The sequence below is a fragment of the Rhodobacter calidifons genome (assembly GCF_011174775.1).
Taxonomy (GTDB): domain Bacteria; phylum Pseudomonadota; class Alphaproteobacteria; order Rhodobacterales; family Rhodobacteraceae; genus Tabrizicola; species Tabrizicola calidifons.
This window is the reverse complement of record NZ_JAANHS010000014.1, coordinates 1-55884: the sequence shown is the minus strand read 5'-3', so window position 1 is coordinate 55884 and position 55884 is coordinate 1. Positions and strand designations below refer to the sequence as shown.

Genomic DNA, 55884 nt, shown 5'->3' with positions numbered 1-55884 from the left:
GACCTGCGCCTCGATCTTGGTGCCGCCGAGGTCGATGCCAGAGGCGATCGGGGCCGCGGTCATGGCGTCACCGGGTGCAGGCGCACGCCGGAGACGACACGGGTGAGGGTGCCCTGGCCCGCGAAAGGGTCGTCGACGTTCAGGCCGAGCGCGTCGGACCAGTGGATGGCGAGGAGTTGGGCGAGGGCGACGTAGAGGGGGGCGGACCAGAGGTCCGGGAAGTGGTGGGGGATAGCGGGGGCGGTGACTTTGGACTGCGGGAACTGGGTGCGAAGCTCGGCCAGGAGGTCCTCGTCATAGGCGCGGGTGTGGGGGTCGGCGGAGCGGAAGAGCCAGAGGTCGGTCTTTTCCACGGTGAAGCTTTTGGGGCCGTGGCGGAAGCCGAGGGTGCTATCCCAGAGGGCTGGGATCCGGCCTGCGGCAAGCTCCATGACCTTTAGCGCGGCCTCGCGGGCGGCGAAGGCGAGGGGGCCGGAGCCGAGGAAGACGGCGCGTTGGGGCAAGCGGGCGGCTCTGGCGGCATCAGTGAAGTCGGGGAGGAGGGTTTGCAGCGTGTCGGCAAGGGTGGCGAAACGGCGGGGACTGTCCTGCTCCGGCAGGGATGCGTCAAAGAGGGCGGCGGCGGTCAACAGCATTGTGGAGAAGCTGGAGGTCATCGCGAAGCCCTGGTCGTGGGTAGCCTCGGGGAGGGTGATGACGCGGGCTTTCGGGTCGCGGCCAAGGGCAGAGGCGGCGTTGCAGGTGATGTTGAGGCGCGGCCATGTGGGGGCGAGGGCGTCCAGCGCGACGACGAGGCCGATGGATTCGGCGGACTTGCCTGAGCGGCCGAAGCTGACGATGAGTTTCGGGCTGCCGCGCAGGTAGGCGTGGGGGCGGGCGACGATGTCGGTGGTGGGGATGGCGCGGAAGCGGGGGCCGGGTTGGCCTTCAAGGCCGGCGGCCAGGATGTCGCCGATATAGGCGGAGGTGCCTGCGCCGCAGAACCAGACTTCATCGGTGCCGGTGGCGGTGACCCATGCGCGAAGGTCGGCCACGGAGAGTTGGGCGCCCCAGGCGGACCAGATGGCGGGCTGGGCAAGGATCTCGCGGAAGGTGGCGTGGCGGGTGAGGCCGGTCATTGCGGTACTTCCTGGTCTGGCGGGGTGCCCCCCACCCCCGGCCCTTCCGCACGGGGGAGAGGGGCGGCGCCCGGGGCTGGCGTCGTGAGCCGCGGGTAGCGGGAGGGTGTTCGGCTGCGGGCGGTTTTCAGATTGAGCGCCTGCGGCGCAAGCCTTTTGTCTCGCCTCTGGCCTGCGGCCAACCGGCTCGGGCGAAGTGCCTCCGGCGGGGATATTTGCGGACAGATGAAGGGCAGGGGGTGGGTCATCGGGTCTGGGTGACCTTGGAGAGGGTGGCGGGGCGGTCGGGGTCGTGGCCGAGGGCGAGGGCGGTCTGGAGCGCGAGGGGGTAGGTGAGGATCAGGAGGGCGGCGGCGGCGGCGGCGGGGGTCAGATCGCGCGCGCCTGCGTCGGAGGGGCGGAGGCGGAAGGTGGTGCCGCCGGCGGCTTTGAAGCGGGCTTCGGCGGTGTCGAGGCTGGGTTGGACGTCCGCCTGTTCGGTGTCAAGGATCAGGATCAGAAGGGGGTTGGTGACCAGTTGCAGGGGGCCGTGGAGGACCTCGGAGGAGGAATGGGCCTCGGCGTGGAGGGCACAGCATTCCTTGAGTTTCAGCGCCAGTTCCTGCGCCGCGCCGAAGCCGGTGTCGCGGCCGATGACATAGACGTGGCTGGCGCGGAGGAGGGCGGCGAGGAGGGCTTTCTGCTGGGGGAGGTGCTTGCCGCTGAGGGCTGCGATGGCCTCGGCAGAGGCCTGCGCGCGGGGGGCGTAGGCGGGGGCGAGAGCAGAGAGGAGGGCCATGCCGGCACCGATGGCGCCGACAACGGATTTGGTCGCAGGAACAGCAAGTTCCGGGCCTGCGTTGATGCCAAGTGTTAGGTCGGCTTCGGCTTCGACGGGGCTCTGGGGGGCGTTGGTGAGGGCGAGGACGGTTGCGCCCATCGCCCTTGCGCCTTGGGCGGAGCGGACGAGGTCGGGAGAAGCTCCGGACTGGCTGACGACGAGAACGGCGGAGTCGGTAAGGCGGACGCCCTCGCCCAGCGAGAAGATCGAGGGGGGGAGCGAGGTGACGGGGTGGCGGGTTTCCCGCATCAGTTCGTAAGCGAGGATATTGGCGGCGGCGTCGGAGGAGCCGCGGGCGACGGTGTAGATCGCGCGGAGGTTCGTGAGGTCGGGCAGGGTCACGGGTTGCGCGACAGCGGCGGCGAAGACCTGGGGGGCTTGCGTGATTTCGCGCGCCATGTGCTGTCCGGCGTCGGGGGAGAGGTCGGTCATGGTTGGGTCCGGTCGGCTGTCATGATGAGCGCGTTCCGCGCGTTCCTTTGGTCTCGCCGCCTTGCGCCGGGGGCGCAATGCGGCTCGGGGTGCCTCCGGCGGGGATATTTGGGGACAGATGAATGGGCGAAGGGGGTCATTGGCGCAGGCCTTGGCTGTCGAGCTCGGCCCAGGTGTCGGTGAGGTCCACGACCTGGCCGGTCACGCGGGCCCGGTCGAGGGCGATGGCGGTGATGCCGGCCTCCATCGCGTCGAGGATGGAGACGGGGAGGCTGGCGCTTTCCCCGCGCAGGTAGGCGGTGATGTCGCGGCACATCAGTTGGTCGGCGCCGTAGTGGGCGCCCTTCATCGCGATGCCCTTGGTGTAGTCGTGTTGGGCCAGGGTGCGGCCGTCGCGGGCGGTGACGCGCAGGAAGCCGCGCACGAAGTCGCCTTCGGCCATGCCGTGGGTGCCGATCACGCAGAAGCGGCGGTGTTCGTCGGGGACGTTCAGATTGGTGTGGAAGGCGAGGCTGGCGCCGGTCTCGTATTCGAGGATCGCGGTCTGGAAGTCGATGATGTCGCCGTCGGAGGTGAAGGGATCGTCGGTGGATTCCCAGACGGATTTCTTGACGTGGAAGATCTCGGCCTCGGCATTCGACTTGGGCGCGTTCGCGGGGACAAAGGATTTGCGGCCGCCGAAGCTGGCGACGCGCCGGGGGCGCGAGGCGGTGACCATGTTGTAGATGTCGAGGTCGTGGCAGCATTTCTCCAGCATGAAGCCGCCGGCAAGATCGGTGCGCCGCCGCCAGTCGCGCATGAAGAAGGCGCCGTGATAGGGGGCGATGTGTTCGTTCGCCTCAAGCGAGGTGATCTCTCCCAGCCAGCCTTGCGCCAGGGCGGCGCGAAGGTCCACCATGTGCTGCGAATAGCGCAGGACGAGGCCGACCATCGCGCGGTTCACTCCGCCATGCTTCGCCAGAAGTTGGGCAAGGTCGAGGGTTTCCTCGATGCTGACCACCACGGGCTTTTCGGTGAAGACCTGGACGCCGGCCTCCAGCCCCAGGCGGATCTGGTCGAGGTGGAAGACGTTCGGCGAGAAGACGCAGTAAAGGTCGGGGCGCGCGTCCGACAGCATCGCCTCGATGGAGGGGTAGCGGGGGGTGTCGGTGCCGATCATCTCAAGGTGGGTCGGCTGGGGGTCGTAGTAGCCGACGATCCGGGCTTCCGGCATTTCCTGTTTCAGCGTGGTGAGGACGTGACCGGCCCGCAGGCCGATGCCCGAGGTGACGATGCGCATGGGTCTCTCCTTCTTCAGGCGGCGAGGGCGGGGGCCTGCCGCCGCCGCATCACGCGGCCCTGGGCGTCGAAGACATGGGCATCGGCGGGGGTGAAGGTCAGGCCGACATCCTCGCCTTCGTGGACGGTGGTGTCGCCGGGAAGCGCCGCGCAGAGCTTCAGCCCGTCGGCGAGCATCCCGTAGGCGATGGTCGTGCCGCCCAGGCGTTCCAGGACGCGCAGGCGCATGGCCAGGCCCTGGCCGAGGCGCAGGTTCTCGGGGCGGACACCGACTTCGACGCGGTCGCCGGGGTGGGCGCCAGCGGGATCGACCGGCAGGGTCATCCGGGTGCCGTCATGGAAGTCCACCGTCAGCCCCTCGGCCCCGGTGCCCGCCACGGTGGCCGGGATCAGGTTCATGTTCGGTTGGCCGATGAAGGTGGCGACGAACCGGGTCGCGGGGTGGTGATACAGCTCCATCGGGCTGCCGAACTGTTCGATCCGGCCCTTGTTCAGCACCACGATCCGGTGCGCCATGGTCATCGCCTCGATCTGGTCATGGGTGACATAGACCATGGTGGCGTCGAGGTCGCGCTGGAGGGCGGAAAGTTCCACCCGCATCTCGCCGCGCAGCGCGGCGTCAAGGTTCGACAGCGGCTCGTCGAAGAGAAAGACCTTGGGATTGCGGACGATGGACCGTCCGATGGCCACGCGCTGGCGTTGGCCGCCGGATAGCTGGCCGGGTTTCAGCGCCAGCTTGTCGGTCAGTTGCAGGATGTCGGCGGCGCGGGCGACCTTTGCCTTGACCTCGGCCTCCGGCAGGCGGGCGACGCGCAGAGGGAAGGCGATGTTCTCGAAGATCGACAGGTGGGGATAGAGCGCATAGGACTGGAAGACCATCGAGATGCCCCGGTCCACCGGCGCGGCGTCCGAGACATCCTGCCCGTCGATCAGGATGCGGCCGGAGGTCGCGGCCTCGAGCCCGGCGATGATGCGCAGAAGCGTGGACTTGCCGCAGCCCGAGGGGCCGACGAAGACCACGAATTCCCGGTCGCGGATCGCAAGATCGATGCCGGACAGCACCTTGTGGGCGCCGAAGTCCTTGGTGATCGAGGCAAGTTCAAGCGTGGCCATGGCAGGATCCGTCGGGCTGGAGGAGAAGGGCGGGCCGCCGCCGGGGCGGCCCGCCGCGGTGGCGTTTACTGGATCGCCTTGATGCCTTCCGCCGCTTCGGTGACGGCGGCGTCGATGTCGGTGATCTCGCCCAGGATCACGCCCTGGATCATGTCGGTGAACACCGCCTGAAGCGAGGCGAAGTTGTAGACCATCGGCTCGGGCTTGCCGGTGGGCGTGGTGGCCAGGAACAGCGCCCATTCGGGCTTCTGGTAGTAGAGGTCGGTCATGCCCATTTCCTCGTATTTCTGGATCGGCGGCAGGCCCCATTCCGCGTCCAGGCTGTATTGCGAGGCGCCCGAGGTCAGGTGCGCGGCCAGCTTCATGGCCTCTTCCTCGACGCCCGAGCCCTTGAAGACGGCGATCGAGTCGGTGATCAGGATCGAGCCCGAACCGCCCGAGGGCCCGTGCGGGACCGGACCGGCCTTGTAGTTCTTGGCGGCGTGCTGGCCCATGCCCCAGGGGCCGGTGACATACATGCCGATCTTGTTGTCCTCGAACAGCGCCTGAAGGTTGCCGCGCTCCAGCGCGGTGGCGCCCTCGGCCATCACCGGCACCAGGTCGGCATAAAGTTGCAGCGTCTCGCGCGCCGGGACGTCATCGAACTTGACCTCGCCGGTGACGGTATCGATCACGGTGCCGCCGTTCGAGTACAGGAAGTCCAGGAACATGTGCATCGTGTTGTCGAAATCCTTGCCCGCGATGCCGATGCCCGCGACGCCGGTCTTTTCCTTGATGGTGGCGGCGGCGGCCTTCATCTCGTCCCAGGTCTCGGGCACCTTGCAGTCCAGGCCCGCCTGTTCGAACAGGTCGCAGTTCACGAACATCGCCTTGTTGGAAAACGCGTGCGGGAAGCCCCAGCGCTTGCCGCCGTCCTCGACCGTGGACAGGATGCCGGGCTGGTAGGCGGCTTCCTGTTCCGGCGTCAGCGTGATCGGCAGGATCTGGTCGGCCTTGGACAGCTGTTTCAGGAAGCGCGAGCCGATGTAGGCCAGCGCCGGCGGGTCGCCTGCCGCCGCCATCTGCATGGCCTTTTCGGAACAGGTGCCCCAGGGCAGGAATTCCAGGTTGACCTTGATGCCGGGGTTGGCGGCCTCGAAGGCGGCGACCGAGTCCTTCTCGGCCTGCCGTTCGTCGCCGCACATGATGTAGTGGACATCCTTTGCCAGCGCCGGAAGGGCGGTAGCGCCCATCAGGACAGTGGCAAGCGCCAGTTTGTTCAGGGTCATTCGTAGCCTCCTTGTTGATCGGTCTGTCATTCTTTGACCGCCCCCGCCGTCAGACCGGCGACGAGGTAGCGTTGCAGGAAGAGGAACACGAGAAGCACGGGCGTGATCCCGGTCAGGGCGGCGGCCATCATCATGTTCCACTCCACGTTCTGGTAGCCGATGAACTGGAGGAGGCCGACCGGCAGCGGGTGCAGCTTGCCGTCGCTGTTGAAGGTGACGGCAAACAGGTATTGCTGGGCGTAGGCGGTGATGAAGACGGTGGTCGCCACCACCACAAGGCCCGGACCGGCGAGGGGCAGGATCACCCGGCGCAGCGTGTAAAGCCGCGAGGCACCGTCCATGTAGGCGGCTTCCTCCATTTCCTTCGGGATCTTCTCGAAATAGCCGCGCAGAAGCCAGATGCCGGTCGGGATCAGGAAGGCCACGCCCGGAATGATCATCGCCCAGTAGGTGTTGAGCAGCCCGAGCTGCCGCATCAGCTTGTAAAGCGGGATCAGCAGCACCGCACCGGCGAACATGTTGACCGACAGGAACAGGCCCAGCGACTGCGTCTTGAACGGGAAGTCCAGCCGCGCATAGGCATAGGCGGCGGGCACGATCACGATCATCGCCAGGATCGTCACCGAGGTCGCGATGAAGATCGAGTTCCAGATGTAGCGGCCAAGGTTCGGCACGCGCTCCCACATCCGGGTATAGGCGTCGAAGCTGAAGTCGTCGGACCAGAACTGGTAGGGCGAGCGGAAGATGTGATTGAGCGGCTTCAGCGAGGTCATGAACATCTCGAAGAAGGGCAGCAGGATGAAGGTCAGGAAGACCCCGATCCCCGCATAGATGCCGATCCTCTGCCAGAGGGTGTAGCGGTCCATCATGTCACTTCACCCCGTACTTGCGGTTCACGCGGCCCAGCACCCAGAGGTAGAGCAGGCTGAAAAGGGCGAGCATGATCACGATGATGACCGCGCGCGCCGCGCCCTCGCCGAATTGCAGGTTGGCAATGGCGACCTTGTAGGTGTCGATGATCATCGTGGTGGTGCCGCCGCGGGGGCCGCCCTGGGTGAGGATCCAGATGATCTCGAAGCTGTTGAAGGTCCAGATCGCCGACATCAGGGCCATGGAAACGATGACGGGCATGATCTGGGGAATGGTGATCCGACGGAAACGATACCAGCGGCTCGCGCCATCGACCCAGGCGGCCTCGTAGAGGTCGCGGCTGACGCCCTGCATCGCGGCCAGGAAGAACAGGGTCACCATGGGCGTGCCGACCCAGGCGTCGGTGACGATGGCCGCCCAGAAGGCCGAGTTGCGGTAGGCGAGGAAGGCGAAGGGCCCGTCGGTGAGGCCGATGGCCTGGGCCACCCCGGAGATGATGCCGAAATCGCCGTTGAACAGCCACAGCCAGCCCAGGCAGCCCATGGCGATCGGGATGACCCAGGGCGGCATGATCAGGATGCGGAACAGCGCCTGCCCGGGAACCGCCGCCATCAGCAGGCTGGCGCCGATCAGGCCGAGGATCAGCTTCAGGCTGACCGAGAAGAACATCCAGACGAAGGTCCGCACGATGATCTCGGTGAACTTGCCGCCCTGGAACAGTTTTTCGTAGTTGGCAAGGCCGACATAGTCCTCGCCCGCCAGCGAGGCATTGGTGAAGGACAGCCGGATCGTCTCGACCAGCGGCCAGGCGACGATGGCGACAATGAACAGGACGGCCGGCGCGATCAGGATCCAGGCGAAGGCGCGGTCCGAAAGCGCCTTGCGACGCGTTCTTTGCGGTGCTGCGGTGCCGTCGGCGACCAAGGTCATGCGTCTCCCCCCGCGGTGGTTCGGCCATGTGGCGAATCGACTGGATGGGCTGACCATACCAAAAAAATCTCGAAAAGCTACCAAAATAATACCAAAAGCGACGAAGATAAGCTATTTGTGCATTTTGGGCTTGTTTTTTGCGGATTTTTACGCTCAACCTTTCGGGTGCGGGCCGTCTTGGTTCCATGGAAATAATACCAATCAGGGGGCGACATTGGACGACGATCTTGCGCTTTTCCGCCCCGAGGCCTGGTATCGCGCGGGCCGTGGGCCGCGCTACGAACAGCTTTACCGTCACCTGTCGGCGAGTATCGGGTCGGGCGAGCTTGCGCCCGAGACGCAGCTTCCCCCCGAACGCGAACTGGCGCTGATTGCCGACGTCAGCCGCGTCACCGTGCGTAAGGCCGTCAGCCGGCTGGTCGAGGATGGCGTGCTGGAACAGCGGCGTGGCGCAGGCACCTTCGTCCGGCCCGCGCGGGCGAGGATCGAACAGTCGCTGTCCTCGCTTCTGTCCTTCACCGACTACATGCGCCAGCGCGGCAAGACCTCCTCCAGCCGCATCCTGCGGCGGGGGATCTTCCTGCCCAACCCCGACGAACAGGTGGCCCTGGGCCTGCCGACGGGCGAGGGCGTGGCCCGGGTCGAGCGGCTGCGCTTTGCCGACGACACGCCGCTTGCGCTGGAATGGTCCTCGCTGCCGACCGATGTCCTGCCGGACCCGGAAGTGGTGGAGACCTCGCTTTACGATGTGCTCCGCGCCCGCGGGAAGGCCCCGACGCGGGCGGTGCAGCGGATCTCGGCGGTGAACCTGAACGCGGTGGATGCGCGGCTTCTGATGCTGCCCGACGGGGCGGCGGTGCTGCGGATCGACCGGACGGCCTATCTGCCCACGGGGCGGCCCATCGAGTTCACCCGCGGCCTCTATCGCAGCGACATCTACGATTTCATCGCGGAACTGAGACTGGACCCATCATGAGCCTGACCTTCCGCGCCCGCATCGACGGGCGCCAGATCCACTGCGCGATCGGCGCCGATCGTCCGCTTGCCGCCCCGGTCTTCTGCTTTTCGCTGATGGCCGCGCCGAAGGTGGTGTCGGGCGGAGCGCTGATCCGGCGGGTGGCGGGCTATGCCGAGGTGTCCCTGCCGGACCTTCTGCCGGGGCAGCTGCACGAGGTGGTGCTGGAATATGCCAATCCCGACTACGCCCCGCGCAACCGCGCCTGGCTGCCGCTGGGCGCCTATCTGCGGGTCGGGCGTGACTGTCTGCCCCTGCCGCCCGGTGCCGAGCTTGGAGTGCGCCCGGGCGAAGCTCCGGCGGCCCCGCCGCTGGCGCCGGACCGGTTGCCCCTGGTGCCGCAGCCGACGGACTGGGCGCCGTCCGGCGGGGTGGTGGAGTTCGCCACGGTCGCTCCGGTTGCGGGGCTGGAGGGGGTTGCCGATCTGGCCCTGCGCCTGGGGCTGGCCCCGCTGGTCGGCGCGGGCGGGCGGGCGCTGGCGGTGAGCGAAAGCGCCGATCTGCCGCCCGATGGCTACCGGTTGACGATCGCCGACGGGGGGCTTGCGGTGGCGGTTGGCGGGCCTGCGGGCCTGCACTACGCCGGAATCACGCTTCTGACCCTGCGCGAGACCTGTGGCGGTGCGCTGCCCTGCGGGGTCATCACCGACAGGCCGCGCTTCGGCTGGCGCGGGCAACACCTTGATTGCGCGCGGCATTTCTTCGGGGTGGAGTTCATCCTGCGGCTTCTGGACGTGATGGCGCTGTTGAAGCTGAACCGCTTCCACTGGCATTTCGCCGATGACGAGGCGTTCCGGCTGGAAGTGGAAACGCAGCCGCTGCTCTGGCAGCGCACGGCGTTCCGGGGCGAGGGCGAGCTGGTCCCCGGCGTCTTTGGCGGTGGCATCCGAGCGGGGGGCAGCTATTCCAGGGCTGCTGTGGCAAGGATCCTTGCGCGGGCGCGGGCCTTGCAGATCGAGGTGCTGCCGGAAATCGAGGTGCCCGCCCATTCCCATGCGATGATCCGGGCGGTCCCCGGACTGCGCGACCCCGGCGACAATGGCGAGGAAGTCTCGGTCCAGGGCTATATGGACAACATCGTCAACCCGGCCATGCCGGCGACCTGGGACCTTCTGCTGCCGCTGGCGCGCGAGGTCGCGGGGCTGTTCCCGCTGGGCATGCTGCATCTGGGCGCGGACGAGGCGCCGCCCGGGGCCTGGGACGGCTCGCCCGCCGTGGCGGCGCTGAAGGCGCGCGAGGGGCTGGCCACGTCAGAGGATGTGCAGGGCTGGATGCTGGCGAGGCTTGCCGCAGCGTTGGGGGAAGACGGAGTGCGCGTGGCGGCCTGGGAAGAGGCTGCCAAAGGCTGTCAGGGCGGGATCGGGAACGGGGCGCTGCTGTTCAGCTGGACCGGGCAGGGACCGGGGGTCGCAGCCGCCCGGCGCGGGCATGAGGTGGTGATGTGCCCGGCGCAGAACGTCTATTTCGACCTGGCGCACAGCGGTGATCCTGATGACTGGGGTGCGGCATGGGCGGGGTTCGTGTCTCTGGAACGGACCGTGGACTGGGACCCGGTCCCTGCGGGGGCCGAGGACATCGCGCCCCGGGTCGCCGGGGTCCAGGCGTGCCTCTGGGGTGAGGTCATCGTGCAGGACGATCAGGCCGAGGCCATGATCGCGCCCCGCATCCTCGGCGTCGCAACCAAGAGCTGGGAGCCGAAGGGCCGTACCGGCGGGGCCGCCCTGCGCGCGCTGGCCGGGGTCTATGGTCCGCTGTTCGACCGGATCGGCTGGCGGCGGCATCGCGGGGCCTGAGCCGTGGCGCGCAGGTGACGACGACCCGCCCTGCGCGGCGAGGAGACGCAGTCGATCGAGGCGCCGTCAGTCGGTCAGATGCCGCGCGGCTTCCTTGCGGGCGAAGGGCTTCAGTTTGGGCCCCTGCGCGGTCAGGAAGGCCCGCGTCGCCTCGGCGTCGTGCTTCGACAGATCCCGCAGCCACCAGGCGACAGCCTTCTGGATGAACCAGTCGTGATCCGAGGCCAGCGTCTCGCACCATCCCAGCACGCGGGCGCGGATGGCAAGATCCCGGTCCTTGGGAAAGTTCTGCTTGGTCCAGGGCAGGGTCATCACCAGGGCGGCGCGGCGGGTCCACATGTGCGGGCTGGCGATCCAGGTCTCGACCGTGTCGATCCGGGCCGGATCGGCGACCAGCCGTTTCTGCCCGGCGATGGAGGCGTGATCGGCCAGCGCCCAGCCGTCGAAATCGGGCACCCATGAGACGATCAGGTCCCATGCCGCCTGGTCGGGCCGGATGCGCGCCTGGGTCAGCAGTTTCGCGCCCGCCACTCGGGCCTCATGGATGTTCGTGCGCCAGAGATCAGCGGCAAGGGCGATCCGGTCGTCCAGCGAAAGCTCCGCCCGCCAGCGGTCGGTCAGGTCTTCGATCTGCGGCATCGGGACGCCCAGATAGCGGCGCGAGACCTTGTGATAGGCCGCCATCTCGGCCGCCTTTGCAGGGTGGGTCAGCGCCTCAAGCTCGGCAAGCGCGGTCATAGGAGCCTCCATTCCGCCCTTACCTGCCAGCCTTGCGGCCCGAGGGCAAGTCAGCGACGGATCACGAAGCGGACCGAAGCCACGGCCAGTCCGGCGCGGGTGACCACGGCGTCGTTGACAATCGTCCCGTCGGGCAGACCGTAGATGATGTCCTGAAATCCCAGACGATTGACGCCCGAAGGTGATCGGAAATCCGCGGTGTAGGACAGCCGGATCAGGCCTTCTTCCTCGGTCACGCGCGCCTCGCCCACGGTATCCTCGCGCCTGCCGGTCCAGCGGCCCGGGCCGGTTTCACGGAAGACCCAGGTCAGGCGGTCGCTCTGGCCGTCGTCGTAGAGGAAATCCTCGACCACGGTCAGGACCCGCGCGCCTGCCCGGCCCGTGACGCGCCCGTTCAGCCGCGCGGAAAAGCGGCGTTCGTCCCCGGTCAGCCAGACCCGGAAATGCCCCCGGCCGGTGCTGCGCCCCTCAAAGGCCGAGACCAGGGTGAGCGGCCGGGTGGGGCCCGCCGGCGGGGCCGGTGTTGCGGCACAGGCCGCCAGGGGCAGGGCGGCGAGGCCGAGAAGAAGGGTTCTGCGCTGCATGCCGGGCTCCGTTTCTCAGGATACGAAGGCCGCGCAGGGCTGGATCAGGGGCGCGGAGTTTTCGAAAACTCCGCGCCGATTTCTTCGAAGAAATCGGCCCCTATTCCACGGTCACCGATTTCGCAAGATTGCGCGGCTGGTCCACATCCGTGCCCTTCGCGACGGCCGTGTGATAGGCCAGCAGTTGTGCCGGCACGGCATAGAGGATCGGCGCCCAGAGCGGCTCGACCCCCGGCAGGGTCAGGGTCTTCCAGGTGCCCTTGCCGGTTTCGGCCACGCCCTCGGCGTCGGACAGGAGCAGCACCTTGCCGTTGCGCGCCATGACCTCCTGCATGTTCGACACGGTCTTGTCGAACAGCGCATCCTTCGGGGCCAGCACGATCACCGGCACGGCGGCGTCGATCAGGGCGATGGGCCCGTGCTTCAGTTCACCCGATGCGTAACCTTCGGCGTGGATATAGCTGATTTCCTTCAGCTTCAGCGCACCTTCCAGTGCCAGTGGGAACATCGGGCCGCGGCCCAGGAACAGGATGTCCTGCGCCTTCGCCAGTTCCTCGGCCACCCGCGCGATCGGATCGGAAAGCGCAAGCGCCGCGTTCATCAGACCCGGCACCGACCGCAGCGACTGAAGCTTCGCCGCCAGCGCGTGCGGGTCGATCCGACCGTGATCCTGCGCCGCCTTCAGCGCCATCAGCGCCAGGACCGTCAGCTGGCAGGTGAAGGCCTTTGTCGAGGCGACCCCGACCTCCACCCCGGCCAGGATCGGCAGCGCAAGGTCGCTTTCCCGCGCGATCGACGAGGTCGGCACATTGATGACCGATACCACCTTCGCCACCTTGTCGCGGACGTGGCGCAGCGCGGCCAGCGTATCGGCGGTCTCGCCCGACTGGCTGACGAAGATCGCCATCGAGGCCGGTGACAGCACCGGGTCGCGGTAGCGGAACTCGGACGCGATGTCGATGTCGGCGGGCAGCCCGGCGATCTGTTCGAACCAGTATTTCGCAACGTGGCAGGCATAGGAGGCAGTGCCGCAGGCGACCAGCGTCACGCGGTCAATGCCCTTGAAATCAAGGGCTTCGGGCAGACGCAGCGCGCCATCGGCCGAGGTGTAATGCTTCAGCGCATCGGCAATGACCACGGGCTGCTCGGCGATTTCCTTGGCCATGAAATGCTTGTAGCCGGCCTTTTCGATGCGCGTAGCATCCAGCTGGATCCGAGTCTCGGCCCGGTTGGCACGGCGGTTCTCTGCGTCGTAGATCTCGGCCCCCGCGCGGGTGATGACGGCCCAGTCGCCTTCCTCCAGATAGGTGATCCGGTCGGTCATCGGGGCCAGCGCGATGGCGTCCGAGCCCACGAACATCTCGCCCTCGCCCCAGCCGATGGCCAGCGGAGAGCCCTTGCGGGCGGCGATCATAAGGTCGTCATGGCCGTCGAACAGGAAGCAGAGCGCGAAGGCCCCGTGCAGGCGGGCCAGCGTGTCCTTCGCGGCCTCGACCGGCGCGGCGCCGCGGTCCATCGCGCGCTTGACCAGAAGGACGATGGTTTCGGTGTCGGTCTCGGATTCCTGCACATAGCCGTCTGCGGCCAGTTCGGCGCGCAGGTCGCGGAAGTTCTCGATGATGCCGTTGTGGACGACCGCCACCCCGCCCGCGCGGTGCGGGTGGGCGTTGGCAACAGTCGCCGCGCCGTGGGTGGCCCAGCGGGTGTGGCCAATGCCGGCCTTTCCGGCCAATGGGTTATGGACCAGAAGGTCGGACAGGTTGACCAGCTTGCCGACCGCCCGGCGGCGGTCCAGCTTGCCCGCGTTCACGGTGGCGATCCCGGCACTGTCATAGCCCCGGTATTCCAGCCGTTTCAGCGCCTCGACCAGAAGCGGGGCCGCTTCGTGATTGCCCAGCACCCCTACAATACCGCACATTTCTAATGCCCCTTTGCCTTCGTAGCCTTTATGGATTTCAACTTTTCGAACATCCTGGTCGCAAGACCGGGTTTGATGACCTGCCTTGCGCGCCCGATGGCCACCGCTTCGGCGGGCACGTCCTCGGTGATGACCGACCCCGAGGCCGTCAGCGCCCCGTCGCCCACCGTGACCGGGGCCACCAGCATCGTGTCCGATCCGATGAAGGCCCGCTTGCCGATCACGGTGCGGTGCTTCCTCACGCCGTCGTAGTTGCAGGTCACGGTGCCCGCGCCGATGTTGGTGTGTTCGCCGATGTCCGCGTCGCCGATATAGGTCAGATGGCCGACCTTCACGCCTTCGTCGAGGATGGCGTTCTTGATCTCGACGAAGTTGCCGACATGCACATCCTCGGCCAGTTCCGCGCCGGGGCGGAGGCGGGCGAAGGGGCCGACGGTGGCGCCGCGGCTGATGTGGCAGCCTTCCAGATGGCAGAAGCCCTTGATCTCGGCCCCGGATTCCACGGTGACGCCGGGACCGAACAGGACGTTCGGGCCGATGATCGCGTCGCGGCCGATATGGGTATCCAGCGCGAAGAACACGGTTTCGGGCGCTGTGAGGGTGACGCCGTTCTCCAGCGCCTCGGCCCGGGCGCGGGCCTGGAAGGCGGCTTCGGCCTCGGCCAGCTGTTGCCTTGTGTTTACGCCCAGGGTTTCGGCCTCGTCACAGAGGACGACCCCGGCGCTCAGGCCGCGGCTGCGGGCCAGTTCCACGATGTCGGTCAGGTAGTATTCGCCCGCCGCGTTGTCGTTCTTCACCTCGGCGATGAGGGAGAAGAGGGTTCTTGCTTCGGCGCAGACGACGCCGGAGTTGCACAGGGTGACGGCGCGTTCTTGGGGTGTGGCGTCCTTGAATTCGCGGATGGCAAGGAGTTCGTCGCCCCGGGTCAGCAGGCGGCCGTAGCGGCCGGGGTCCCGCGCGTGGAAGCCGAGGATGACGACCGCGTGGCGCGCCCGGGCGTCGAGCATGGCGCGCAGGGTCTCCTCGCGGATGAGGGGGGTATCGGCGTAGAGGACGATCGCCTCGCCCGGCGCGTCGGCAAGCAGGGGGGCGGCCTGGGCCACCGCATGGGCGGTGCCGAGCTGGGGGTCCTGGACGACGGTCTCGACGGCTTCGGAAAAGGCGGTGGCAGAGGCCGCGACGGCCTCGGCCCCGTGGCCGGTCACGACCACGATGCGGGAAGGGTCCAGCCGGTGGGCCGTCGCCAGCGCGTGATGGAGGAGGGGGGCGGCGGCGACCTGGTGCAGGACCTTGGGCAGGTCGGAATTCATCCGGGTGCCTTGTCCGGCGGCCAAAACGATGACTGAAACCTGCATTCTTGCCCTTCCAATGTGTCGGCGCCCGTTTTACCCCCGTGGCGAAGGGTGGCAAGGGGCCGCGCTTCACGACAGGTTACAGGACTGCCAAACATGCGCTGTGTCGTATTCGATCTGGACGGAACTTTGGCGGACACCTCGCTGGATCTGCTGGCGGCGGCGAATGCGGCGTTGCCACGGGCGGTGCTGGGGCCGCAGGATGCCCTGACAGCGTTCCATGGCGGGCGGGCGATGCTGCGGCTGGGGTTCACCCGGCTGGGGATGGACTGGTCCGAGGCGGATGTGGATGCGGGCTATCCGGTGCTGCTGGAGGCCTACCGGGCGGGGATCGCCACGCATACCCGGCTCTATCCCGGCGCGATGGAGGCGGTGGAGGCCTTGAAGGCGGGGGGCTTCGCGGTGTCGGTCTGCACGAACAAGCCGGAGGCATTGGCAGAGCTTCTGCTGGCCGAGCTTGGGGTGCGGGGGGCCTTCGGGGCTCTGGTCGGGGCGGATACCTTTCCGGTCCGGAAGCCCGATCCCGTCCCTTACCGGGCGGCGGTGGAGCGGGCCGGGGGGGTCGTGGGGCGGTCGATGCTGGTGGGGGATACCGAGACGGACGCGAAGACCGGGGTGGCGGCGGGGGTGCCGGTGGTCCTTGTTACCTTCGGGCCGGAGGGGGCGGGCGTTTCCCGGTTCCGGCCGGCGGCGCTGCTGGACCGGTTCGAGGACCTGCCGGGGCTGGCGGGGCGGCTGCTGACGTGACCGCGCCGCGCGCGGCGCCTGTTACCGTGCACGGAAAATCAATGGCTTGTCTGCGGGCATTCAGGTCTGGTTAACCTTTTCGGGCGGTGGGTCGGCCTGCGCCGAAGGGGCGCAGAACGGCCCACCATACGCGACATGGTCCGGGGGCTGACAGGACGGTTCCGGGTGCAGAGGCTGTCGGATCGAGCGCCTGACGGCGCAAGCCCTTGTCTCGCCTCTGGCCTTTGGCCAACCGGCTCGGGCCGTGCCTCAGGCGGGGATATTCGGCGAAGGGAAGGGGCGGCGAAGAGTGGGACGTCGCCCCGCGCCCCTTTGACAGTCGCTGCGCCGACCCATAGGGTCGCGGCCATGACCGAGGCCTCCGACATCCCTGCCGATCCGGCGCCGGAGGCGCCTAGGGCGGTCAGCCGCCATGCGGTGACCTTCGTGCTGATCACGGTCTTTCTGGACATGGTGGGCTTTGGCCTCATCATGCCGGTCCTGCCGAAGCTGATCGAGGATGTGGGCCATGTCGATATCGCCCGGGCGGCGGTGATCGGCGGCTGGATGTTCGCGGCGTTTTCGCTGGCCCAGTTCCTCTTTGCGCCGCTGATGGGCAACCTGTCGGATCGCTTCGGGCGCCGCCCGCTCTTGCTGCTTGCGATCTTCGGGCTGGGGATGGACTTCATCCTGATGGCGCTGGCGCCCTCGCTGGAATGGCTGTTCGCAGGACGGGTCATCGCCGGGGTCTGCGGCGCAAGCTGGATCATCGCCAGCGCCTACATCGCCGATGTCACCGCGCCCGACGACCGCGCCAAGGCTTACGGCTACATGGGCGCGGCCTTTGGCGTGGGCTTCGTGATCGGCCCCGCGATCGGCGGGCTTCTGGGAGAGCTGGGGCCGCGCGTGCCGTTCTGGGTGGCGGCGGGCATTTCCCTGCTTAATTTCGTCTACGGCTGGTTCGTGCTGCCGGAATCGCTGGCCCCCGGGAACCGCCGCCCGTTCGAGCTGTGGCGGGCCAATCCCTTCGGCGCCTTCCGGGTCTTTGCGACCTACAGGGGCGTCCTGCCGATGGTGCTGGTCATGGGCCTGTTCTTCTTTTCCACCAGCGTCTATCCGGCGATCTGGGCCTTCTGGGGGATCGCCAAGTTCGGCTGGTCCGAGGCGATGGTGGGGGCGACGCTGGCGGTCTTCGGGCTGATCGCAGGGGGCTTCCAGGGGCTGCTGACCGGCCCTGCGACCAAGCGGTTCGGCGAGTGGACCGTGGCGCTGTTCGGGCTGGTCTGTGCCACGCTGGTGGTGCTGGGCTATGGCTTTGTAGGCTCGCTGGGCGCGGTGATCGCGTTGATGATCCTGCACGGGCCGGAAGGCTTTGTGCATCCGTTGATGACGACGCTGCTGACCAGGCGCGTGCCCGAGGATGCGCAGGGCGAGTTGCAGGGCGGGATTTCGGCCGTGACCAATGTGGCGATGCTGTTCGGCACCGTTTTCTTTGCCTTCGTCTTCGGGCATTTCTGGGCGGAGGGCCGCGCCTGGCGGTCGACGGATGTGGCCTTCTGGGTGGCGGCGGGGTTCCTGGCGCTGACCACCGTGCTGTTCCTGATCCTCAAGAGGTCCGAAAAGGCATGACCGAGCGTTTCACCGGCAGTTTCACCCAGCAGGAGCCGATCCCCGAGGCCGGGATCGAGGCCGCGCTGGCGGTGCTGCGGCACGGGCGGCTGCACCGTTACAACACGGCGCCCGGTGAAATCGCGGAAACGGCTTTGCTTGAGGAGGAGTTCGCGGCCTATCTGGGCGCGAAATACTGCCTTGGGCTGGCGTCCGGCGGGGCGGCGATGGCCTGTGCCCTGCGGGCCTTGCAGGTGAAACCGGGCGAGCCGGTCCTGTCCAACGCCTTCACGCTGGCCCCGGTGCCGGGGGCGATTGCCTCGCTGGGGGCAAGGCCGGTGCTTGTCGAGGTGACGGAGGATCTGACCATCGACCTTGCGCATCTGGAGGCGCAGGCGAAGGCCTCGGGCGCGCGGGTGCTGCTGCTGTCGCACATGCGCGGGCATGTCTGCGACATGGAGGCGCTGATGGCCCTGTGCGACCGGCTGGGTGTGCAGGTGATCGAGGATTGCGCGCATACGATGGGGGCCAGGTGGAAGGGCGTGCCCTCGGGGCGGCACGGGGCGATCGGCTGCTATTCGACGCAGACCTACAAGCATATGAACAGCGGCGAGGGCGGGTTTCTGGTGACCGATGACGCCGAGCTTGCCGCGCGGGCGGTGCTCTTGTCGGGGTCCTACATGCTGTATGCCCGGCACCGCGCGGCGCCCCCGCCGGAGGTGTTCGAGCGGCTGAGGCTGGAGGTGCCGAACGTCTCCTCCCGGATGGACAACCTGCGCGCGGCGATCCTGCGGCCTCAGGTGGCGATGCTGGATGAGAGGCGGGCGCGGTGGCGGGCGCTTTATGAGGGGATGGAGCGGGGCCTGGCGGGCGCGCCGGGTGTCCGGCTGATCCCAAGGCCGCAGCATGAGGACTACATGGGGTCAAGCTTTCAGTTCCTGCTGCCGGGATGGGAAGCGGCTCGGGTGGCGGGTTTCGTCGCGGGGGCAGCGGCGCGGGGGGTGGAGCTGAAGTGGTTCGGGGCAGCGGAACCGGCGGGCTTCACCAGCCGCTATGCGCATTGGCACTATGCCGCGCCGGAGCCGCTGCCGCAGACCGACCGGGTGCTGGCCGGGCTGATCGACATGCGGCTGCCGTTGACCTTCGCCACCGATGACGTGGACCAGATCGCCCGGATCATCGCGGAGGAGGCGGCGCGGGCCTTGGCGGCCAAGGCTCTGGCCCCGGTGGCGGCTCCGGTCGCGGACTGATGGGCTGGCTTTTCCGTCCGGCCCGGCCGGCAGGACCGCTGGTGCGCGGGCTGCGGCGGCTGGCCGATCCGCGCTTCTATCTCAAGTCGGTGATCGTGCTGGGTCTGGGCGGGCTGGTGCTGGTGCCGACCGTTGCCGACCTGGTGAATGCGGGCATGAAGACGGTGGCCAGTGCCCAGGGCGATTGCCGGATCCTGCGGGTGGTGGACGGGGATACCCTGTCGCTGATCTGCCCCGAGGACGGCATGGTCAGCGCGCGGCTTCTGGGCTTCGACACGCCCGAGAAGTTCGCGCCGAAATGCCTGGCCGAGTTCATCGCGGCCGAGAAGGCTGCCTGGGCGCTGCGGACGCTGATCCAGAAGGCGGACCGGCTGTCGCTAAAGCGGCAGGGCACGGACCCGTACGGCCGGATGCTGGTGCGGCTGGAGCTGGACGGGGTTGACGTCGCCCGCGCGATGATCCGGGCAGGCCACGGGCGCCAGTACGGCGGCGGGTTGCGGGGAACCTGGTGCTGAGGGGCAGGGCGGAATTTCCGACCAAAACACTTGGTTTGCTGGATTTTCTGCACCCGCAGGGCCGGGAATCTGCCCCGGCTTCGGTTGACCCCGGCAGGGCCGCAGAGTAAACGGGCGGGGAGACGAAGCGGGCCGGAGACGGTCTGCCTTGCAAGCGCGCCGCAAGCCATCAAGGAGCCCCTCGTGGACCTCATCCTCCGAGAGTATCTGCCTATTCTCATCCTTCTGGCGGTCGCCGTCGGACTGGGACTTGTCCTGATCCTGGCCGCCGCCGTCCTGGCCGTCAGGAACCCGGACCCCGAAAAGGTCAGCGCCTACGAATGCGGCTTCAACGCCTTCGACGACGCGCGGATGAAGTTCGACGTGCGGTTCTACCTGGTGTCGATCCTGTTCATCATCTTCGACCTGGAAGTGGCGTTCCTCTTCCCCTGGGCCGTGGCATTTGGCGACATGAGCATGGCGGCATTCTGGTCTATGATGCTGTTCCTGGGCGTCCTGACGGTCGGGTTCGCCTATGAATGGAAGAAAGGGGCCCTGGAATGGGAGTGATGGCAGGAGCCAACACGGCCGGAGGCGACCACGAGGTCGCCGTTCAGGCGTTGAATCGCGAGCTTCAGGACAAGGGCTTCATCCTGACGTCCACCGAGGACATCATCAACTGGGCGCGGATCGGCAGCCTGCACTGGATGACCTTCGGTCTGGCCTGCTGCGCGGTCGAGATGATGCATACCAGTATGCCGCGCTATGACCTCGAACGCTTCGGCACCGCGCCGCGCGCCTCGCCGCGGCAGTCGGATCTGATGATCGTGGCGGGCACGCTGACCAACAAGATGGCCCCGGCGCTGCGCAAGGTCTATGACCAGATGCCGGAACCGCGCTATGTGATCAGCATGGGCTCCTGCGCCAACGGGGGCGGCTACTATCACTACAGCTATTCGGTGGTGCGCGGTTGTGACCGGATCGTCCCGGTCGATATCTACGTCCCCGGCTGCCCGCCCACGGCCGAGGCGCTGCTGTACGGCATCCTTCAGTTGCAGCGGAAGATCCGCCGCACCGGCACCCTGGTGAGGTAAGCCCCATGTCCGAAGCCCTGACCGAACTTGCCGGCTATATCGAGCTGAAGCAGCCCGAGGCTGTCGTCTCGACCACCATCGCCTTCGGCGAATTGACCGTGGTGGCGAATCTGGCGAACCTTGAGGCGCTGGTGGAGTTCCTGCGCGACGATGCCTCTTGCCGGTTCTCCACTCTGGTGGACATCACGGCGGTCGATCACCCTGAACGGCCGCAGCGGTTCGACGTGGTCTATCACTTCCTGTCGATGTACCGGAACCACCGCATCCGCGTGAAGGTCGCCGTGCGCGAGGAAGAGATGGTGCCGTCGATCACCGACCTGCACCCCAGCGCCAACTGGTTCGAGCGGGAGGTGTTCGACATGTTCGGCATCCTGTTCTCGGGCCACCCGGACCTGCGGCGCATCCTGACCGACTATGGTTTCCGGGGCTATCCGCTGCGCAAGGACTTTCCGACCACCGGCTACACCGAGGTGCGCTATGACGAGGCGCTGAAGCGCGTCGTCTACGAGCCGGTGAAGCTGGTGCAGGAATACCGGCAGTTCGATTTCATGAGCCCCTGGGAAGGGGCGGACTATATCCTTCCGGGAGACCAGAAGGCGGAGGCCAAGTGATGGCCCGCGACCGCAGGGGAGCAAACTGATGGACGGCGACATCCGGCGCAACAGCTATGATGACGGGTCGGTGGACCTGGAGACCGGCGAACAGCGCATCCGCAATTTCAACATCAACTTCGGGCCCCAGCACCCGGCGGCGCATGGTGTGCTGCGGCTGGTGCTGGAGCTGGACGGCGAGATCGTCGAACGCTGCGACCCGCATATCGGCCTCTTGCATCGCGGCACCGAGAAGCTGATGGAAAGCCGCACCTATCTTCAGAACCTGCCCTATTTCGACCGGCTGGACTATGTGGCGCCGATGAATCAGGAGCACGCCTGGTGTCTGGCGATCGAGCGGCTGACCGGGACGGTCGTGCCGCGCCGCGCCAGCCTGATCCGGGTGCTGTTCTGCGAGATCGGGCGGGTGCTGAACCACCTTCTGAACGTGACCACGCAGGCGATGGACGTGGGCGCGCTGACCCCGCCGCTCTGGGGCTTCGAGGAACGCGAGAAGCTGATGGTCTTCTACGAGCGCGCCTGCGGGGCGCGGCTTCACGCGGCCTATTTCCGCCCCGGCGGGGTGCATCAGGACCTGACGCCGCAGCTGATCGACGACATCGACGCCTGGGCCGAGGCTTTCCCCAAGGTGCTGGACGATATCGACGGGCTTCTGACCGAGAACCGCATCTTCAAGCAGCGCAATGCCGATATCGGCGTGGTGACCGAAGCGGATGCGCTGGCCTGGGGCTATTCCGGCGTGATGGTGCGCGGGTCGGGTCTGGCCTGGGACCTGCGCCGCGCCCAGCCCTATGAGTGCTACGACGAATTCGACTTCAAGATTCCGGTCGGCAAGAACGGCGACTGCTATGACCGCTATCTCTGCCGCATGGCCGAGATGCGGGAATCGACCAGCATCATCCGCCAGGCCTGCGCCAAGCTGCGGGTGGAGAAGGGCGACGTGCTGGCGCGCGGCAAGATCACCCCGCCGAAGCGGGCCGAGATGAAGACCTCGATGGAGGCCTTGATCCACCACTTCAAGCTCTACACCGAAGGGTTCCATGTGCCTGCGGGCGAGGTCTATGCCGCGGTCGAGGCGCCGAAGGGCGAGTTCGGGGTCTATCTGGTGGCCGACGGGACCAACCGGCCCTATCGGGCCAAGATCCGCGCGCCGGGCTATCTGCATCTTCAGTCGATGGACTGGATCTGCAAGGGCCACCAGTTGGCCGACGTCAGCGCCATCATCGGCACGATGGATGTCGTGTTCGGGGAGATCGACCGCTGATGCCGGACGTCACGATCAATCTGTGGACCCTGATCCTGGGCGCGGCTGCGGGCCTGGCCGGGGTCGTTGGGTCCCGCTATGGCCACAAGCTGGTCATGGGCGCCGTCTCGGGCGCCGTGGCTGCCGTGGTCCTGACTTTCGCCAGAGGATATTTCTGAGCCATGCTGCGCCGTCTTCACAAGGACCAGCCCGAGAGTTTCGCCTTCACCCCGGCGAATCTGGAGTGGGCCAAGGCCCAGATCACCAAATATCCCGAGGGCCGACAGGCGAGCGCGATCATCCCGCTGTTGTGGCGCGCGCAGGAGCAGGAGGGGTGGCTTAGCCGCCCCGCGATCGAATATGTCGCCGACATGCTGGGGATGCCCTATATTCGCGCGCTGGAGGTGGCGACCTTCTACTTCATGTTCCAGTTGCAGCCCGTGGGCTCGGTCGCGCATGTGCAGATCTGCGGCACGACCTCCTGCATGATCTGCGGCGCCGAGGAGCTGGTGGCGGTGGCGAAAGAGCTGATCGCGCCGACGCCGCATACGCTGTCGGCCGACGGCAAGTTCTCGTGGGAAGAGGTCGAGTGCATGGGGGCCTGTGCCAACGCGCCGATGGCCCAGATCGGCAAGGACTATTACGAGGACCTGACGGCCGAGAAGCTGCGCGCTCTGATCGGGCGGTTCCGCAACGGCGAGGTCCCGGTGCCGGGGCCGCAGAACGGGCGCTATGCCTCGGAGCCCCTGGGCGGGCTGACCAGCCTGAAGGAATACGAGGCGGGCCGGAACCCCCATAACGCCAGCGTGCAGGCGGCGGTGGAGCTGAAGGATACGGTCAAGCGGATCGACGGGACCGAAGTGCCGCTGCGGACGCCTTGGCTGGGCGGGGCGGCAAAGCCGGTCAAGGCCGAGCCCATGCCTGCGGCCAAGCCCGCGCCGAAGCCGAAGGCCGAAACGGCGCCTGCGCCTGCGGCAACGGTGGGAAAGAAGCCCAGGGCTCTGAAGGCCGCGCGCAAGGGCAAGCCGGATGACCTGAAGCTGATCCTCGGGATCGGGCCCAAGCTGGAACAGCTGTGCCACAAGCTGGGTTTCTTCCATTTCGACCAGATCGCCGCCTGGACTGAGGAGGAGATCGCCTGGGTCGACGAGAATCTGGAAGGCTTCAAGGGCCGGGTCAGCCGCGACCGTTGGGTGGCCCAGGCCAGGATCCTTGCGGCGGGCGGCAGTGTCGAAGAGGCCGAGGCGGCAGCGCGCGGCTGAAGGTGTCTTGTGAGTGCCCGGGTCCGGCCAAGGTCGGGCCGGACGGGTGACATGGGGTAGGCGGATGCGGGAAGAGGACGACGACACGACGATCGGAAGGGGCGGCTGGGGGCTGGTTGTGGCCTCGGGCCTCATCTTCTTTGTCGTCCTGCGCTTTGTCTTGGACTACATGCTGTTCCCGTCGCTTGCCTTTGCCCTGGCCATCGCGCTGATCGTGCTTCTGGTCCTTCACCGGCTGGCGGTCGCGGTGAACCGGTACGATGCCGCCGAGGCCGCGCGGCAGGTGCGCCGGATTGTCCCGGCCTCGGCCCTGTCGGAAGGCACGACCCGCGTCAGCGGCATCGAAGGCGCGCAGGCCTCGCCCGTGGTGGCGGTGCCGGTGCGCCCCGAGGCGGCTTCGCCGGCTTCGCAGCGCCCGGCTGCGACGGTGACGCCGCTTGCCAAGCTTGATGCCGCCCCGATCATCCTCCCGCGCCCGGTCGAGCCGGTGCCGCCGGCCGCCGCCCGGCCGGTGCAACAGGCCCCGTCCGTCCCGGACCAGGCTGCCCCGGCGGCGGAGGAACTCCCCCCGTTGCCGCCTGCACCCGCTGCAAAGCAACCTGCCGCGAAACCGAAGGCCGAACCGAAGTCTGGCACCAAGGCGGCAGCCGGCGGCAAGACCGCTGCCGGAACCTCCGCAAGGGCCGCAAAGGCCGCCGCGCCGGCGGCAAAGCCGGCGGCCGGGTTCAAGGGCAAGGCCGAACTCAAGGCGGAGGCCGCGGCCGCGCCTGGGGCAAAGGCGGTGCCGGTCACCGATGCGGCGCCTGTGGCTGCGCCCAGGACCAAGGCGGCGAAGCCGAAGGCCTCGCCCCGGGCGAAGGCCGCGAAGGCCCCGGCTTCGGGTCTGGTCCGGCTGACCGCGCCGCGCGGGGGCAAGGCCGACGATCTGAAGCTGATCGACGGAGTGGGCCCGGCGCTGGAGCGGCTGGTCAACAGTCTGGGCTTCTATCATTTCGACCAGATCGCCGCCTGGACCGATGCCGATGTGGCGCTGGTCGATGCCGAGCTGAAGTCGTTCAAGGGCCGCGTGACGCGGGACAAATGGGTGATCCAGGCGAAGATCCTGGCCGAAGGAGGAACTGTGGAAGAGGCGGCCGCCGCAGCCGCAAAGGCGTGACGGCCAGAGGAAGCAACGCGGAAACCGGGATCGCCGGCCCGCCCGAACGGGAGTGACATGGAATGCGCAGTGCAGAGAACCTGAATGCCCCCTGGCTGGGCGGCTGGATCATCGGGGCGGCGGCGGGGCTGGTGGCCTTTGCCGCGCTGATCATCATCGGCAAGTTCGATTACACGCCGGCCGCGGCCATCGGGATCGTGGTGGCGCTGCTGGCCGGTATGATCCTCGGGATGCCCTGGGGCGCGGGACCCTCTGGCCCGGTGGCGCAAGCTTCGGGCGCGGCGGCTGCGGCTGCGGCTGCGGCACCGGTGCCCGCGGCACCCGTTGCGGCACAAGGCCCCGCTGCCGCGCCGGCAACCCCGGCCGCCTTCGCCGCGATGCCGGCCGAGGCGCATGCCGGGCCGGAACGGCTTTCGGCGCCGCGCGGCGGCAAGGCTGACGACCTGAAGGAGATCGAGGGCATCGGCCCGGCGTTGGAAAAGCTGGTTAACGAACTTGGCTTCTACCACTTCGCGCAGATCGCGAGCTGGACGGAGGACGATGTGGCCTGGGTCGATGCCAACCTCAAGGGCTTCAAGGGCCGCGTGACCCGCGACAAATGGGTGGCGCAGGCGAAGATCATCGTGACCGAAGGGCTTGAGGCGTTCCGCGAACGCGCCAAGACCAACAACTACTGAGACCCCGGAAGGCTGACCCCCATGCAGACCCGTCCCGACCCGGCAGAGCTTCAGCGCGCGCGACAGGCGCGGCTGGTGGCGATTGTCCTGGCCGGGACGATGGTTGTCTGGATGGGGGCGCAGTGGCTGGGCGGACAACTCGGGTTGGAGGCGCGCTATGTGTTCCTCTTCGACCTTCTGGCCATCGCGGGCTTTGTCTGGGCCCTGGTGGTGACGTATCAGATCTGGCGCGGACGCCAGGGTTAGGAAGACCAAATGCTCAAGGATCAGGACCGCATTTTCACCAATCTCTACGGGATGCATGACCGCAGCCTGAAGGGCGCGATGAAGCGCGGACATTGGAACGGCACCGCCGAGATCATCAAGCGCGGGCGCGACACGATCATCGAGCAGGTCAAGGCCTCGGGCCTGCGCGGTCGGGGCGGCGCGGGCTTTCCGACCGGGCTGAAGTGGTCGTTCATGCCGAAACAGTCGGACGGACGGCCGTCCTATCTGGTGGTGAACGCCGACGAATCCGAGCCCGGCACCTGCAAGGACCGCGAGATCATGCGCCATGATCCGCACACGCTGATCGAGGGCTGCCTGATCGCCAGTTTCGCGATGGGGGCGAACACCTGCTACATCTACATCCGCGGCGAATACATCCGCGAGCGCGAGGCGTTGCAGGCCGCGATCGACGAATGTTACGATGCGGGCCTGCTGGGCAAGAACGCCGCGAAATCGGGCTGGGACTTCGACCTGTATCTGCACCACGGGGCAGGGGCCTATATCTGCGGCGAGGAAACCGCCCTTCTGGAAAGCCTGGAAGGCAAGAAGGGCATGCCCCGGATGAAGCCGCCCTTCCCGGCGGGAAGCGGCCTTTACGGCTGCCCGACCACGGTGAACAACGTGGAGAGCATCGCCGTGGTGCCCACGATCCTGCGCCGGGGGCCGGACTGGTTCGCCAGCTTCGGGCGTCCGAACAACACCGGGACCAAGCTGTTCGGCATCTCGGGCCATGTGATGAAACCCTGCGTCGTCGAAGAGGCGATGTCGATTCCGTTGAAGGAATTGCTGGACCGCCATTGCGGCGGGGTCCGGGGCGGCTGGGACAACATCAAGGCGGTGATCCCCGGCGGGTCCTCGGTGCCTTTGCTGACCAAGGAACAGTGCGACGACGCGATCATGGATTTCGACTGGCTGCGCGAGCAGCGGTCGGGTCTGGGCACGGCGGCGGTGATCGTGATGGACAAGTCCACCGACGTCATCAAGGCGATCTGGCGGCTGTCGAAGTTCTACAAGCACGAGTCCTGCGGCCAGTGCACCCCTTGCCGGGAAGGCACCGGCTGGATGATGCGCGTGATGGACCGTCTGGTGCGCGGCGAGGCAGAGATCGAGGAGATCGACATGCTGCTGTCCGTGACCAAGCAGGTCGAGGGCCACACCATCTGTGCGCTCGGCGATGCGGCGGCCTGGCCGATCCAGGGCCTGATCCGCGCCTTCCGCGACGAGATCGAGGACCGGATCAAGGCCCGGCGCACCGGTCGGATAAGCGCGGTCGCGGCGGAGTGATGCGGGTGGCGCTGGCCCTTTCGGTGACACTGGCCCAGGCGGCCTGTGTGGGGACGGTTGCGACCGTTCCCGCATCGCGTGAGCCCGTGCGCGTCACCAACGGCGGCCAGCCGTTCCAGATGTGGGAGGGCGCGGCAGCACGGAAGGCGGCGGATGCCCAGTGCGGGCCGAGGGGCGTGCGCGTCACGATCTACGACCGCTATGACCCCGCTGCCGGTGCCTGGGTCTATCCGGGGGGCTGCGCATGACGTCTGCCCTCGTTTCCGGTCACGATGGCCTGATAACCCCGGTTTGTCATGGCATATCAGGGGCGTTTGCCCCCATCTCCGGCGCAGGCGCAGTCGATCCTCGACGGGCCCGAGCAGCCAAGGAGAACAACATGCTTCGCACCCTCATCCTGTCCCTGACCCTTGCCGCCACGCCTGTGCTGGCGCTGGTGCCGATCAGCGAGAACCCGGAAATCCGCGAGAAGCTGTTGCAGGGCTTCATCGGCGACGCCATCGCCGACAACTGCCCCACGATCGAGGCGCGCAAGCTGAAGGCGCTGGGCGAGCTGAACAAGCTGCGCGACTTTGCTCTGGCGCAGGGCTATGAGGCCTCTGTCGTGCGCGACTTCGTCCGCTCGAAAGAGGAGAAGGCCAGGTTCAAGGCCGAGGCCGCCGAATGGCTGAAGGCAAAGGGCGCCGAGCCGGGCAACACGGCCGCCTATTGCAAGATCGGCGAAGAAGAGATCGCCAAGGGCACCCCGGCCGGATCGCTGCTGAGGTCCACGAAATGACACCGTCCGGCATGCACCTGGCCGAGCTGAACGTGGGGCGCCTTCCGGCCCCCACCGACGCCCCGCGCGTGGCCGAGTTCATGGCGGCGCTCGACCGGGTGAACGGGCTGGGCAAGCGGATGCCGGGGTTCGTCTGGATGATGGAAGGTTCGGGCGAGCCGGGCACCGGGAATACGGAAACCAAGATCGGGGGCGCCCCGCAGGCCGTGTCGAACCTGACGGTCCGGGAAAGCGTCGGGACGCTGGAGCAGTTCGTCATGTGGCGGTTGCCTGCGGGGCATAAGCCCAGCCTCGACGAGGGGCAGGTGCGGCTGAAGCATCGGGAAGCGCATGGTGACAGCCTCCATGCGTTCGGCTGGAAATATCTGAAGGAAGCGCAGGCATGGAAGACCCATGGTCGCGCGCAAGGGGCGGCGGAGTAAGGCCATGACCAATCTCAGGAAAATCAACATCGACGGGATCGAGGTCGAGGTCGATGGCGCGATGACCATCATCCAGGCGGCCGAGGTCGCCGGGGTGGAAATCCCGCGCTTCTGCTATCATGAGCGGCTGTCGATCGCCGGCAACTGCCGGATGTGCCTGGTCGAGGTGGTCGGAGGGCCTCCGAAGCCTGCGGCAAGCTGCGCGATGCAGGTGCGCGACCTGCGGCCCGGCCCGAATGGCGAGGCGCCGGTCGTCAAGACCAAGTCGCCGATGGTGAAGAAGGCCCGCGAAGGGGTGATGGAGTTCCTGCTCATCAACCATCCCCTGGACTGCCCGATCTGCGACCAGGGCGGCGAATGCGACCTTCAGGATCAGGCGATGGCCTATGGCGTCGATTTCAGCCGCTACCGCGAGCCGAAGCGGGCGTCCGAGGATCTGGACCTCGGGCCGCTGGTCGCAACCAAGATGACGCGCTGCATTTCCTGCACCCGTTGCGTCCGGTTCACGACCGAGGTTGCAGGGATCACCCAGATGGGCCAGACGGGCCGGGGCGAGGATGCCGAGATCACGTCCTACCTGAACATGACGCTGGATTCGAACCTTCAGGGCAACATCATCGACCTTTGCCCGGTCGGCGCGCTGACCTCGAAGCCCTATGCCTTCACGGCGCGGCCCTGGGAGCTGACCAAGACGGAATCCATCGACGTGATGGACGCCCTGGGGTCGAACATCCGCGTCGACACCAAGGGCCGCGAAGTCATGCGCATCCTGCCGCGCAACCATGACGGCGTGAACGAGGAGTGGATCAGCGACAAGACCCGTTTCGTCTGGGACGGGTTGCGCCGGCAGCGGCTGGACGTGCCTTATGTCCGCGAGAACGGCAAGCTACGGAAGGCGTCGTGGGGCGAGGCGCTGACCAAGGCGGCCGAGGCGATGAAGGGGAAGAAGGTTGCAGGCCTTGTCGGCGATCTGGTGCCGGTCGAGGCGGCCTATTCCCTGAAAACGCTGGTGGAATCGATCGGCGGCCATGTGGAGTGCCGCACCGATGGCGCGCGGCTGCCGATCGGCAACCGCTCAGGGTATGTGGGCACCGCGAAGATCGAGGACATCGACACGGCCAGGGTGATCCTCTTGATCGGGACCAACCCGCGGGTCGAGGCTCCGGTCCTGAACGCGCGCATCCGCAAGGCCTGGGCCAATGGCGCGATGGTGGGGCTGATCGGCGAGAAGGTCGATCTGACCTATGATTACAAGCACATGGGCAGCGACCGCGCGGCCCTGGTCGATCTGGTGGGCCGGGTGACGCCGAAAGAGAACACGCTGGTCATCATCGGTCAGGGCGCGATCAACGAGGCCGACGGCGAGGCGGTCCTGTCCCAGGCGATGGCCTATGCCACCGGCGCGGGGGCGAAGTTCCTGGTGCTGCACACGGCGGCGGGGCGCGTCGGCGCGATGGATGTGGGTGCGGTGACCGAAGGCGGGCTGGCGATGGCGACGCAAGGCGCGCAGGTGGTCTACAACCTTGGCGCGGACGAGGTCGAGATCAGCCGGGACGGGGCGGATGCGCCCTTCGTGATCTATCAGGGCTCGCACGGCGACCGGGGCGCGAACCGGGCCGACATCATCCTGCCGGGCGCGGCCTACACGGAAGAGAACGGGCTGTTCGTCAATACCGAAGGGCGTCCGCAGCTGGCCTTCCGCGCCGGCTTTGCCCCCGGTGAGGCAAAGGAGAACTGGGCGATCCTGCGGGCCTTGTCGGCGGAACTGGGCGCGCAGCTGCCGTGGGATTCGCTGGCGGGCCTGCGGTCGGCGCTGGTCGCTGCACATCCGCATCTGGGCCGCATCGACGAGGTGCCGGAGAACGATTGGCAGCCCCTGCCGGTGAAGGCCCCGGCCAAGGCGACCTTCCGCAATGCGATCAGGGATTTCTACCTGACCAACCCGATCGCGCGGGCGTCTTCGGTGATGGCAGAGCTTTCCGCCATGGCCAAGGCCCGTGCGGCGACCCCGATTGCGGCAGAGTAAGATGGCGCAGCGCCTTTCCCTTCTGGCGACCCTTGGCACCGCGACAGCGGCGCTGGGGGCTTGCACCCCGGCGGGAGAGGTGCCAGAGGAGCGCGGGCAGACGGCGGTCTATCAGGGGGTCTCGACGATCCTTCTCGACAGGGACCTGGTCGGCTTCAACCTCGCCATGACGGGGGCGAAGGACCGGGCGGATGTCGAGGCCTATGGCCGCTGTGCTGCCGCGCAATATGCGCTGGATCAAGGGTTTGGCTTCGCGCGGCACGTGCGGACCATCGTGACGAAGAAGGGCCGGACGTGGTACGGGGATGCGGTCTATCTGATCTCCTCCAGCCTGCCGCAGGGTCTGCGGGCGATGGACGCCGAGGCGATGGCGTCCGAGTGTGCGGAACTTGGCATACCGGGCCGGTAGGACTGGGGCCGGTGAGACGGACGAATTGAGGATGAGGGACTGACATGGACGGGTTTCTTGCCACGGGCTTTGGGACGGCGGTGCTGATCGCGGCGCAGTCGCTTCTGATCGTGGCCTTCGTGATGCTGAGCCTGCTGTTCCTCGTCTATGCCGACCGCAAGGTCTGGGCGGCGGTGCAGATGCGGCGGGGACCGAACGTGGTGGGGCCGTTCGGCCTGCTGCAATCGGTGGCCGATGCGCTGAAGTATGTGGTCAAGGAAATCGTGATCCCGGCGGGCGTGGACCGTCCGGTGTTCTTCCTGGCGCCGATGCTGTCCTTTGTCCTGGCGATCCTAGCCTGGGCGGTGATCCCCTTCGATGACGGCTGGGTTCTGGCCAACATCAACGTGGCGATCCTGTTCGTCTTTGCCGTGTCCTCGCTGGAGGTCTACGGCGTGATCATGGGCGGCTGGGCCTCGAACTCGAAATACGCCTTCCTCGGGTCGCTGCGGTCGGCGGCGCAGATGATCTCTTACGAGGTGTCGCTGGGCCTGATCATCATCGGGGTCATCATCTCGACGGGTGCGATGAACTTCGGCGCCATCGTGGCCGCACAGGACGGGCCTTACGGCCTGTTCAACTGGTACTGGCTGCCGCACCTGCCGATGGTGGTGCTGTTCTTCATCAGCGCGCTGGCCGAGACCAACCGCCCGCCCTTCGACCTGCCCGAGGCGGAGTCGGAACTCGTCGCCGGGTTCATGGTGGAATATTCGTCCACCCCCTACCTTCTGTTCATGGCCGGCGAATACATCGCGATCTTCCTGATGTGCGCGCTGATCAGCCTCTTGTTCTTCGGTGGCTGGCTGTCGCCGATCCCGGGGCTGGCCGATGGCTGGTGGTGGATGGTCGCCAAGATGTGGCTCTTCTTCTTCATGTTCGCCATGGTGAAGGCGATCGTCCCCCGCTACCGCTATGACCAGCTGATGCGGATCGGCTGGAAGGTCTTCCTGCCGCTGTCGCTGGCCTGGGTGGTGATCGTGGCGTTCCTGGCGAAATTCGAAGTGCTCGGCGGCTTCTGGGCCCGCTGGGCCGTGGGGGGCTGATCCATGACGGAAAACGTCGAGAATCTGATCCTTGCTCAACTTCGGGAGATCCGAGAGCGGCTGGGCAAGATCGAAGCCGGTCTGGATGACGTGAAGACCGGGCAGCAGAGCGTCACTGGCATCCTGATCGGGCTTGGCGGCTACATCCGGGCCATTGATGAGCGCGTGGAGCATATCGAAGAAAAGCTGGGGATCGAACAGTGAGCAACATCGACTGGACCCGTGCGACGCGCTATTTCCTCTTGATGGATTTCATCAAGGGCTTCGGCCTGGGGATGAAATACTTCTTCGCGCCGAAGACGACGGTGAACTACCCGCACGAGAAGGGGCCGCTGTCGCCCCGCTTCCGCGGCGAGCACGCGCTGCGCCGCTATCCCAACGGCGAGGAACGCTGCATCGCCTGCAAGCTGTGCGAGGCGGTCTGCCCGGCGCAGGCCATCACCATCGACGCGGAGCCTCGCGAAGACGGGTCGCGGCGGACCACCCGCTATGACATCGACATGACCAAGTGCATCTACTGCGGCTTCTGTCAGGAAGCCTGCCCCGTGGATGCCATCGTCGAAGGCCCGAACTTCGAATTCTCGACCGAGACGCGGGAAGAGCTGTTCTACACCAAGGAAAAGCTTCTGGAGAACGGCGCCCGCTGGGAGGCCGAGATCGCCCGCAACCTTGAAATCGACGCTCCGTACCGGTGAGGTCCCATGACCGAGAACGGCGAGAACCTGATCCTGACTCAGCTTCGCGAGATGCGCGGCGAGCTTTCGGCCATGCGCGCCGATATCGCTGCAATCAAGACGGACATGAGTCAGGTCGATCAGAAGGTTGATGGGCTGACCGTCATGCTCGCGCTTCTGGCCGGACATGTGCACCACGTCGAAGAGCGGGTGGAAAAGCTGGAAGAGAGCCGCAAGTGACCGACGATTTCGCCAAGATGTTTTCCGCCTGGATGGAGCAGGGCCAGAAGATGGCCAGCGCCTTCATGCCGGGTATGGAGAATTTCGACGCGAAGGCGATGGAAAAGTTCTTTCCGCCGATGCCGAAAGAGCTTCTGGAGATGTGGTTCGGCAAGACCTTCAACCCCGAGGGTCTCGATGCCCGCACCCGGTTTCTGGTGACCATCGCGGCGCTGACGGTGCTGGGGCCGGTGGGCGAGCCGCAACTGCGGATGACGATCAAGAATGGCCTTGCGGCCGGGGCCACCAAGCGCGAGATCGCGGAAGTGATCTGGCAGATGTCCATGTTCGGCGGTCTGCCCGCCATGCAGAAGGCGCTGGAAGTGGCCCAGTCCGTCTTCGCCGAGATGCCTGAGGAGAAAGACGCATGACCGTCTTCGAATTTGCCTTCTACATGTTCGCCGTCATCACGGTGGCGTCGGGCCTGATGGTCACGCTGTCGCGGAACCCGGTCCATTCGGTGCTGTGGCTGATCCTTGCGTTCCTGTCGACCTCGGGGTTGTTCGTGATGCTGGGCGCCGAGTTCGTGGCGATGCTGCTGGTCATCGTCTATGTCGGCGCGGTGGCGGTGCTGTTCCTGTTCGTCGTGATGATGCTGGACATCGACTTTGCCGCGCTGAAGGGGGAGCTGGCGCGCTACATGCCGCTGGGCCTGCTGATCGGCGTGGTCCTTCTGATGCAGGTGGCGATCGGCGTCGGCGTCTGGCAGGTGGCTGACGGGGCAGAGGGCCTGCGGCAGGCGGTGGCACCGACCGAGATCGAGAATACCCGGGCGCTGGGGTTGCTGCTTTACGACCGCTATTTCCTTCTGTTCCAGCTTGCGGGCCTGATCCTGCTGGTGGCGATGATCGGGGCGATCCTGCTGACGCTGCGGCACAGGAAGGACATCAAGCGGCAGAACGTGCTGGCCCAGATGTGGCGCGATCCGGCCAAGGCGATGGAGCTGAAGGACGTCAAGCCGGGGCAGGGGTTGTAACGGCGTGACCCCGCCCCGGACCTGATCCGGGGCCTCGGGTTGCAGAAAGAGGCCCCGGGTCAGGCCCGGGGCGCGCGACGACGGAACGAACGGGCCGCAAGACGCCCAAGAGGGAACGAGAGATGGTGGGACTTGAACATTACCTGACGGTAGCCGCGGCGCTGTTCGTCATCGGGATCTTCGGGATCTTCCTGAACCGGAAGAACGTGATCGTCATCCTGATGTCGATCGAGCTGATGCTTCTGGCGGTCAACATCAACCTTGTCGCCTTCTCCAGCTTCTCGGGCGATCTGGTGGGGCAGGTCTTCACCATGTTCGTCCTGACCGTGGCCGCCGCAGAGGCTGCCATCGGTCTGGCCATCCTGGTCGTCTTCTTCCGCAACCGCGGGACGATCGAGGTGGAAGACGTCAACGTGATGAAGGGCTGACCCAGATGGCAACGATCATCCTTTTCGCTCCCCTGATCGGGGCCATCATCTGCGGCTTCGGCTGGCGACTGATCGGCGAGCGCGCGGGTCAGGTCATCACCACCTCGCTGGTGTTCCTGGCCGCCGCGCTGTCCTGGTGGATCTTCCTGACCTTCGACGGCACCACGCAGCAGATCGTCCTGATGCGCTGGATCGAAAGCGGCACGATGGGCAGCGAATGGGCGATCCGGCTGGACCGGCTGACCGCGATCATGCTGGTCGTGGTGACCTCGGTCTCGGCGCTCGTCCACCTCTACAGCTTCGGCTACATGGCGCATGACGACAACTGGCGCGAGGGCGAGCATTACAAGGCGCGCTTCTTCGCGTACCTGTCGTTCTTCACCTTCTCGATGCTGATGCTGGTGACGTCCGACAACCTGGTCCAGATGTTCTTCGGCTGGGAGGGTGTGGGGGTCGCCTCCTACCTGCTGATCGGCTTCTACTACCGCAAGGCCAGTGCCAACGCGGCCGCGATGAAGGCCTTCATCGTCAACCGCGTCGGCGACTTCGGCTTTGCGCTGGGCATCTTCGCGCTGTTCTATCTGACCGACAGCATCCGCTTTGACGACGTCTTTGCCGCAGCCCCCGCGCTGGCCGAGACGAACCTCACCTTCCTCTGGGGCGAATGGAACGCGGCGAACCTCGTGGGTGTCCTTCTCTTCATCGGCGCGATGGGGAAATCGGCGCAGCTGTTCCTGCACACCTGGCTGCCGGACGCGATGGAGGGCCCGACGCCTGTCTCGGCGCTGATCCATGCCGCGACCATGGTGACGGCGGGGGTGTTCCTCGTCTGCCGGATGTCGCCGCTTTATGAATACGCGCCGCAGGCTCTGGCCTTCATCACGGTGCTGGGCGCCTGCACGGCCTTTGTCGCGGCGACCATCGGTCTGGTGCAGAACGACATCAAGCGCGTGATCGCCTATTCGACCATGTCGCAGCTGGGCTACATGTTCGTGGCTGCGGGCGTGGGCGTCTATCCGGTGGCGATGTTCCACCTGTTCACCCATGCCTTCTTCAAGGCGATGCTGTTCCTGGGCGCGGGCTCGGTGATCCACGCGACGCACCACGAACAGGACATGCGCAACTACGGCGGCCTGCGGAAGCAGATCCCGCTGACCTTCTGGGCGATGCTGATCGGCACGCTGGCCATCACCGGGGTCGGCATCCCGCTGACCCATTACGGTTTCGCCGGCTTCCTGTCGAAGGACGCGGTGATCGAGAGCGCCTGGGTCGGATCGGGCTTCGCCTTCTGGCTGCTGGTCGTGGCAGCCTGTTTCACCAGCTTCTATTCCTGGCGGCTGATGTTCATGACCTTCTTCGGGGAAAGCCGCGCGCATGGCGGCCACGGCCACGACGACCACAACGGTGCGGTGCATGATGCACATGGCCACGACGATCATGGCCACGGCCACCACGAGCCGCACGAAAGCCCGATGGTCATGCTGATCCCGCTCGGGGTGCTGGCGCTGGGGGCGGTGTTCTCGGGGATGATCTGGTACAAGGTCTTCTTCGGGGAAGAGACGGCGGTCCGCGACTGGTTCGGGATGGAACAGGTGGCCCACGGAGAGGCGCATGGCGCGGATCACGGCGCGGTTGCTGCGGTGAACAGCGAGGGCGAGACCGTCACCGCCGAAGCCGCCCCGGCCGAGGGCCATGCCGCCGAAGGCCATGCCACCGGCGTCGCCCCGAAGGGCGCGCTGCTGATGCTGCCCTTCACGCCCGAGGAACAGGCCGTGGTGGACACGCGGCTTGACGCGGCGAAGGTCGCCAAGGCCGAACATCCGCCGACCACGATCATCAACGCGGCGCATCTGGTACCGACCTGGGTCAAGGTCGCGCCCTTCATCGCCATGCTGATCGGTTTCGCCGTGGCCTGGCTGTTCTACATCAAGGACCCCAGCCTGCCGCGCCGTCTGGCCCAGCAGCAGCGCCCGCTCTACCTGTTCCTTCTGAACAAGTGGTATTTCGACGAACTCTATGACGTGATCTTCGTCCGTCCCGCCCGGTGGCTGGGGGGCTTCCTGTGGAAGCGCGGCGACGGCGCGGTCATCGACGGGTCGATCAACGGGGTGGCGATGGGGATCGTCCCGATGCTGACCCGCCTCGCAGGCCGCGCGCAGTCCGGCTACCTGTTCCACTACGCCTTCGCGATGGTGCTGGGGATCGTTGCCCTCGTCACCTGGATGACGCTGTTCGGCGGCGCGAAGTAAGGGGCGCGGATCAATGGAAAACCAACTGCTTTCGATCATCACCTTCCTGCCGCTGGTCGCGGCGCTGATCCTTGCGCTGTTCATGCGCGGCGACGACGCGGCAGCGCGGCAGGGGGCGAAGTGGCTTGCCCTTTTCACCACCAGCGCGACCTTCGTCATCTCGCTGTTCGTGCTGTTCCGTTTTGACCCCTCGAACACCGGCTTCCAGTTCGTCGAGGAGCGCCAGTGGATCCTGGGCCTGACCTACAAGATGGGCGTGGATGGCATCTCGATCCTGTTCGTGATGCTGACCACCTTCCTGATGCCGATCACCATCTGGTCGTGCTGGGGGGTGGAGCACCGGGTGAAGGAATACATGATCGCCTTCCTGGTGCTGGAGACGCTGATGCTGGGCGTCTTCATGGCGCTGGACCTGGTGCTGTTCTATCTGTTCTTCGAGGCGGGCCTGATCCCGATGTTCCTGATCATCGGCATCTGGGGCGGCAAGGACCGCATCTACGCGGCGTTCAAGTTCTTCCTCTACACCTTCCTTGGGTCGGTCCTGATGCTGGTCGCGATGATCGCGATGTATCTGGATGCGGGGACCACGGACATCGTGAAGCTTCTCGCGCACAACTTCGGGTCCGAGACCTTCAACCTGCTGGGCTTCCAGGTCGTGGGCGGCTTGCAGACCATGCTGTTCCTCGCCTTCTTCGCCAGCTTCGCGGTGAAGATGCCGATGTGGCCGGTGCACACCTGGTTGCCCGATGCCCACGTCCAGGCACCCACGGCGGGGTCGGTGGTGCTGGCGGCGATCCTCTTGAAGATGGGTGGTTACGGCTTCCTGCGCTTCAGCCTGCCGATGTTCCCGGTTGGGTCGGACGTGATGGCGCCGCTGGTCCTGTGGCTCTCGGCCATCGCCATCGTCTATACCTCGCTGGTGGCGCTGGCGCAGACCGACATGAAGAAGCTGATCGCCTATTCCTCGGTCGCGCACATGGGCTATGTCACCATGGGCATCTTCGCCGCGAACCAGCAGGGCGTGGACGGGGCGATCTTCCAGATGCTGTCGCACGGCTTCATCTCGGGCGCCCTGTTCCTTTGCGTGGGCGTGATCTACGACCGGATGCACACGCGTGAGATCGACGCCTACGGCGGCCTTGTGAACCGGATGCCGGCCTATGCGCTGGTCTTCATGTTCTTCACCATGGCCAACGTGGGCCTGCCGGGCACCTCGGGCTTCGTGGGCGAGTTCCTGACGCTGATCGGCATCTTCCAGGTCAATACCTGGGTCGCTGCCGTCGCTGCGACGGGGGTGATCCTCTCGGCGGCCTATGCCCTGTGGCTCTACCGCCGGGTCGTGTTCGGCGACCTCATCAAGGAGGCGCTGAAGTCGATCACCGACATGGACCGCCGCGAGAAGGCGATCTTCGCCCCCCTGATCGCCATGACCCTGATCCTGGGCGTCTACCCGAGTCTCGTCACCGATATCATCGGCCCCTCGGTTTCGGCGCTCGTTTCCGACTATCACGCCGCGCTGCCTGCCGATCCGGCGGCGCTGGCCATGCACTAGGACAGCTGACATGACCTCTGCAGATTTCCGCATCCTTCTGCCCGAGATCCTGCTGTCGGGCTATGCCATGGCCGCGCTGATGGCCGCGGTCTACACCACCAGGGACAAGCTGGCCGCGACGCTGGTCTGGGCCACGGCGGGGCTGTTCGTGGCGCTGGCGCTGTACATTGGCGCGGCGGGGGTGGGCGAGCGGACCGTGTTCAACGGTCTCTTCGTCGATGACCCCTTCGCCCGCTTTGCCAAGGTGACGATCCTTCTGTCCGCCGCCGCCGTCCTGGTGATGAGCCAGGACTACATGTACCGCCGCGACCTGCTGCGGTTCGAATACCCGATCCTGGTCACGCTGGCCGTGGTCGGGATGATGGTCATGGTCTCCTCCGCCGACCTCATCACGCTCTACATGGGGCTGGAGCTGCAATCCCTGTCGCTGTACGTCGTGGCCTCGATCCGCCGTGACAGTGCCAAGTCCTCGGAAGCGGGCCTGAAATACTTCGTCCTCGGCGCGCTGTCCTCGGGGCTGCTGCTCTATGGCGCCTCGCTGGTCTATGGCTATGCGGGCACGACGCAGTTCGCGGGCATCCTGACGACCGTGCAGGCCGGCGTGCCGCTGGGTCTGCTGTTCGGGCTGGTCTTCATGCTGGCGGGTCTGGCCTTCAAGGTCTCGGCCGCGCCCTTCCACATGTGGACGCCCGACGTCTACGAAGGCTCGCCCACGCCCGTCACCGCCTTCTTCGCCACCGCGCCCAAGGTCGCGGCCATGGCCCTGATCGCCCGGCTGGTCCAGGACGCGTTCGGAGGCATCCCCGGCCAATGGGGCCAGGTGCTGGCGGCGCTGGCGGTGGCCTCGATGTTCCTCGGCGCCGTGGCCGCGATCGGGCAGCGCGACATCAAGCGGCTGATGGCCTATTCCTCGATCGCCCATATGGGCTATGCGCTGATCGGGCTTTGCGTCGGCACGGCCTATGGGGTGCAGGCGACGATGATCTACATGGCGATCTACGTCACGATGAACGTCGGCACCTTCGCCTTCATCCTGTCGATGGAGCGCGACGGCCGCCCGGTGTCGGACATCGCCGGGCTGAACCAGTTCGCCAGGAAGGAACCGCTGAAGGCCCTGGCCATGCTGGTGTTGCTGTTCTCGCTGGCGGGCGTGCCGCCGATGGTCGGCTTCTTCGGCAAGTTCTATGTCCTGAAGGCGGCCGTGGACGCAGGCTGGGTCTGGCTGGCCGTGGCGGGGGCCGTCGCCTCGGTCATCGGGGCTTTCTACTACCTGCGCCTCGTCTACTTCATGTATTTCGGGGCCGAGCAGGACCCCGTCGACAGCCGCATGGCCCCGGTGCAATGGGGGATGCTGGTCGCAGTGGCCGCGATCATGCTTCTGGGCATCGTGAACCTCTTCGGGATCGAAGGCCCCGCGGCGCTGGCCGCCCAGGCACTTGTCCGGTAACGGCAGGGCAGGGCACATCACCCTGCCCGAGATCGACTCGACCAACGCCGAGGGGTTCCGGCGCGCCCAGACGCTCGCCGGTCCCACCTGGATCCTGGCCGGCGTCCAGACCGCCGGCCGGGGCCGCCGCGCCAGGCCCTGGTCCAGCCCCCCGGGCAACTTCCACGGCACGCTGGTCCTGAAACCCACCGAACCGCCCGAGACGGTGGCGCTCCGCTCCTTCGCCGCCGCCCTCGCCCTGCGCGACGCCTTCGTCCAGATGACCGGCTTTCCCAGCAGCTTCACCCTGAAATGGCCGAACGACGTCCTGTGCAACGGCGGCAAGATCGCGGGGATCCTGCTGGAATCCCAGGGCCTCAACACCCCGGACGCGACGCTCTGCATCGGCATCGGCGTCAACCTGATCGCCGCCCCCGATGCCGCCCAGATCGAAGCCGGGGCGGTTCCGCCCGTCTCGCTCCTTTCGGAAACCGGCCTCCGCATCACTCCCGAGGCCTTCCTCGACGCCCTCGCCCCCGCCTGTGACCGATGGGAGGCCACCTTCCGCCGCGAAGGCTTCGCCCCCCTGCGCGCCGCCTGGCTCGCCCATGCCGCCCGCCTTGGCCAGCCGATCCGCGCCCGCACCGGAAGCCAGACGCGCGAGGGCACGTTCGAAACCATCGACCCGCAAGGCAACCTGGTCCTCCGCACTCCGGCCGGAACCCTTGCCATCCCCGCTGCCGAGGTGTTCTTCTGAGCCCGGCATTCATCTGTCCACAAATATCCCACGGGGGTCCGGGGGTGTGAAACCCCCGGTCCGCCGCCTCAACCCGGGACCACCGCCCATGCTTCTGGCCATCGACTGCGGCAACACCAACACCGTCTTTTCGATCTGGGACGGGTCGCGTTTCATCGCCACCTGGCGCATCGCCACCGACCACAAGCGGACGGCGGACGAATATTTCGTCTGGCTCTCCTCCCTGATGTCGCTGACCCGCACCGAAGCCACCATCACCGAGGCGATCATCTCCTCGACCGTGCCGCGTGTCGTGTTCAACCTGCGCGTCCTGTGCGACCGCTATTTCGGCTGCCGCCCGCTGGTGGTGGGCAAGCCCGACTGCCGCCTGCCCGTCCCGCCACGCGTCGATCAGGGCACCACGGTCGGCCCGGACAGGCTGGTCAATACCGTCGCGGGGCACGCCCGGCACGGGGGCGACCTTGTCATCGTCGATTTCGGCACGGCCACGACCTTCGACGTGGTCGATACCGACGGCGCCTATATCGGCGGGGTGATCGCGCCGGGCGTGAACCTGTCGCTTGAAGCCCTGCACATGGCCGCCGCCGCCCTGCCGCATGTCGATGTCGCCAAACCCCTGAAGGCCATCGGCACGAATACGGTGGCCTGCATGCAGTCGGGCGTGTATTGGGGCTACATCGGCCTGGTCGAAGGCATCGTGCGCGAAGTGCGCCGCGAACGCGACCGGCCGATGAAAGTCATCGCGACAGGGGGCCTTGCCTCGCTGTTCGCGCAAGGGACCGCGCTATTTCAGTCCATCGAGGACGATCTGACCATGCATGGCCTCGTCCTGATCCACGACCACAACAAGGAAACTGCATGAACCGCCTTATCTATCTTCCCCTCGGCGGCGCCGGCGAGATCGGCATGAACGCCTATGTCTACGGCTATGGGCCGAAGGGGAAAGAGCGTCTGATCCTCGTCGATCTGGGCGTGGCCTTCCCGGACATGGATGCCTCGCCCGGCGTGGACCTGATCCTGCCCGATGTCGGCTGGCTGCACGACAAGCTGGACCGGCTGGAGGCGATCTTCATCACTCATGCGCATGAGGACCACATCGGCGCGCTGCCGCATCTCTGGCCGGGGCTGGAGAAGAAGGTCTACTGCCGCCGCTTCACCGCGACCATCGGGCGGCTGAAGTTCGAGGAGGCGGGCCTGCCCGTCGACCAGATCGTGACGGTCGAACCCCGCCCCGCGACCGTCGAGGTCGGGCCGTTCAAGGTGCAGTTCGTGCCTGTCAGCCATTCGATCCCGGAATCCTCGGCCCTGGTGATCGACACGCCCGCGGGCCGCATCTTCCATTCCGCCGATTTCAAGATCGACCATACGCCGGTGGTGGGCGAAGGCTGGGACGACGCGCGCTTCTCCGAGATCGCCGCCGAACGGCCGGTGAAGGTGATGGCCTGCGATTCGACCAATGTCTTTTCCACCCATCCCGGCCGATCTGAGGCGACGCTGGCCGAACCGCTGACCGAGCTGATCCGCAGCCGTAGCGGCATGGTGGTGGCCACGACCTTCGGATCGAACGTGGCGCGGCTGAAGACCCTGGCCGAGGCGGCGCGGGCCGCCGACCGGACGATCTGCGTCCTGGGCCGGTCGATGAAACGGATGCTTTCGGCGGCGGAAGAGGCGGCGGTGCTGTCGGGTTTTCCGAAGACCGTCAGCCCGGAAGAGGCGCTGGAGGTGCCGCGCCGCAACCTGATGCTGCTGGTGACCGGCAGCCAGGGCGAGCGGCGGGCGGCCAGCGCGCAGCTGTCGCGCGGCAAGTATCTGGGGATCGAGATGAAGGAAGGCGACACCTTCCTGTTCTCGTCCAAGACCATCCCCGGCAACGAACGCGACGTGCTGCGGGTCTGGAATGCGTTTTCCGAAATGGGCGTGCAGGTGATCGATGACCAGAACGGCAAGTACCACGTCTCGGGCCATGCCAACCGCCCGGACCTTGAACACGTCCACCGGCTGATCCTGCCCGACATGCTGATCCCGATGCATGGCGAGCACCGGCACCTGACCGAACATGCCCGCATCGCCACGGAAAGCGGCATCGCGGCTGCCGTGGCGCCGAACGGGACGATGCTGGACCTCACGGGCGATGTGCCGGAAGTCGCGGAATATGTGGAAACCGGGCGGCTGTACATGGACGGCACCTCGATGATCGGCGCGCTGGACGGGGTGGTGCGCGACCGGATCCGCATGGCGCTGAACGGCGTCGTCACGGTCACCCTGATCCTGGACGAGACCGATACCCCGATGGGCGAGCCCTGGGTGGAACTCATGGGCCTGCCGCCCACGGGGCGCGGGGAACGGTCGCTGTCCGAGACGATGGAGGCCGACCTTGACGAGGTGATCGGACGCCTGGGCCGCAAGGTTCTGGCCGACGACGACAAGCTTGAAGAGGAGATCCGCAAGGTCGTGCGGCAGGTCGCGATGGAGGAGATCGGCAAGAAGCCGGAGGTGACCGTGGTCATCAGCCGCCTGGTGGCGGAATAGTCCCGCCCCAGGCAGGCTCGCCGCCGACTTCGTCGCTCCTCGCCGGTCAGCGCCCGACGAGACGACGAAGTCGCGCGAGGAGGCGCGTCAGCCCTCGGTGCCGGTGGCTGCCAGGTCTTCGGCCTCTTCGGTCCGGGCCGGGGTCAGGGCAAAGCTGCGCAGGATGAAGTCCGGCACATGGTCGCCCATGCCGATCACCGAGGGACCGAGATCGCGGTCACGGCGATGGTCGCGACGGTCCTCGCGCGGTTCGCGCCGGTCGCTGCGGGCTTCGCTGCGGGCTTCGCTGCGGGCTTCGCGACGGCGATCGCCTGACCGCTCGGCGCCGCGCGGCTCTTTCTGGGTCGCCGGGCGCTCTTCGCGCGGTGTGTCCTCGGCGGGCTCGGCGCGGGCCACGACGACCAGCGGCTCCATCGGCGCGGCCTCGTCATGCGGCTTGACCGGACGTTCGCGGTCGCGGCTACGGCCGCCACGATCGCGGCCCTTGCGGTCTTCGCGCGGGGCGCGATCCGGCTTGCCTTCACTGGTGTCGGGCTCGAAGCCCTCGGGCAAGGCGCCGCGCGGGATTTCCGTCTTGATAAGGTTTTCGATGGCCTTCAGATACTTTTCGTCCGACGGCACCGAAATGGTGAAGGCCTTGCCCAGTCGCCCCGCGCGGCCTGTCCGGCCGATGCGGTGGACATAATCCTCGGGGTGCGAGGGGACGTCGAAGTTGAACACATGGCTCACCGCCGGAATGTCCAGACCGCGCGCGGCCACGTCCGAGGCGACCAGCAGGTGCAGCGTCCCGTCGCGGAAGGCGTCCAGCGTCTTCATCCGCTCGGACTGCGCAAGGTCGCCATGGATCGGCGCGGCGTTGAACCCGTGCGCTTTCAAGGACTTCGCCACCACGTCCACATCCATCTTCCGGTTGCAGAAGATGATCGCATTGGTGCAGGCCGCACCCTCGGCGCGGATCAGCGCCCGCAGGCAGGCCCGCTTGTCGGCGAAGCTGCGGTCCTTGCGCGCCGGCTTCACCTCGATCAGCGACTGCGTGATCGTCAGCGAGGTCGTTGCCTGACGCGCCACCTCGATCTTGGCGGGGTCCTTCAGGAAGGTCCTGGTGATCCGCTCGATTTCCGGCGCCATGGTGGCGCTGTAGAACATCGTCTGGCGTTTCGGCGGGGTCAGCTGGAAGATGCGTTCGATGTCCGGGATGAAGCCCATGTCGAGCATCCGGTCGGCCTCGTCCACCACCATGATCTGCACGCCGGTCAGCAGAAGCTTGCCGCGTTCGAAATGGTCGAGGAGCCGGCCGGGCGTGGCGATCAGCACATCGACGCCGCGGTCGATCAGCTTGTCCTGTTCGCCGAAGGCGACGCCGCCGATCAGAAGCGCCTTGGTCAGCTTGGTGTGCCTGGCGTAGATGTCGAAGTTCTCGGCCACCTGGGCGGCCAGTTCCCGAGTGGGCGCCAGCACCAGGCTGCGCGGCATCCGGGCGCGGGCACGGCCCTGGCCCAGCAGCGTGATCATCGGCAGCGTGAAGCTGGCGGTCTTGCCGGTGCCGGTCTGGGCGATGCCCAGCACGTCGCGGCCTTTCAACGCTTCCGGAATGGCCTGGGCCTGGATCGGAGTGGGGGTCTCATAGCCGGCTTCGGAGACGGCTTGCAGCACGCGCGGGTCCAGCGCGAGGTCGGAAAATCTGGTCATCAGCGTCCTATGGATGCGGCATCGGACCGCATGGGTGATGGGACGCAAGTTTCCGGGCGCCCCGGCGTCTCGGCCTGATACGGCCGCACAGGGCGCATAGCGGAAATTGCCGGCCGGGTCAAGTCGGGGACCTTCCCGGGGCGCGGGGGGCAGCGGGGCTCAGGACCGGATCGTCCCGTCGCCCGTCACCAGATACTTGAAGCTGCACAGCTGTTCGGCCCCCACGGGTCCGCGGGCGTGCATTTTGCCGGTGGCGATGCCGATTTCCGCGCCCATGCCGAACTCGCCCCCGTCGGCGAACTGGGTCGAGGCGTTGCGCATCAGGATGGCGCTGTCCAGCCGGTCGAAGAAACGCTGCGCGGTGGCGTCGTTCTCAGTCAGGATCGCCTCGGTGTGCTGGCTGCCGTATCTGCGGATATGGGCGATGGCCTCGTCCACCCCGTCCACCAGTTTCGCGGCGATGATCATGTCAAGGAATTCGCGTCCGAAATCATCCGGCGCGGCGCGTTTCGTGCCGGGAATCTTCAGCAGCTCGCCTTCGGTGCGGACTTCGACGCCGGCTTTCAGCAGGTCCTCGATCAGCACGCCACCGTGCTTTGTATAGAACTGCCAGTCGATCAGCAGGCACTCGGCCGCGCCGCAGATGCCGGTGCGGCGGGTCTTGGCGTTCAGCACCACGCGGCGGGCCTTTTCCAGGTCGGCGTCGCGGTCGGCATAGACGTGGCAGATGCCTTCGAGATGCGCAAAGACCGGGACGCGCGCCTCGCGCTGCACAAGGCCGACAAGGCCCTTGCCGCCCCGGGGGACGATCACGTCGATCCATTGCGTGGCCTGGAGCATGGCCGTCACCATCTCGCGGTCGCGGGTGGGGACGAACTGGATCGCGGCAGGCGGAAGATTGGCGGATTTCAACCCGTCGAGCATGCAGGAATGGATCGCCTCTGACGTCTCGAAACTTTCCGACCCACCGCGCAGGATGACGACGTTGCCGGATTTGAGGCAGAGCGCGCCTGCGTCGGCGGTGACGTTCGGGCGGGATTCGTAGATCACGCCGACGACGCCCAGGGGCGTGGCGACGCGCTGGATGTGCAGGCCGTTCGGGCGGTCCCATTCGGCCAGGATGCGGCCCACCGGGTCCTTCTGTTCGGCGATCTGGCGCAGCGCATCGACGATCCCGCGCAGGCGGCTGTCGTCCAGCCGCAGCCGGTCGCGCATCGCGGGCGTGATGCCGCGCTGGTCGGCGGCGTCGAGGTCGAGGGTATTGGCGTCGAAGATTTCCTGACGGCGGCGCCAGACGGCATCGGCGGCGGCGATCAGGGCGGCGGCCTTGCGTTCGGAGGAGGCGCAGGCCAGCTCGGCAGCGGCCGCGCGGGCCTTGGTGCCGATCTCGGTCATCAGGTCGGTGAATTGGCCGTCCATCGTCTCGCTCCGTCTCAACTGGGGCGCAAAAGTTTTCGAAAACTTTTGCAAATTCCTTCGAAGGAATTTGGGCCCGCCTCATACCACCATATCGTCCCTGTGCACCAGCGCCGCGCGGCCCTGATAGCCGAGGATCGCCTCGATCTCGCCCGACCGATGCCCGGCGATCTTGCGCGCCTCGGCGGAAGTATAGCGCACGAGGCCCTTGCCGAGAACCACGCCCTCGGGCGACAGGATCGCCACCGGCTCGCCGCGGCCGAAGCTGCCCGTCACTTTGGTAACCCCCGCCGGAAGCAGGCTCTTGCCTGCGCGCAGGGCGGTCACGGCGCCCGCGTCCAGCACCAGTTCTCCCTTGGGCTTCATCGCGTTGATCCAGCGCTTGCGGGCCACATGCGGGTCGGCGGAAGGGACGAACCAGGTGCGCGTCGCGCCTTCGGCCAGGGCCTTGAGGGGGCGCAGGGTGGAGCCTTCCATGATCGCCATTGCGCAGCCGCCCGCGACGGCGGTCTTGGCGGCGAGGAGTTTGGTTTTCATGCCGCCCTTCGACAGGCCGCTGATCGGGTCGCCCGCCATCGCCTCGATCTCGGGCGTGATCAGGTCCACCACGTCGAAGCGGGTGGCGCTGGCGTCCTCTTTCGGGTTCGCGGTGTAGAAGCCGTCGACATCGGACAGGAGGACCAACTGATCCGCCCCCACCGTCACCGCAATCTGCGCGGCCAGCCGGTCGTTGTCGCCGAAGCGGATCTCGTCGGTCGCCACCGTGTCGTTCTCGTTCACGATCGGCACGACGCCGAGGCCCAACAGCGTTTCCATCGTCGCGCGGGAGTTCAGGTAGCGGCGGCGGTCCTCGGTGTCCTCCAGCGTGACCAGCACCTGCGCGGTGGTGATGCCGTGGGGGGCGAGCACTTCCTCGTAGGCGCGGGCCAGGCGGATCTGGCCGACGGCGGCGGCGGCCTGGGATTGCTCCAGCGTCAGGACGCCGTCGGGAAGGCCAAGGACCTTGCGGCCAAGGGCAATGGAGCCGGAGGAGACGAGGACCACATCGGTGCCGCGCGTCTTGGCCTCGGCCACGTCGAGGGCAAGGGCAGAGAGCCAGTTCTGTTTCAGGCCCGTGCGGCGGTCCACCAGCAGCGCCGAACCGATCTTGACGACCAGCCGCTTCGCCGTGCGGATGTCGGGGGCGTGAAGTGTCAGGCCCGAACTCAAGGCTGCCACGGCGTGGACTCCTGCACCGGGGCCTCCGCCGTGATGGTAGCGTACAGCGCGCGAAGAACCTCCGGCAAGCCTTTGCCCGAGACGCCGGAGATGACGTGAACCGGGCCTCCGCTGGCTTGCTCCAGCGCGCGGCGGCGGTCGGTGATCTGACGCGCGTCCATCGCGTCGGTCTTGTTCAGGGCAACGATGCGGGGCTTGTCGCCTAGGACTTCGGAATATGCTTCAAGTTCGGTCACGATGGTCCTGAAATCCTTCGTGATTGTCGAGGACGTGCCATCGACCAGGTGCAACAGGACCTTGCAGCGTTCGACATGGGCGAGGAACTGGGTGCCAAGGCCGCGGCCTTCCGAGGCGCCCTCGATCAGGCCGGGGATGTCGGCCATGACGAACTCGTGCCCGTCGATGCCGACGACGCCGAGGTTGGGGACCAGGGTGGTGAAGGGGTAATCCGCGATCTTGGGCCGGGCGTTCGAGACGGCGGCAAGGAAGGTGGACTTGCCCGCGTTCGGCAGACCGACCAGCCCGGCATCGGCGATCAGCTTCAGGCGCAGCCATATCGTGCGCTCGATCCCCGGCTGGCCGGGATTGGCGCGGGCAGGTGCGCGGTTGGTCGAGGATTTGAAGCGCAGGTTTCCCCAGCCGCCGTTGCCGCCTTCGGCAAGGCAGACGCGCTGGCCCGGTTCCGTGAGGTCGGCGATCACGGTTTCCTCGTCCTCGTCCAGGATTTCCGTTCCCAGCGGGACCTTCAGCACGATGTCCTCGCCTGACTTGCCGGTCTTCTGGTTGCCCATGCCGGGCTGGCCGGACTTGGCGAAGAAATGCTGCTGGTAGCGATAGTCGATGAGGGTGTTCAGCCCCTCGACCGCCTCGGCCCAGACGCTGCCGCCATGACCGCCGTCGCCGCCATCGGGGCCGCCGAATTCGATGAACTTCTCGCGCCGGAAGGACACGCAGCCCGCCCCGCCGCCGCCGGAGCGGATGTAGACTTTGGCAAGGTCGAGGAACTTCATGGCGGTGCTTTCGGGCAGGGTCAAAGGGCGGGGATACAGGAAGCGGGGCGGATGCTCAAGCCGCGGCCGGTTTGCCGCAGGGCCTTGAAGGCCGGGGTGGGGGGGCCTAGTGTCCGGGCCGAGACGAAAGGGTTCAGCGGATGGCCACCAAGCGCAGCATATTCGAAGAGGTCGGGGCAGAGCAGAAGGCTGCCATCACGCCAGCAAGCGGCGGGATCGACGCCCGGCCAAGGGGCGCGCGGCGCGGCATCCGGCTGTGGCTGGTGACGCTGTTTATGCTGGTCGCCACCATGATCGCGGTGGGCGGGTTGACCCGGCTGACGGACAGCGGCCTGTCGATCACCGAATGGAAGCCGGTCACCGGCGCCCTGCCGCCGATGAGTGAGGCCGACTGGCAGGCAGAGTTCGACAAGTATCGCGCCATCCCGGAATACCAGTTGCAGAACAAGGGGATGAGCCTGGAGGCCTTCAAGACGATCTACTGGTGGGAATGGGGCCATCGCCAGTTGGGCCGGGTGATCGGGCTGGTCTGGCTGCTGGGCTTCGTGGGCTTTGCCGTGGCGCGGCAGATCCCGCCGGGCTGGACGGGTCGGCTTCTGCTTCTGGGCGTGCTGGGTGGCGCGCAGGGGGCGATCGGCTGGTGGATGGTGTCGTCCGGGCTGGAGGGCGAGATGCTGGATGTCGCGTCCTATCGGCTGGCAACGCATCTGGGTCTGGCCTTCGTGATCCTGGGCTTCATCGCCTGGTATGTCTTTCTGCTGGGCCGGTCCGAGGCCGAGCTGATGACGGCGCGGCGCGGGCGCGAGGCGAAGCTGTCTTCCCTGTCCACCGGGTTGATGCATTTCGTTTTCCTGCAAATTCTTCTGGGCGCGCTGGTCGCCGGGATCGACGCAGGCCGGGCCTTCCCGACCTGGCCCCTGATGAACGGGCAGTTCTTCCCGGCGGATGCCTTCTACGTCCCGGACGGGCAGGGCGGCAGCCTGCCGGTCTGGCACGCCTTCTTCGAAAACCCCGGCCTTGTGCAGTTCATCCACCGGATGTCCGGCTATCTGCTGTTCGCCTTTGGCGTTGTGGTCTGGCTGCGGGGGCGGCAGTCCAGCTATCAGGCAACGCGGACCGCTTACCATCAGGTGATGGCGATGCTGGTGGTGCAGATGGCGCTGGGCATCGCCACCGTCCTGACCGTGGCGCATGTCCATGTCGCGATCACCCACCAGATCGGCGCGGTGATCCTCTGGGTGCTGATCCTGCGGGCGCGGTATCTGTCCATGTACCCCGTGGCGGGGTCGATCCGGGAGGGCACGGTGTGAGCGCTTTTGAGGAACTGATGGCGTTCCAGCGCCAGACCGAGGCCCTGGCGCAGGTCGCAGGCAGGCTCGGCTGGGATCAGGAGACGGTGATGCCTGAGGGCTCCGCAGCGCAGCGGGCCGAGGAGATCGGGGCGCTGGAAGGGGTGCTGCACGCCCGCCGCACGGATCCGCGGATCGCGGGCTGGCTGGAGGCGGCGCAGGCCCCCGATGCGGTGGGCGAGGCGCAGTTGCGGCTGATCCGGCGGTCCTATGCGCGGACGATGAAGGTTCCGGCGAAGCTGGCCGAAGAGATCGCGGCGACGATGTCGCTGGCGCAGGGCGTCTGGGCCGAGTGCCGGTCGCGCGAGGATGTGGCGGGATTTCTGCCGACCCTGCGCAAGGTGGTGGACCTGAAGCGGGCCGAGGGCGCGGCGCTGGCTGCGGGGGGCGATCCCTATGATGCTCTGGTCGACGACTATGAGCCGGGGATGACCGGGGCGGCGATTGCGGCGATGTTCGATGCGATGCGGCCCCGGCTGGTCGCCTTGCGCGAGAAGGTGCTGGGCGCCGAGGCTCCGAAAGGCGTCGTGGGGGTGTTCCCGCAGGAGGCGCAGCTGGCGCTGAGCCGCGAGCTGGCGACGGTCTTCGGTTATGACTGGTCGCGGGGGAGGATCGATCTGGCGGTGCATCCGTTCAGTTCGGGGTCGGGCCACGACGTGCGGATCACCACGCGGGTGAATGAGACGGACCCGTTCAACTGCTTCTATTCCACGATCCACGAGGTCGGCCACGCGGCCTATGAACAGGGCATCGACGCAGGCTATGCGCTGACGCCGATCGGGCAGGGCGTGTCCATGGGGGTGCATGAGAGCCAGAGCCGGTCCTACGAGAACCAGCTGGGCCGCAGCAGCGCCTTCACCGGATGGCTGTTCGGGCGGATGCGCGAGGTCTTCGGAGACTTCGGGATCGCGGATGCGGATGCCTTCTACAAGGCGGTGAACCGGGTGCATCCGGGCTATATCCGCACCGAGGCGGATGAGGTCCACTACAACCTGCATGTGATGATGCGCTTCGATCTGGAACGGGCGCTGATCCGGGGCGAGTTGCAGGTCGAGGATCTGGAGGCGGCCTGGAACGACCGTTTCCGGGCGGATTTCGGGGTGGCGGTGGACCGGCCCTCGAACGGGATGTTGCAGGACGTGCACTGGTCCTGCGGGCTGTTCGGCTATTTCCCGACCTACACGCTGGGCAACGTCTATGCGGGCTGTCTGGTCAAGGCCCTGCGGGCGGACATTCCGGGGCTGGACGGCCAGATGGAGCGCGGGGACGTGTCGGCGGCGACGGGGTGGCTGCGGGAGCGGGTGCAGCGGCATGGGGGCCTTTATGAGCCCCGGGATGTCGTGCGGCGCGCCTGCGGGTTCGAGCCGTCGGAGGGGCCGCTCCTGGACTATCTGGAGGCCAAGTTCGGGGCGATCTACGGGGTCTGAGGGCCCGCGCGCCGCGCGCGGCGCTTTTTCCAAGCCTTTGATTTCAATGGCTTGGCCGTGGGCGTTCAGGAAATCTTAACCACAGACGTGATGCTTCGAGCCTGTCGGCGAGCTTTCCCCTCCGTGCGAGGCGGCCTTTCGACGGGGAGACGAAGTCGAATGGGGGGCGGAGTGGCAGGCGCGACGGAAAAGGGCGGGGCGGCGGTCTGGCTGCTCGCGGTCGGGCAGACGCTGATCTATGCGGGCAGCTATTATTCCTTTCCGGCGTTGCTGCCGGATCTTGAGGCGGCGACCGGCTGGTCGAAGGGAACTCTGGCACTGGGGCCGACGCTCGCCTTCCTTGTCATGGCAGGGCTGACGCCGTTCACCGGGCGGCTGGTCGACCGGGGCCTGGGCGGCGAGATGCTGACAGGGTTGCCGGGGGGTGATGGCGCTGGCGGTGGCGGGGCTGGGGCTGGTTGACAGCCTGGCCGGTTGGCTTGCCCTGTGGGCGGTCATCGGGGTCACGCAGGCGGGGAGCCTCTATGAGACCTGTTTCGCCTTCCTGACCCGCCGTTTGGGACATCGCGCGCGGGCGGCGATCACGCGGGTGACGCTGGTGGCGGGCTTTGCCGGGACGCTGGCCTTTCCGCTGGGCCACTGGCTGGGGCAGGTCCTGGGCGGGCAGGGGGCGCTGGTCGCCTTTGCCGGGCTGATGGTGCTGGTCATTCCGCTGAACCGGGTTGCGGTGCGGCAGTTGCGGCGGCGGGAGCGGGCGGGAATGGTCCTGCCTTCGGCCCCGCCGGGAAGGCTGCAAGCGGCGCTGCGGAAGCCCGCGTTCTGGATCATCGCGGGCGGGTTCACGGCGGTCTATCTGAACACCGGAGTGCTGCTGACCCATGTGCTGGTGCTGGCGGCGACCGGGCTGGGATTGATGCTGGTCCTTCTGCGCCGAAGGGACGGGGTCTGAGGCAGCCTCTACCGGCGGTCGAGGAAGGCGGCAATGCCCGCGGCCGTGTCGGGGCGGAGGGCGTTTTCGACGCTGGCTTCGCCCGCGACGCGGTAGGCCTGGTCAAGCGGCAGGCCAAGCTGGGCCTGAAAGGCGCGCTTGCCCAGCCGGATCGCGGCGGGGTCCTTGGCGGCGATCTGCGCGGCGAGGGCGCGCGTGTCCTCGGCCAGCCGGTCGGGCGGGGAGAGGCGGTTCACCACACCCAGCGCATGGGCGCGGGGGGCAGAGAGGAAATCGCCCGTGGTCAGAAGCTCGAACGCCGCGCCGGGGGCGAGGCGGCGGGAGAGCGCCACGGCAGGAGTGGAGCAGAACAGGCCGAGGTTGATGCCATTGACGCCGAAGCGGGTGGTCTCGGACGCCACGATCAGGTCGCAGGTGCAGGCGAGCTGGCAACCGGCGGCGGCGGCGACGCCCTGGACCCGGGCGATGACCGGCTGGGACAGGGCACTGATCTGCTGCATCAGGGCCGAGCAGCGGTCGAACAGCGCCTGGAACTGCGCGCGGCCGCCATCGGGGGCCGAGCGGTAGGACTGCATCTCTTTCAGGTCATGCCCGGCGGAGAAGGCCTTGCCCTCGGCGGCAAGGATCACCACGCGGACGCTGTCATCGGCTGCGATCCGGCCGAAGGTCGCGGCAAGATCCTGAAGCATCGCGGTGGACAGCGCGTTCAGCGTGCCGGGCGAGGCCAGCGTGACCGTGGCGATGCCTTCCGCGTCGGTTCTGGTCAGGCGGGCGTTCACCTCAGGCCTTGGGTTTCAGGAAGCGGCCTTCGATCTGCGCGCCGCTTTCGATGACGAGGGCGGCGGTGGTCACGTCGGCCTTGACCTGCGACGAGGCGCGGAGCGTGAAGCTTTCGCAGGCGACCTTGCCGTCGAACCTGCCCTTCACCTCGACCGTATGGGCGTTGACCGAGCCTGTGACGCGGCCTTCCTGGCCGATGATCAGGCCGTTCGCGGTGATGTTGCCGTCGATCTCGCCCAGCACCTCGACCGAGCCGGTGGAGGTGATCTCTCCGGTGATGCGCAGGTCGGCCCCGAGAACCGAGCGGGCCGAGTTCGATCCCGAGGCCGAGGGACGCGGCGGGCTGGGCGTGGCCGGGGCGGAGGTCGGATCGGAGGTCTTGGAGAACATGCGCGGCTTCCTTGGGAAAGGGGTTGGGCTGATAAGGAAGGAAGGCGCAAGTCGGGTCAAGGGCTGCGTTGGTCCTGTGGCAGGTTTCCCCGGGCCGGATGTCGCAATCGGCACTGACAAGGCGGGGCCGGTCTGGTCAGATGGCCGGGAATCAGGAGGGATGCATGTCGGACAGCTTCTTTCGGCCGGTCTCGGGCTTTGACCTGCCGCGCTTTGCCGGGGTGCCGACCTTCATGCGGCTGCCGCATGTGCCCTTCGATCATCCGAGGTTTGGCGAGGTGCAGATCGGGCTGATCGGTGCGCCCTGGGACGGGGGCACGACGAACCGGCCGGGGCCGCGGCACGGCCCGCGGCAGTTGCGCGACCTGTCCACGATGATCCGGGCGGTGAACGGGGCGACCTGGGTGGCTCCGTTCGACCTGGCGCGCTGTGCGGACCTGGGGGACGTGGCGCCCAATCCGGGCGACCTGATGGAGTCGATGGCGCGGATGGAGGCGTTCTATGCGCGGGTGGTGGCGGCGGGGATCAGGCCGCTGACGGGGGGCGGGGATCATCTGTGCAGCTTGCCGATCCTGCGGGCGGTGGCGAAGGCTCGGCCCGTGGGGCTGATCCAGTTCGACAGCCATACCGACCTGAACGACGTCTATTTCGGCACCTCGCGGTATAATCACGGGACACCGTTCCGCCGGGCGGTGGAGGAGGGGTTGATCGAGCCTTCGCGCTATGTGCTGATCGGCATAAGGGGCACGGCTTACGGGCGCGAGGACCGGGACTTTGCCGAGGCCAACGGGATCAGGATCATCCCCATCGCCGAGTTCCACGCCCGAGGGCCCGAGGATGTGATGGCCGAGGCGCGGGAGATCGTGGGCGCGGGGCCGGTCTATGTGAGTTATGACATCGACTTCGTGGACCCGGCATTTGCGCCGGGGACGGGGACGCCGGAGGTGGGCGGGCCGACCAGTTGGCAGGCCGTGCAGGTGGCGCAGGGGCTGCGGGGGCTGGATGTGGTGGGGGCGGACCTGGTGGAGGTGTCGCCTCCGTTTGACCAGTCAGGCGGGACGGCCTGGCTGGGGGTTTCGCTGATGTTCGAGATGCTGTGCGTGATGGCCGAGCGGGTCGCGCGGGGCTGAGGGCGGACCGGGGGTTTCACACCCCCGGACCCCCGTGGGATATTTGGAGACAGATGAAAAGGGTGGGGAATGCGGCCTGAGACGATCATCACCAATGCAAGGGTCCTGACGATGGACGAGGCGCGGCCCCGGGCCGAGGCGGTGGCCTTCGCGGGCGGGCGCATTCTGGCGGTCGGGGGGCGGGCCGAGGTGGAGGCCTTGGCGGGGCCGGGGACACGGGTCGTGGATGCAGGGGGGCGGACGCTGCTGCCGGGGTTCGTGGAGAGCCATCTGCATCTGGTGCTGGGGGGCAATGAGCTGTCGCAGTTGCAGCTGGGCGGGGTGGCGGGGTTCGAGGAGCTGGCGCGGCTGTTCCGGGATTATGCGGCGAAGCACCCCGGGCTGCCCCTGGTGATGGCGCAGGGGGCGGCGTACGAGATCCTCGACCATCCGGTCACGCGGCATGATCTGGACGCGGTGATCGCCGACCGCCCGATCGCGATGATGGCGCCGGATCACCACACGGTCTGGGCGAACACGGCGGCGTTGAAGGCAGCGGGGCTATTGCATGGGGCGACGATGCCGCCGGGGCATGTGGTGGTGATGGGCGCGGACGGCACGGCGACGGGGGAGCTGCTGGAGTTCGAGGCGTTCTCGCCTGTGCTGGCGCTGACCGGCGATCTGCACTTGCAGCTGGGGATCGCGACGGGGGGGGAGCCGGAGCCCTGGCCCGATGCCGCACAGCGCGCGAAGGACAAGGAGAAGGTGGCCGCGGGGCTGGCGCATTGCGCGATGCATGGGATCACCAGCATGGTGAACATGGACGGCAACCGCTATACCTGCGTGCTGCTGAAGGAGATGGAAGAGGAGGGGCGGCTGACAGCCCGGGTGAAGGTGCCGTTCCACTTCAAGCCGCATATGGAGCTGGCCGAACTGGACCGGGCCAGTGCGATGGCGGCGGAGTTCCAGGGCGAATGGGTGACCTCGGGCTTCGTCAAGATGTTCATGGACGGCGTGGTGGACAGCCGCACCGCCTACATGCTGCATCCCTATCCGGGAACGACCGAGCGCGGGGCGCCCCTTTTCGAGGCCGAGCGGTTCAAGGAGATCTGCCGCGCGATTTCGGCCCGCGATTTGCAGATCGCGGTCCATGCCATCGGCGACGGGGCGGTGCGGCAGACGATCGACGGCTATGAGGCGGCGGACCGGCCCGACCTGCGGCATCGGATCGAGCATATCGAGCTGATCGACCGGGCCGATGTGCCGCGGCTGGGGGCGCTTGGGATCACGGCCAGCGTCCAGCCGCCGCATCCGCCGGGAGCGATGGACTTCCCGATGTCCACGATGGAGCACGTCTTCCACCGGGATCGTTGGCGGGATGCCTATCTGACGAAGACCCTGGCCGACCACGGCGCGCACCTGGCCTTTGCCAGCGACTGGCCGGTGACGGATGTCAGCGTCATGCGCGGCATCCAGGCGGCGCTGACGCGGCAGCCTTACGAGGGTTGTCAGGATGAACGCGTCGGCCTGATGGAGGTCTTGCGCGCCTATACGGCGGGCGGGGCCTGGGCAGCACATATGGAGGGGCTGACGGGGGTGCTGAAGGCGGGGATGGCGGCCGATCTGGTGCTGATCGACGGCGATATCGAGGCGATTCCGCCCGAGCGGCTGGGCAAGACCGCAATCGCGCTGACGATCGCCGGGGGCAGGGTGACGCACGACCCGCTCTCCATGGCGGGCGGACTGGACTAACACACTGATTTTGATTAGGAAAATGCGGGGTCCGAGAAAAATCGTCATCATCCTGTCATTTTCCGCTTGCGGGCCCCGAAGTCAGGGCCTAAACACGCCCTCACCGAAACGGAACGGCGGCGGAAACGAAGCCGGAAGGGATCGGAAGCGGGGTGAAACGCCGCGAAATCTTCTGGATGCAAGGTGGCAGTTACGCCAGGAAACTGGTGTGCTGCGTGCTTTGTGTCCTCGCTCTTTGAAAAGGTGATGAATGAAGGGATATGCGGGCGGTCTGACGCGCATCGGCGTCTAATCGCAGCATATCGGC

General features: G+C 67.1%; 58 protein-coding genes (1 of these 58 only partly in view). 40 read left to right on the top strand and 18 right to left on the bottom strand.

Features of this window, described 5'->3' with window-relative positions:
* The 8 genes from G8O29_RS15080 to G8O29_RS15045 all read right to left on the bottom strand — a co-directional run.
* A protein-coding gene (locus G8O29_RS15080) for an ROK family protein (RefSeq protein WP_166404052.1) crosses the window boundary here: on the bottom strand, positions 1 to 63 show its 5' end (the start). It extends 855 nt beyond the left edge of the window; 63 of the gene's 918 nt are visible here — the first part of the coding sequence; it begins with the start codon at positions 61 to 63; its stop codon lies beyond the left edge, outside the window.
* The gene (locus G8O29_RS15075; protein WP_166404051.1) at positions 60 to 1118 is read right to left on the bottom strand and encodes an AgaS family sugar isomerase; all 1059 of its coding nucleotides are present in this window, start codon (positions 1116 to 1118) and stop codon (positions 60 to 62) included. The genes G8O29_RS15080 and G8O29_RS15075 overlap by 4 nt, the downstream gene beginning before the upstream one ends.
* A gap of 244 nt (positions 1119 to 1362) precedes the next feature.
* A complete protein-coding gene (locus tag G8O29_RS15070) occupies positions 1363 to 2370 on the bottom strand; it encodes an SIS domain-containing protein (protein WP_242679129.1) in 1008 nt (335 codons plus the stop codon).
* Positions 2371 to 2506: 136 nt separating this feature from the next.
* The gene (locus tag G8O29_RS15065) at positions 2507 to 3649 is read right to left on the bottom strand and encodes a Gfo/Idh/MocA family protein (RefSeq protein ID WP_166404050.1); all 1143 of its coding nucleotides are present in this window, start codon (positions 3647 to 3649) and stop codon (positions 2507 to 2509) included.
* Positions 3650 to 3663: 14 nt separating this feature from the next.
* A complete protein-coding gene (locus G8O29_RS15060; RefSeq protein ID WP_166404049.1) occupies positions 3664 to 4761 on the bottom strand; it encodes an ABC transporter ATP-binding protein in 1098 nt (365 codons plus the stop codon).
* Positions 4762 to 4826: 65 nt separating this feature from the next.
* Positions 4827 to 6029, bottom strand: coding sequence for an ABC transporter substrate-binding protein (locus tag G8O29_RS15055; RefSeq protein WP_166404048.1), 1203 nt, complete (start codon positions 6027 to 6029; stop codon positions 4827 to 4829).
* A gap of 26 nt (positions 6030 to 6055) precedes the next feature.
* Positions 6056 to 6895, bottom strand: coding sequence for a carbohydrate ABC transporter permease (locus G8O29_RS15050; protein WP_242679128.1), 840 nt, complete (start codon positions 6893 to 6895; stop codon positions 6056 to 6058).
* 4 nt (positions 6896 to 6899) lie between these two features.
* Positions 6900 to 7829, bottom strand: a complete 930-nt coding sequence (locus G8O29_RS15045) for a carbohydrate ABC transporter permease (protein WP_166404046.1) — start codon at positions 7827 to 7829, stop codon at positions 6900 to 6902.
* A 214-nt stretch (positions 7830 to 8043) separates the two neighbouring features.
* On the opposite strand from G8O29_RS15045, the gene G8O29_RS15040 reads away from it, so the two are divergent.
* Entirely contained in the window at positions 8044 to 8805 is a 762-nt protein-coding gene (locus tag G8O29_RS15040; protein ID WP_242679127.1) for a GntR family transcriptional regulator, read from the top strand.
* Positions 8802 to 10637 carry a beta-N-acetylhexosaminidase gene (locus G8O29_RS15035; protein WP_302848583.1) on the top strand — a complete coding sequence of 612 codons (1836 nt, stop codon included), beginning with the start codon at positions 8802 to 8804 and terminating at the stop codon, positions 10635 to 10637. The genes G8O29_RS15040 and G8O29_RS15035 overlap by 4 nt, the downstream gene beginning before the upstream one ends.
* A gap of 66 nt (positions 10638 to 10703) precedes the next feature.
* Here G8O29_RS15035 and G8O29_RS15030 read toward each other — a convergent pair whose 3' ends face one another.
* From G8O29_RS15030 to glmU, 4 genes are all read right to left on the bottom strand, one after another.
* Positions 10704 to 11375 carry a DNA alkylation repair protein gene (locus G8O29_RS15030; protein ID WP_166404044.1) on the bottom strand — a complete coding sequence of 224 codons (672 nt, stop codon included), beginning with the start codon at positions 11373 to 11375 and terminating at the stop codon, positions 10704 to 10706.
* Positions 11376 to 11425: 50 nt separating this feature from the next.
* Positions 11426 to 11959: a DUF3833 family protein gene (locus tag G8O29_RS15025; protein ID WP_166404043.1), complete on the bottom strand. Its 534-nt coding sequence runs from the start codon at positions 11957 to 11959 to the stop codon at positions 11426 to 11428.
* 100 nt (positions 11960 to 12059) lie between these two features.
* Positions 12060 to 13877, bottom strand: a complete 1818-nt coding sequence (glmS, locus tag G8O29_RS15020) for a glutamine--fructose-6-phosphate transaminase (isomerizing) (RefSeq protein WP_166404042.1) — start codon at positions 13875 to 13877, stop codon at positions 12060 to 12062.
* Between the two features lie 2 nt (positions 13878 to 13879).
* Positions 13880 to 15232 carry a bifunctional UDP-N-acetylglucosamine diphosphorylase/glucosamine-1-phosphate N-acetyltransferase GlmU gene (gene glmU, locus G8O29_RS15015; RefSeq protein ID WP_166404041.1) on the bottom strand — a complete coding sequence of 451 codons (1353 nt, stop codon included), beginning with the start codon at positions 15230 to 15232 and terminating at the stop codon, positions 13880 to 13882.
* A gap of 93 nt (positions 15233 to 15325) precedes the next feature.
* Between glmU and G8O29_RS15010 the strand changes: the two genes are divergently transcribed.
* The 32 genes from G8O29_RS15010 (at position 15326) to G8O29_RS14855 (ending at position 42488) form a co-directional block, all read left to right on the top strand.
* Complete coding sequence (locus G8O29_RS15010) at positions 15326 to 15976, top strand: HAD family hydrolase (RefSeq protein ID WP_166404040.1); 651 nt, start codon at positions 15326 to 15328, stop codon at positions 15974 to 15976.
* A gap of 348 nt (positions 15977 to 16324) precedes the next feature.
* Positions 16325 to 17584 (top strand): TCR/Tet family MFS transporter, encoded by a 1260-nt coding sequence (locus G8O29_RS15005; RefSeq protein WP_166404039.1) that lies wholly within the window; start codon positions 16325 to 16327, stop codon positions 17582 to 17584.
* On the top strand, positions 17581 to 18813 hold the full coding sequence (locus tag G8O29_RS15000) for a DegT/DnrJ/EryC1/StrS family aminotransferase (RefSeq protein ID WP_166404038.1): 1233 nt from the start codon (positions 17581 to 17583) through the stop codon (positions 18811 to 18813). Before G8O29_RS15005 ends, G8O29_RS15000 begins: the two co-directional genes overlap by 4 nt.
* The gene (locus tag G8O29_RS14995; protein ID WP_166404037.1) at positions 18813 to 19328 is read left to right on the top strand and encodes a thermonuclease family protein; all 516 of its coding nucleotides are present in this window, start codon (positions 18813 to 18815) and stop codon (positions 19326 to 19328) included. The genes G8O29_RS15000 and G8O29_RS14995 overlap by 1 nt, the downstream gene beginning before the upstream one ends.
* 183 nt (positions 19329 to 19511) lie before the next feature.
* The gene (locus G8O29_RS14990) at positions 19512 to 19877 is read left to right on the top strand and encodes an NADH-quinone oxidoreductase subunit A (RefSeq protein ID WP_166404036.1); all 366 of its coding nucleotides are present in this window, start codon (positions 19512 to 19514) and stop codon (positions 19875 to 19877) included.
* On the top strand, positions 19868 to 20401 hold the full coding sequence (locus G8O29_RS14985) for a NuoB/complex I 20 kDa subunit family protein (protein WP_187644560.1): 534 nt from the start codon (positions 19868 to 19870) through the stop codon (positions 20399 to 20401). Before G8O29_RS14990 ends, G8O29_RS14985 begins: the two co-directional genes overlap by 10 nt.
* 5 nt (positions 20402 to 20406) lie before the next feature.
* A complete protein-coding gene (locus G8O29_RS14980) occupies positions 20407 to 21012 on the top strand; it encodes an NADH-quinone oxidoreductase subunit C (protein WP_166404035.1) in 606 nt (201 codons plus the stop codon).
* 28 nt (positions 21013 to 21040) lie between these two features.
* Positions 21041 to 22276 (top strand): NADH-quinone oxidoreductase subunit D, encoded by a 1236-nt coding sequence (locus tag G8O29_RS14975; RefSeq protein WP_207623859.1) that lies wholly within the window; start codon positions 21041 to 21043, stop codon positions 22274 to 22276.
* Positions 22276 to 22434 carry a hypothetical protein gene (locus tag G8O29_RS14970; RefSeq protein ID WP_155523138.1) on the top strand — a complete coding sequence of 53 codons (159 nt, stop codon included), beginning with the start codon at positions 22276 to 22278 and terminating at the stop codon, positions 22432 to 22434. The genes G8O29_RS14975 and G8O29_RS14970 overlap by 1 nt, the downstream gene beginning before the upstream one ends.
* Before the next feature lie 3 nt (positions 22435 to 22437).
* Positions 22438 to 23517 carry an NADH-quinone oxidoreductase subunit NuoE gene (gene nuoE, locus G8O29_RS14965; RefSeq protein ID WP_166404034.1) on the top strand — a complete coding sequence of 360 codons (1080 nt, stop codon included), beginning with the start codon at positions 22438 to 22440 and terminating at the stop codon, positions 23515 to 23517.
* Between the two features lie 64 nt (positions 23518 to 23581).
* Positions 23582 to 24673, top strand: a complete 1092-nt coding sequence (locus G8O29_RS14960) for a helix-hairpin-helix domain-containing protein (protein ID WP_166404033.1) — start codon at positions 23582 to 23584, stop codon at positions 24671 to 24673.
* Positions 24674 to 24735: 62 nt separating this feature from the next.
* The gene (locus G8O29_RS18315; RefSeq protein ID WP_207623857.1) at positions 24736 to 25350 is read left to right on the top strand and encodes a helix-hairpin-helix domain-containing protein; all 615 of its coding nucleotides are present in this window, start codon (positions 24736 to 24738) and stop codon (positions 25348 to 25350) included.
* 21 nt (positions 25351 to 25371) lie between these two features.
* On the top strand, positions 25372 to 25596 hold the full coding sequence (locus G8O29_RS14950) for a DUF5337 domain-containing protein (RefSeq protein ID WP_166404032.1): 225 nt from the start codon (positions 25372 to 25374) through the stop codon (positions 25594 to 25596).
* A 9-nt stretch (positions 25597 to 25605) separates the two neighbouring features.
* Positions 25606 to 26901, top strand: a complete 1296-nt coding sequence (nuoF, locus tag G8O29_RS14945; protein WP_166404031.1) for an NADH-quinone oxidoreductase subunit NuoF — start codon at positions 25606 to 25608, stop codon at positions 26899 to 26901.
* A gap of 5 nt (positions 26902 to 26906) precedes the next feature.
* Positions 26907 to 27149: a hypothetical protein gene (locus G8O29_RS14940; protein WP_166404030.1), complete on the top strand. Its 243-nt coding sequence runs from the start codon at positions 26907 to 26909 to the stop codon at positions 27147 to 27149.
* Between the two features lie 131 nt (positions 27150 to 27280).
* A complete protein-coding gene (locus tag G8O29_RS14935; protein WP_166404029.1) occupies positions 27281 to 27679 on the top strand; it encodes a DUF5333 domain-containing protein in 399 nt (132 codons plus the stop codon).
* Entirely contained in the window at positions 27676 to 28101 is a 426-nt protein-coding gene (locus tag G8O29_RS14930; protein ID WP_166404028.1) for a DUF3291 domain-containing protein, read from the top strand. Before G8O29_RS14935 ends, G8O29_RS14930 begins: the two co-directional genes overlap by 4 nt.
* A gap of 4 nt (positions 28102 to 28105) precedes the next feature.
* Positions 28106 to 30127 carry an NADH-quinone oxidoreductase subunit NuoG gene (nuoG, locus tag G8O29_RS14925; RefSeq protein WP_166404027.1) on the top strand — a complete coding sequence of 674 codons (2022 nt, stop codon included), beginning with the start codon at positions 28106 to 28108 and terminating at the stop codon, positions 30125 to 30127.
* A gap of 1 nt (position 30128) precedes the next feature.
* A complete protein-coding gene (locus G8O29_RS14920) occupies positions 30129 to 30536 on the top strand; it encodes a YNQ4 family lipoprotein (RefSeq protein WP_166404026.1) in 408 nt (135 codons plus the stop codon).
* Between the two features lie 44 nt (positions 30537 to 30580).
* A complete protein-coding gene (gene nuoH / locus G8O29_RS14915) occupies positions 30581 to 31618 on the top strand; it encodes an NADH-quinone oxidoreductase subunit NuoH (RefSeq protein ID WP_128515988.1) in 1038 nt (345 codons plus the stop codon).
* A 3-nt stretch (positions 31619 to 31621) separates the two neighbouring features.
* Positions 31622 to 31822 (top strand): hypothetical protein, encoded by a 201-nt coding sequence (locus tag G8O29_RS14910; protein ID WP_166404025.1) that lies wholly within the window; start codon positions 31622 to 31624, stop codon positions 31820 to 31822.
* Positions 31819 to 32313, top strand: a complete 495-nt coding sequence (gene nuoI / locus G8O29_RS14905; protein ID WP_166404024.1) for an NADH-quinone oxidoreductase subunit NuoI — start codon at positions 31819 to 31821, stop codon at positions 32311 to 32313. Before G8O29_RS14910 ends, nuoI begins: the two co-directional genes overlap by 4 nt.
* A gap of 6 nt (positions 32314 to 32319) precedes the next feature.
* Complete coding sequence (locus G8O29_RS14900; RefSeq protein WP_166404023.1) at positions 32320 to 32532, top strand: hypothetical protein; 213 nt, start codon at positions 32320 to 32322, stop codon at positions 32530 to 32532.
* Positions 32529 to 32942, top strand: a complete 414-nt coding sequence (locus tag G8O29_RS14895) for a carboxymuconolactone decarboxylase family protein (protein WP_166404022.1) — start codon at positions 32529 to 32531, stop codon at positions 32940 to 32942. The genes G8O29_RS14900 and G8O29_RS14895 overlap by 4 nt, the downstream gene beginning before the upstream one ends.
* On the top strand, positions 32939 to 33547 hold the full coding sequence (locus G8O29_RS14890) for an NADH-quinone oxidoreductase subunit J (protein WP_166404021.1): 609 nt from the start codon (positions 32939 to 32941) through the stop codon (positions 33545 to 33547). Before G8O29_RS14895 ends, G8O29_RS14890 begins: the two co-directional genes overlap by 4 nt.
* A 122-nt stretch (positions 33548 to 33669) precedes the next feature.
* Positions 33670 to 33975: an NADH-quinone oxidoreductase subunit NuoK gene (gene nuoK / locus G8O29_RS14885; RefSeq protein ID WP_103258174.1), complete on the top strand. Its 306-nt coding sequence runs from the start codon at positions 33670 to 33672 to the stop codon at positions 33973 to 33975.
* 5 nt (positions 33976 to 33980) lie between these two features.
* The gene (gene nuoL / locus G8O29_RS14880; RefSeq protein ID WP_166404020.1) at positions 33981 to 36224 is read left to right on the top strand and encodes an NADH-quinone oxidoreductase subunit L; all 2244 of its coding nucleotides are present in this window, start codon (positions 33981 to 33983) and stop codon (positions 36222 to 36224) included.
* 13 nt (positions 36225 to 36237) lie between these two features.
* Positions 36238 to 37776, top strand: coding sequence for an NADH-quinone oxidoreductase subunit M (locus tag G8O29_RS14875; RefSeq protein ID WP_166404019.1), 1539 nt, complete (start codon positions 36238 to 36240; stop codon positions 37774 to 37776).
* 10 nt (positions 37777 to 37786) lie between these two features.
* On the top strand, positions 37787 to 39223 hold the full coding sequence (gene nuoN / locus G8O29_RS14870; protein ID WP_166404018.1) for an NADH-quinone oxidoreductase subunit NuoN: 1437 nt from the start codon (positions 37787 to 37789) through the stop codon (positions 39221 to 39223).
* Positions 39213 to 39959, top strand: coding sequence for a biotin--[acetyl-CoA-carboxylase] ligase (locus G8O29_RS14865; protein WP_166404017.1), 747 nt, complete (start codon positions 39213 to 39215; stop codon positions 39957 to 39959). The genes nuoN and G8O29_RS14865 overlap by 11 nt, the downstream gene beginning before the upstream one ends.
* Positions 39960 to 40047: 88 nt before the next feature.
* A complete protein-coding gene (locus G8O29_RS14860; RefSeq protein ID WP_166404016.1) occupies positions 40048 to 40821 on the top strand; it encodes a type III pantothenate kinase in 774 nt (257 codons plus the stop codon).
* A complete protein-coding gene (locus G8O29_RS14855; RefSeq protein WP_166404015.1) occupies positions 40818 to 42488 on the top strand; it encodes a ribonuclease J in 1671 nt (556 codons plus the stop codon). Before G8O29_RS14860 ends, G8O29_RS14855 begins: the two co-directional genes overlap by 4 nt.
* Before the next feature lie 87 nt (positions 42489 to 42575).
* On the opposite strand, the gene G8O29_RS14850 is transcribed toward G8O29_RS14855, so the two are convergent.
* The 4 genes from G8O29_RS14850 to obgE form a co-directional block, all read right to left on the bottom strand.
* The gene (locus tag G8O29_RS14850) at positions 42576 to 44177 is read right to left on the bottom strand and encodes a DEAD/DEAH box helicase (protein ID WP_166404014.1); all 1602 of its coding nucleotides are present in this window, start codon (positions 44175 to 44177) and stop codon (positions 42576 to 42578) included.
* 159 nt (positions 44178 to 44336) lie between these two features.
* Entirely contained in the window at positions 44337 to 45596 is a 1260-nt protein-coding gene (locus G8O29_RS14845) for a glutamate-5-semialdehyde dehydrogenase (RefSeq protein ID WP_166404013.1), read from the bottom strand.
* A 78-nt stretch (positions 45597 to 45674) separates the two neighbouring features.
* Complete coding sequence (gene proB / locus G8O29_RS14840) at positions 45675 to 46790, bottom strand: glutamate 5-kinase (RefSeq protein WP_437440812.1); 1116 nt, start codon at positions 46788 to 46790, stop codon at positions 45675 to 45677.
* An 8-nt stretch (positions 46791 to 46798) separates the two neighbouring features.
* Entirely contained in the window at positions 46799 to 47821 is a 1023-nt protein-coding gene (obgE, locus tag G8O29_RS14835; RefSeq protein WP_166404012.1) for a GTPase ObgE, read from the bottom strand.
* Between the two features lie 140 nt (positions 47822 to 47961).
* Here obgE and ctaA point away from each other — a divergent pair, with 140 nt between their 5' ends.
* The 4 genes from ctaA to G8O29_RS14815 all read left to right on the top strand — a co-directional run bounded on the left by ctaA (position 47962) and on the right by G8O29_RS14815 (position 51546).
* On the top strand, positions 47962 to 49131 hold the full coding sequence (gene ctaA, locus G8O29_RS14830; protein ID WP_166404011.1) for a heme A synthase: 1170 nt from the start codon (positions 47962 to 47964) through the stop codon (positions 49129 to 49131).
* Positions 49128 to 50597, top strand: a complete 1470-nt coding sequence (locus tag G8O29_RS14825) for a carboxypeptidase M32 (protein ID WP_166404010.1) — start codon at positions 49128 to 49130, stop codon at positions 50595 to 50597. The genes ctaA and G8O29_RS14825 overlap by 4 nt, the downstream gene beginning before the upstream one ends.
* Positions 50598 to 50768: 171 nt before the next feature.
* The gene (locus G8O29_RS14820; protein WP_166404009.1) at positions 50769 to 51059 is read left to right on the top strand and encodes an OFA family MFS transporter; all 291 of its coding nucleotides are present in this window, start codon (positions 50769 to 50771) and stop codon (positions 51057 to 51059) included.
* Positions 51025 to 51546, top strand: coding sequence for an MFS transporter (locus G8O29_RS14815; protein WP_166404008.1), 522 nt, complete (start codon positions 51025 to 51027; stop codon positions 51544 to 51546). The genes G8O29_RS14820 and G8O29_RS14815 overlap by 35 nt, the downstream gene beginning before the upstream one ends.
* A gap of 8 nt (positions 51547 to 51554) precedes the next feature.
* Here G8O29_RS14815 and G8O29_RS14810 read toward each other — a convergent pair whose 3' ends face one another.
* Together G8O29_RS14810 and G8O29_RS14805 are read right to left on the bottom strand one after the other, a co-directional pair.
* Complete coding sequence (locus G8O29_RS14810) at positions 51555 to 52325, bottom strand: enoyl-CoA hydratase (RefSeq protein ID WP_166404007.1); 771 nt, start codon at positions 52323 to 52325, stop codon at positions 51555 to 51557.
* Position 52326: 1 nt separating this feature from the next.
* On the bottom strand, positions 52327 to 52716 hold the full coding sequence (locus G8O29_RS14805) for a bactofilin family protein (protein WP_166404006.1): 390 nt from the start codon (positions 52714 to 52716) through the stop codon (positions 52327 to 52329).
* A 164-nt stretch (positions 52717 to 52880) separates the two neighbouring features.
* Between G8O29_RS14805 and G8O29_RS14800 the strand changes: the two genes are divergently transcribed.
* Together G8O29_RS14800 and G8O29_RS14795 are read left to right on the top strand one after the other, a co-directional pair.
* Positions 52881 to 53846, top strand: coding sequence for an agmatinase (locus tag G8O29_RS14800; protein WP_166404005.1), 966 nt, complete (start codon positions 52881 to 52883; stop codon positions 53844 to 53846).
* A gap of 69 nt (positions 53847 to 53915) precedes the next feature.
* Positions 53916 to 55577, top strand: a complete 1662-nt coding sequence (locus G8O29_RS14795; protein ID WP_166404004.1) for an amidohydrolase — start codon at positions 53916 to 53918, stop codon at positions 55575 to 55577.
* Positions 55578 to 55884 lie beyond the last annotated feature (307 nt).

Coding starts and splice junctions, on each gene's coding strand:
- glmU (WP_166404041.1), bottom strand. CDS start 15,232: ATGCAGGTTTCAGTCATCGTTTTGGCCGCCGGACAAGGCACCCGGATG.
- G8O29_RS14800 (WP_166404005.1), top strand. CDS start 52,881: ATGTCGGACAGCTTCTTTCGGCCGGTCTCGGGCTTTGACCTGCCGCGC.
- G8O29_RS15035 (WP_302848583.1), top strand. CDS start 8,802: ATGAGCCTGACCTTCCGCGCCCGCATCGACGGGCGCCAGATCCACTGC.
- G8O29_RS14975 (WP_207623859.1), top strand. CDS start 21,041: ATGGACGGCGACATCCGGCGCAACAGCTATGATGACGGGTCGGTGGAC.
- G8O29_RS15025 (WP_166404043.1), bottom strand. CDS start 11,959: ATGCAGCGCAGAACCCTTCTTCTCGGCCTCGCCGCCCTGCCCCTGGCG.
- G8O29_RS15030 (WP_166404044.1), bottom strand. CDS start 11,375: ATGACCGCGCTTGCCGAGCTTGAGGCGCTGACCCACCCTGCAAAGGCG.
- G8O29_RS14950 (WP_166404032.1), top strand. CDS start 25,372: ATGCAGACCCGTCCCGACCCGGCAGAGCTTCAGCGCGCGCGACAGGCG.
- G8O29_RS14860 (WP_166404016.1), top strand. CDS start 40,048: ATGCTTCTGGCCATCGACTGCGGCAACACCAACACCGTCTTTTCGATC.
- nuoL (WP_166404020.1), top strand. CDS start 33,981: ATGGCAACGATCATCCTTTTCGCTCCCCTGATCGGGGCCATCATCTGC.
- G8O29_RS14910 (WP_166404025.1), top strand. CDS start 31,622: ATGACGGAAAACGTCGAGAATCTGATCCTTGCTCAACTTCGGGAGATC.
- G8O29_RS15045 (WP_166404046.1), bottom strand. CDS start 7,829: ATGACCTTGGTCGCCGACGGCACCGCAGCACCGCAAAGAACGCGTCGC.
- G8O29_RS14855 (WP_166404015.1), top strand. CDS start 40,818: ATGAACCGCCTTATCTATCTTCCCCTCGGCGGCGCCGGCGAGATCGGC.
- G8O29_RS15055 (WP_166404048.1), bottom strand. CDS start 6,029: ATGACCCTGAACAAACTGGCGCTTGCCACTGTCCTGATGGGCGCTACC.
- obgE (WP_166404012.1), bottom strand. CDS start 47,821: ATGAAGTTCCTCGACCTTGCCAAAGTCTACATCCGCTCCGGCGGCGGC.
- ctaA (WP_166404011.1), top strand. CDS start 47,962: ATGGCCACCAAGCGCAGCATATTCGAAGAGGTCGGGGCAGAGCAGAAG.
- G8O29_RS14890 (WP_166404021.1), top strand. CDS start 32,939: ATGACCGTCTTCGAATTTGCCTTCTACATGTTCGCCGTCATCACGGTG.
- G8O29_RS14920 (WP_166404026.1), top strand. CDS start 30,129: ATGGCGCAGCGCCTTTCCCTTCTGGCGACCCTTGGCACCGCGACAGCG.
- nuoK (WP_103258174.1), top strand. CDS start 33,670: ATGGTGGGACTTGAACATTACCTGACGGTAGCCGCGGCGCTGTTCGTC.
- nuoH (WP_128515988.1), top strand. CDS start 30,581: ATGGACGGGTTTCTTGCCACGGGCTTTGGGACGGCGGTGCTGATCGCG.
- G8O29_RS14985 (WP_187644560.1), top strand. CDS start 19,868: ATGGGAGTGATGGCAGGAGCCAACACGGCCGGAGGCGACCACGAGGTC.
- G8O29_RS14845 (WP_166404013.1), bottom strand. CDS start 45,596: ATGGACGGCCAATTCACCGACCTGATGACCGAGATCGGCACCAAGGCC.
- G8O29_RS15000 (WP_166404038.1), top strand. CDS start 17,581: ATGACCGAGCGTTTCACCGGCAGTTTCACCCAGCAGGAGCCGATCCCC.
- G8O29_RS14935 (WP_166404029.1), top strand. CDS start 27,281: ATGCTTCGCACCCTCATCCTGTCCCTGACCCTTGCCGCCACGCCTGTG.
- G8O29_RS18315 (WP_207623857.1), top strand. CDS start 24,736: ATGCGCAGTGCAGAGAACCTGAATGCCCCCTGGCTGGGCGGCTGGATC.
- G8O29_RS14960 (WP_166404033.1), top strand. CDS start 23,582: ATGCGGGAAGAGGACGACGACACGACGATCGGAAGGGGCGGCTGGGGG.
- nuoF (WP_166404031.1), top strand. CDS start 25,606: ATGCTCAAGGATCAGGACCGCATTTTCACCAATCTCTACGGGATGCAT.
- G8O29_RS14995 (WP_166404037.1), top strand. CDS start 18,813: ATGGGCTGGCTTTTCCGTCCGGCCCGGCCGGCAGGACCGCTGGTGCGC.
- G8O29_RS14930 (WP_166404028.1), top strand. CDS start 27,676: ATGACACCGTCCGGCATGCACCTGGCCGAGCTGAACGTGGGGCGCCTT.
- G8O29_RS15065 (WP_166404050.1), bottom strand. CDS start 3,649: ATGCGCATCGTCACCTCGGGCATCGGCCTGCGGGCCGGTCACGTCCTC.
- nuoE (WP_166404034.1), top strand. CDS start 22,438: ATGCTGCGCCGTCTTCACAAGGACCAGCCCGAGAGTTTCGCCTTCACC.
- G8O29_RS15075 (WP_166404051.1), bottom strand. CDS start 1,118: ATGACCGGCCTCACCCGCCACGCCACCTTCCGCGAGATCCTTGCCCAG.
- G8O29_RS15070 (WP_242679129.1), bottom strand. CDS start 2,370: ATGACCGACCTCTCCCCCGACGCCGGACAGCACATGGCGCGCGAAATC.
- G8O29_RS14850 (WP_166404014.1), bottom strand. CDS start 44,177: ATGACCAGATTTTCCGACCTCGCGCTGGACCCGCGCGTGCTGCAAGCC.
- G8O29_RS15060 (WP_166404049.1), bottom strand. CDS start 4,761: ATGGCCACGCTTGAACTTGCCTCGATCACCAAGGACTTCGGCGCCCAC.
- G8O29_RS15005 (WP_166404039.1), top strand. CDS start 16,325: ATGACCGAGGCCTCCGACATCCCTGCCGATCCGGCGCCGGAGGCGCCT.
- G8O29_RS14875 (WP_166404019.1), top strand. CDS start 36,238: ATGGAAAACCAACTGCTTTCGATCATCACCTTCCTGCCGCTGGTCGCG.
- G8O29_RS14970 (WP_155523138.1), top strand. CDS start 22,276: ATGCCGGACGTCACGATCAATCTGTGGACCCTGATCCTGGGCGCGGCT.
- G8O29_RS14795 (WP_166404004.1), top strand. CDS start 53,916: ATGCGGCCTGAGACGATCATCACCAATGCAAGGGTCCTGACGATGGAC.
- glmS (WP_166404042.1), bottom strand. CDS start 13,877: ATGTGCGGTATTGTAGGGGTGCTGGGCAATCACGAAGCGGCCCCGCTT.
- G8O29_RS15050 (WP_242679128.1), bottom strand. CDS start 6,895: ATGGACCGCTACACCCTCTGGCAGAGGATCGGCATCTATGCGGGGATC.
- nuoG (WP_166404027.1), top strand. CDS start 28,106: ATGACCAATCTCAGGAAAATCAACATCGACGGGATCGAGGTCGAGGTC.
- G8O29_RS14900 (WP_166404023.1), top strand. CDS start 32,320: ATGACCGAGAACGGCGAGAACCTGATCCTGACTCAGCTTCGCGAGATG.
- G8O29_RS14815 (WP_166404008.1), top strand. CDS start 51,025: ATGGCGCTGGCGGTGGCGGGGCTGGGGCTGGTTGACAGCCTGGCCGGT.
- nuoN (WP_166404018.1), top strand. CDS start 37,787: ATGACCTCTGCAGATTTCCGCATCCTTCTGCCCGAGATCCTGCTGTCG.
- G8O29_RS15010 (WP_166404040.1), top strand. CDS start 15,326: ATGCGCTGTGTCGTATTCGATCTGGACGGAACTTTGGCGGACACCTCG.
- G8O29_RS14980 (WP_166404035.1), top strand. CDS start 20,407: ATGTCCGAAGCCCTGACCGAACTTGCCGGCTATATCGAGCTGAAGCAG.
- G8O29_RS14805 (WP_166404006.1), bottom strand. CDS start 52,716: ATGTTCTCCAAGACCTCCGATCCGACCTCCGCCCCGGCCACGCCCAGC.